General features: G+C 70.0%; 49 protein-coding genes (1 of these 49 only partly in view). 16 read left to right on the forward strand and 33 right to left on the reverse strand.

Annotated features, from left to right (window positions below; all coding sequences use genetic code 11):
- The 3 genes in view from ACFVAE_RS18020 to purM are tightly spaced (at most 6 nt apart) and all read right to left on the reverse strand, a layout consistent with a single transcriptional unit that may run on beyond the window.
- Positions 1-532 carry the 5' end (the start) of a CynX/NimT family MFS transporter gene (locus tag ACFVAE_RS18020; protein WP_378895278.1) on the reverse strand. Its footprint begins 785 nt before the window's first position, so the window shows 532 of its 1,317 coding nt (coding positions 1-532); its start codon is at positions 530-532; its stop codon lies beyond the left edge, outside the window.
- Positions 529-1,995 carry an amidophosphoribosyltransferase gene (gene purF, locus ACFVAE_RS18025; protein ID WP_378895279.1) on the reverse strand — a complete coding sequence of 489 codons (1,467 nt, stop codon included), beginning with the start codon at positions 1,993-1,995 and terminating at the stop codon, positions 529-531. Before purF ends, ACFVAE_RS18020 begins: the two co-directional genes overlap by 4 nt.
- Positions 1,996-2,001: 6 nt before the next feature.
- Positions 2,002-3,117 (reverse strand): phosphoribosylformylglycinamidine cyclo-ligase, encoded by a 1,116-nt coding sequence (gene purM / locus ACFVAE_RS18030; RefSeq protein ID WP_378895282.1) that lies wholly within the window; start codon positions 3,115-3,117, stop codon positions 2,002-2,004.
- A gap of 64 nt (positions 3,118-3,181) precedes the next feature.
- On the opposite strand from purM, the gene ACFVAE_RS18035 reads away from it, so the two are divergent.
- Positions 3,182-3,781: a zinc-binding alcohol dehydrogenase gene (locus tag ACFVAE_RS18035; RefSeq protein ID WP_378895285.1), complete on the forward strand. Its 600-nt coding sequence runs from the start codon at positions 3,182-3,184 to the stop codon at positions 3,779-3,781.
- Positions 3,782-3,956: 175 nt separating this feature from the next.
- Here ACFVAE_RS18035 and ACFVAE_RS18040 read toward each other — a convergent pair whose 3' ends face one another.
- From ACFVAE_RS18040 to ACFVAE_RS18050, 3 genes are read right to left on the reverse strand one after another with little or no spacing between them, the layout of a single operon-like run.
- Complete coding sequence (locus tag ACFVAE_RS18040) at positions 3,957-4,274, reverse strand: potassium transporter Trk (protein ID WP_378895288.1); 318 nt, start codon at positions 4,272-4,274, stop codon at positions 3,957-3,959.
- Between the two features lie 41 nt (positions 4,275-4,315).
- Positions 4,316-4,765: a hypothetical protein gene (locus tag ACFVAE_RS18045; protein ID WP_378895291.1), complete on the reverse strand. Its 450-nt coding sequence runs from the start codon at positions 4,763-4,765 to the stop codon at positions 4,316-4,318.
- A gap of 32 nt (positions 4,766-4,797) precedes the next feature.
- Positions 4,798-5,154 (reverse strand): sterol carrier family protein, encoded by a 357-nt coding sequence (locus ACFVAE_RS18050; RefSeq protein ID WP_378895293.1) that lies wholly within the window; start codon positions 5,152-5,154, stop codon positions 4,798-4,800.
- Between the two features lie 89 nt (positions 5,155-5,243).
- Between ACFVAE_RS18050 and ACFVAE_RS18055 the strand changes: the two genes are divergently transcribed.
- Both ACFVAE_RS18055 and purD read left to right on the forward strand, forming a co-directional pair.
- Positions 5,244-5,921, forward strand: coding sequence for an NUDIX hydrolase (locus ACFVAE_RS18055; protein WP_378895296.1), 678 nt, complete (start codon positions 5,244-5,246; stop codon positions 5,919-5,921).
- 214 nt (positions 5,922-6,135) lie between these two features.
- Positions 6,136-7,413 (forward strand): phosphoribosylamine--glycine ligase, encoded by a 1,278-nt coding sequence (gene purD / locus ACFVAE_RS18060; protein ID WP_378895299.1) that lies wholly within the window; start codon positions 6,136-6,138, stop codon positions 7,411-7,413.
- A gap of 131 nt (positions 7,414-7,544) precedes the next feature.
- Here the strand turns inward: purD and ACFVAE_RS18065 are convergent, their stop codons facing one another.
- From ACFVAE_RS18065 to ACFVAE_RS18075, 3 genes are read right to left on the reverse strand one after another with little or no spacing between them, the layout of a single operon-like run.
- A complete protein-coding gene (locus ACFVAE_RS18065; protein WP_378895301.1) occupies positions 7,545-8,075 on the reverse strand; it encodes a GNAT family N-acetyltransferase in 531 nt (176 codons plus the stop codon).
- 26 nt (positions 8,076-8,101) lie between these two features.
- The gene (locus ACFVAE_RS18070) at positions 8,102-8,530 is read right to left on the reverse strand and encodes a hypothetical protein (protein WP_378895304.1); all 429 of its coding nucleotides are present in this window, start codon (positions 8,528-8,530) and stop codon (positions 8,102-8,104) included.
- Positions 8,517-8,711 carry a helix-turn-helix transcriptional regulator gene (locus tag ACFVAE_RS18075; RefSeq protein WP_378895307.1) on the reverse strand — a complete coding sequence of 65 codons (195 nt, stop codon included), beginning with the start codon at positions 8,709-8,711 and terminating at the stop codon, positions 8,517-8,519. The genes ACFVAE_RS18070 and ACFVAE_RS18075 overlap by 14 nt, the downstream gene beginning before the upstream one ends.
- Before the next feature lie 106 nt (positions 8,712-8,817).
- On the opposite strand from ACFVAE_RS18075, the gene ACFVAE_RS18080 reads away from it, so the two are divergent.
- On the forward strand, positions 8,818-9,306 hold the full coding sequence (locus tag ACFVAE_RS18080) for a hypothetical protein (RefSeq protein WP_378895310.1): 489 nt from the start codon (positions 8,818-8,820) through the stop codon (positions 9,304-9,306).
- Positions 9,307-9,368: 62 nt separating this feature from the next.
- On the opposite strand, the gene ACFVAE_RS18085 is transcribed toward ACFVAE_RS18080, so the two are convergent.
- The 3 genes from ACFVAE_RS18085 to ACFVAE_RS18095 form a co-directional block, all read right to left on the reverse strand.
- On the reverse strand, positions 9,369-10,784 hold the full coding sequence (locus ACFVAE_RS18085) for a DHA2 family efflux MFS transporter permease subunit (protein WP_378895413.1): 1,416 nt from the start codon (positions 10,782-10,784) through the stop codon (positions 9,369-9,371).
- 149 nt (positions 10,785-10,933) lie between these two features.
- On the reverse strand, positions 10,934-11,560 hold the full coding sequence (locus ACFVAE_RS18090; protein ID WP_378895313.1) for a PadR family transcriptional regulator: 627 nt from the start codon (positions 11,558-11,560) through the stop codon (positions 10,934-10,936).
- 62 nt (positions 11,561-11,622) lie between these two features.
- A complete protein-coding gene (locus ACFVAE_RS18095) occupies positions 11,623-12,186 on the reverse strand; it encodes a GNAT family N-acetyltransferase (protein ID WP_378895316.1) in 564 nt (187 codons plus the stop codon).
- A 52-nt stretch (positions 12,187-12,238) separates the two neighbouring features.
- Between ACFVAE_RS18095 and ACFVAE_RS18100 the strand changes: the two genes are divergently transcribed.
- A complete protein-coding gene (locus ACFVAE_RS18100) occupies positions 12,239-13,099 on the forward strand; it encodes a phosphoribosylaminoimidazolesuccinocarboxamide synthase (RefSeq protein WP_378895319.1) in 861 nt (286 codons plus the stop codon).
- 93 nt (positions 13,100-13,192) lie between these two features.
- Positions 13,193-14,554, forward strand: a complete 1,362-nt coding sequence (locus ACFVAE_RS18105; RefSeq protein ID WP_378895322.1) for a uracil-xanthine permease family protein — start codon at positions 13,193-13,195, stop codon at positions 14,552-14,554.
- A gap of 214 nt (positions 14,555-14,768) precedes the next feature.
- Here ACFVAE_RS18105 and ACFVAE_RS18110 read toward each other — a convergent pair whose 3' ends face one another.
- From ACFVAE_RS18110 to ACFVAE_RS18140, 7 genes are all read right to left on the reverse strand, one after another.
- Positions 14,769-15,416 carry a TetR/AcrR family transcriptional regulator gene (locus ACFVAE_RS18110; RefSeq protein WP_378895324.1) on the reverse strand — a complete coding sequence of 216 codons (648 nt, stop codon included), beginning with the start codon at positions 15,414-15,416 and terminating at the stop codon, positions 14,769-14,771.
- Positions 15,417-15,713: 297 nt separating this feature from the next.
- Positions 15,714-16,361, reverse strand: coding sequence for an NAD(P)-dependent oxidoreductase (locus ACFVAE_RS18115; protein ID WP_378895327.1), 648 nt, complete (start codon positions 16,359-16,361; stop codon positions 15,714-15,716).
- A gap of 25 nt (positions 16,362-16,386) precedes the next feature.
- Positions 16,387-18,096: an acetyl/propionyl/methylcrotonyl-CoA carboxylase subunit alpha gene (locus ACFVAE_RS18120; protein WP_378895330.1), complete on the reverse strand. Its 1,710-nt coding sequence runs from the start codon at positions 18,094-18,096 to the stop codon at positions 16,387-16,389.
- Positions 18,093-19,679 carry a carboxyltransferase domain-containing protein gene (locus ACFVAE_RS18125; protein ID WP_378895333.1) on the reverse strand — a complete coding sequence of 529 codons (1,587 nt, stop codon included), beginning with the start codon at positions 19,677-19,679 and terminating at the stop codon, positions 18,093-18,095. Before ACFVAE_RS18125 ends, ACFVAE_RS18120 begins: the two co-directional genes overlap by 4 nt.
- Positions 19,679-20,479: a putative hydro-lyase gene (locus ACFVAE_RS18130; protein ID WP_378895336.1), complete on the reverse strand. Its 801-nt coding sequence runs from the start codon at positions 20,477-20,479 to the stop codon at positions 19,679-19,681. The genes ACFVAE_RS18125 and ACFVAE_RS18130 overlap by 1 nt, the downstream gene beginning before the upstream one ends.
- Position 20,480: 1 nt before the next feature.
- On the reverse strand, positions 20,481-21,245 hold the full coding sequence (locus ACFVAE_RS18135) for a LamB/YcsF family protein (RefSeq protein WP_378895339.1): 765 nt from the start codon (positions 21,243-21,245) through the stop codon (positions 20,481-20,483).
- Positions 21,246-21,249: 4 nt separating this feature from the next.
- Entirely contained in the window at positions 21,250-22,527 is a 1,278-nt protein-coding gene (locus ACFVAE_RS18140) for an NRAMP family divalent metal transporter (RefSeq protein ID WP_378895341.1), read from the reverse strand.
- 109 nt (positions 22,528-22,636) lie between these two features.
- Here ACFVAE_RS18140 and ACFVAE_RS18145 point away from each other — a divergent pair, with 109 nt between their 5' ends.
- Positions 22,637-23,275, forward strand: a complete 639-nt coding sequence (locus ACFVAE_RS18145) for a GntR family transcriptional regulator (RefSeq protein ID WP_378895344.1) — start codon at positions 22,637-22,639, stop codon at positions 23,273-23,275.
- Between the two features lie 168 nt (positions 23,276-23,443).
- On the forward strand, positions 23,444-25,009 hold the full coding sequence (locus ACFVAE_RS18150) for a hypothetical protein (RefSeq protein WP_378895347.1): 1,566 nt from the start codon (positions 23,444-23,446) through the stop codon (positions 25,007-25,009).
- Between the two features lie 49 nt (positions 25,010-25,058).
- On the opposite strand, the gene ACFVAE_RS18155 is transcribed toward ACFVAE_RS18150, so the two are convergent.
- Entirely contained in the window at positions 25,059-25,685 is a 627-nt protein-coding gene (locus ACFVAE_RS18155) for a response regulator (protein ID WP_378895350.1), read from the reverse strand.
- Positions 25,682-26,923: a sensor histidine kinase gene (locus ACFVAE_RS18160; protein ID WP_378895353.1), complete on the reverse strand. Its 1,242-nt coding sequence runs from the start codon at positions 26,921-26,923 to the stop codon at positions 25,682-25,684. Before ACFVAE_RS18160 ends, ACFVAE_RS18155 begins: the two co-directional genes overlap by 4 nt.
- Before the next feature lie 222 nt (positions 26,924-27,145).
- Here ACFVAE_RS18160 and ACFVAE_RS18165 point away from each other — a divergent pair, with 222 nt between their 5' ends.
- Positions 27,146-27,958 carry a peptidase M16 gene (locus ACFVAE_RS18165; protein ID WP_378895355.1) on the forward strand — a complete coding sequence of 271 codons (813 nt, stop codon included), beginning with the start codon at positions 27,146-27,148 and terminating at the stop codon, positions 27,956-27,958.
- A 114-nt stretch (positions 27,959-28,072) separates the two neighbouring features.
- Here the strand turns inward: ACFVAE_RS18165 and ACFVAE_RS18170 are convergent, their stop codons facing one another.
- Positions 28,073-29,068 (reverse strand): LacI family DNA-binding transcriptional regulator, encoded by a 996-nt coding sequence (locus tag ACFVAE_RS18170; protein ID WP_378895358.1) that lies wholly within the window; start codon positions 29,066-29,068, stop codon positions 28,073-28,075.
- A gap of 29 nt (positions 29,069-29,097) precedes the next feature.
- Positions 29,098-30,519 (reverse strand): GH1 family beta-glucosidase, encoded by a 1,422-nt coding sequence (locus tag ACFVAE_RS18175; RefSeq protein WP_378895361.1) that lies wholly within the window; start codon positions 30,517-30,519, stop codon positions 29,098-29,100.
- A 79-nt stretch (positions 30,520-30,598) separates the two neighbouring features.
- Between ACFVAE_RS18175 and ACFVAE_RS18180 the strand changes: the two genes are divergently transcribed.
- Positions 30,599-31,117 carry an adenine phosphoribosyltransferase gene (locus ACFVAE_RS18180; protein ID WP_378895364.1) on the forward strand — a complete coding sequence of 173 codons (519 nt, stop codon included), beginning with the start codon at positions 30,599-30,601 and terminating at the stop codon, positions 31,115-31,117.
- Positions 31,118-31,123: 6 nt separating this feature from the next.
- Here the strand turns inward: ACFVAE_RS18180 and ACFVAE_RS18185 are convergent, their stop codons facing one another.
- Complete coding sequence (locus tag ACFVAE_RS18185) at positions 31,124-31,792, reverse strand: MerR family transcriptional regulator (RefSeq protein ID WP_378895367.1); 669 nt, start codon at positions 31,790-31,792, stop codon at positions 31,124-31,126.
- A gap of 250 nt (positions 31,793-32,042) precedes the next feature.
- Here ACFVAE_RS18185 and purS point away from each other — a divergent pair, with 250 nt between their 5' ends.
- The 3 genes from purS (at position 32,043) to ACFVAE_RS18200 (ending at position 33,533) form a co-directional block, all read left to right on the forward strand.
- A complete protein-coding gene (gene purS / locus ACFVAE_RS18190) occupies positions 32,043-32,291 on the forward strand; it encodes a phosphoribosylformylglycinamidine synthase subunit PurS (protein ID WP_157311246.1) in 249 nt (82 codons plus the stop codon).
- The gene (gene purQ, locus ACFVAE_RS18195) at positions 32,288-32,995 is read left to right on the forward strand and encodes a phosphoribosylformylglycinamidine synthase subunit PurQ (RefSeq protein WP_378895370.1); all 708 of its coding nucleotides are present in this window, start codon (positions 32,288-32,290) and stop codon (positions 32,993-32,995) included. Before purS ends, purQ begins: the two co-directional genes overlap by 4 nt.
- A 67-nt stretch (positions 32,996-33,062) precedes the next feature.
- A complete protein-coding gene (locus ACFVAE_RS18200) occupies positions 33,063-33,533 on the forward strand; it encodes a hypothetical protein (RefSeq protein WP_378895373.1) in 471 nt (156 codons plus the stop codon).
- A 7-nt stretch (positions 33,534-33,540) separates the two neighbouring features.
- Here ACFVAE_RS18200 and ACFVAE_RS18205 read toward each other — a convergent pair whose 3' ends face one another.
- Positions 33,541-33,969 carry a DUF1761 domain-containing protein gene (locus ACFVAE_RS18205; RefSeq protein ID WP_378895376.1) on the reverse strand — a complete coding sequence of 143 codons (429 nt, stop codon included), beginning with the start codon at positions 33,967-33,969 and terminating at the stop codon, positions 33,541-33,543.
- A gap of 81 nt (positions 33,970-34,050) precedes the next feature.
- On the opposite strand from ACFVAE_RS18205, the gene ACFVAE_RS18210 reads away from it, so the two are divergent.
- Entirely contained in the window at positions 34,051-34,335 is a 285-nt protein-coding gene (locus ACFVAE_RS18210; RefSeq protein ID WP_378895379.1) for an ArsR/SmtB family transcription factor, read from the forward strand.
- Positions 34,332-34,712 (forward strand): VOC family protein, encoded by a 381-nt coding sequence (locus ACFVAE_RS18215; protein WP_378895382.1) that lies wholly within the window; start codon positions 34,332-34,334, stop codon positions 34,710-34,712. Before ACFVAE_RS18210 ends, ACFVAE_RS18215 begins: the two co-directional genes overlap by 4 nt.
- Positions 34,713-34,766: 54 nt before the next feature.
- Here the strand turns inward: ACFVAE_RS18215 and ACFVAE_RS18220 are convergent, their stop codons facing one another.
- From ACFVAE_RS18220 to ACFVAE_RS18240, 5 genes are read right to left on the reverse strand one after another with little or no spacing between them, the layout of a single operon-like run.
- The gene (locus tag ACFVAE_RS18220; protein WP_378895384.1) at positions 34,767-35,546 is read right to left on the reverse strand and encodes an SDR family NAD(P)-dependent oxidoreductase; all 780 of its coding nucleotides are present in this window, start codon (positions 35,544-35,546) and stop codon (positions 34,767-34,769) included.
- 11 nt (positions 35,547-35,557) lie between these two features.
- Positions 35,558-36,844: an ATP-NAD kinase family protein gene (locus ACFVAE_RS18225; RefSeq protein ID WP_378895387.1), complete on the reverse strand. Its 1,287-nt coding sequence runs from the start codon at positions 36,842-36,844 to the stop codon at positions 35,558-35,560.
- A complete protein-coding gene (gene gcvPB, locus ACFVAE_RS18230) occupies positions 36,841-38,451 on the reverse strand; it encodes an aminomethyl-transferring glycine dehydrogenase subunit GcvPB (RefSeq protein WP_378895390.1) in 1,611 nt (536 codons plus the stop codon). The genes ACFVAE_RS18225 and gcvPB overlap by 4 nt, the downstream gene beginning before the upstream one ends.
- Positions 38,448-39,818 (reverse strand): aminomethyl-transferring glycine dehydrogenase subunit GcvPA, encoded by a 1,371-nt coding sequence (gcvPA, locus tag ACFVAE_RS18235; RefSeq protein ID WP_378895392.1) that lies wholly within the window; start codon positions 39,816-39,818, stop codon positions 38,448-38,450. The genes gcvPB and gcvPA overlap by 4 nt, the downstream gene beginning before the upstream one ends.
- Complete coding sequence (locus ACFVAE_RS18240) at positions 39,815-41,902, reverse strand: beta-galactosidase (RefSeq protein WP_378895395.1); 2,088 nt, start codon at positions 41,900-41,902, stop codon at positions 39,815-39,817. Before ACFVAE_RS18240 ends, gcvPA begins: the two co-directional genes overlap by 4 nt.
- Positions 41,903-42,023: 121 nt before the next feature.
- On the opposite strand from ACFVAE_RS18240, the gene ACFVAE_RS18245 reads away from it, so the two are divergent.
- Positions 42,024-42,680: a GntR family transcriptional regulator gene (locus ACFVAE_RS18245; protein WP_378895398.1), complete on the forward strand. Its 657-nt coding sequence runs from the start codon at positions 42,024-42,026 to the stop codon at positions 42,678-42,680.
- Between the two features lie 54 nt (positions 42,681-42,734).
- Here the strand turns inward: ACFVAE_RS18245 and ACFVAE_RS18250 are convergent, their stop codons facing one another.
- The 3 genes from ACFVAE_RS18250 to ACFVAE_RS18260 are packed head-to-tail and all read right to left on the reverse strand — an operon-like array spanning position 42,735 to position 45,914.
- Entirely contained in the window at positions 42,735-43,631 is an 897-nt protein-coding gene (locus ACFVAE_RS18250; RefSeq protein ID WP_378895401.1) for a carbohydrate ABC transporter permease, read from the reverse strand.
- On the reverse strand, positions 43,628-44,596 hold the full coding sequence (locus ACFVAE_RS18255) for a carbohydrate ABC transporter permease (RefSeq protein WP_378895404.1): 969 nt from the start codon (positions 44,594-44,596) through the stop codon (positions 43,628-43,630). The genes ACFVAE_RS18250 and ACFVAE_RS18255 overlap by 4 nt, the downstream gene beginning before the upstream one ends.
- Position 44,597: 1 nt before the next feature.
- Positions 44,598-45,914, reverse strand: a complete 1,317-nt coding sequence (locus ACFVAE_RS18260) for an ABC transporter substrate-binding protein (RefSeq protein WP_378895407.1) — start codon at positions 45,912-45,914, stop codon at positions 44,598-44,600.
- Between the last annotated feature and the right edge of the window lie 183 nt (positions 45,915-46,097).

Below are 46,097 nucleotides of genomic sequence, written 5' to 3' on the forward strand. Positions count from 1 at the left end.
CCCACTCGGCGAGCGAGACACGCCAGCCCGCGGCATCCGCCACCGGCACCGCGATCAGCGGCGGAAGGAACGTCGACGCGGCCATCGCGACCGAGTACACGGTCATCATGAGGCCGAGCCGGTCGGGGAAGTACTTCTTCACCAGCGGCGGCAGCAGGATGTTGCCGGTGCCGACGCCGGCGAACACCAGTGCCGTCGCGGCGATCAGCGTGACCGAGTCCACCGCGAAGCCGCGCGCCACCAGCCCCAGCGTGATCAGGGCCGCGGCGATGACCGTCATCCGCTCGAGGCCGAGCCGGCGCTCCAGCCACGGTGTCGCCAGGCCGAAGACGGCGTAGCAGACCGGCGGTGCGGCGCCGATGAGGCCGAGGACCACCGGCGGAACCGGGAAGTCCGCCGCGATCAGCCCGACCACCGGCGACAGCGACGCCACAGCCGAGCGCAGCGAGAACGCCAGCAGGATGATGCCGAGCACCGCGAACGCGCGCCCCCGCCAGAGAGGGCGCACCGACGCGGATGCGCCGGAGGTCACGAAGTCTGCGACCTCTCCACCCAGTCCAGGTACTCCTCGGTGACGGTGCCGGTGACGTAGCGGCCGTCGAAGCAGCTCATGTCGAGGTCGACCAGGTCTGTGCCCTCGGTGATCGCCGCTCTGAGGTCGTCGACCTCCTGGAAGACGATGTGGTCGCATCCGAGCTCTTCGGCGATCTCGGGGATCGTGCGGCCGTGCGCGACGAGCTCGAGCTTCGACGGCATGTTGATGCCGTACACGTGCGGGTAGCGCACCGGCGGCGCGGCCGACGCGAACGTCACGGACAGCGCCCCGGCGTCCCGCGCCATCTGGATGATCTGCTTGCTGGTGGTGCCGCGCACGATCGAGTCGTCGATGAGCAGCACGTTCTTGCCCTTGAACTCGGTCGACATGGCGTTCAGCTTCTGCCGCACGCTCTTCTTGCGCACCGCCTGGCCGGGCATGATGAACGTGCGCCCCACGTAGCGGTTCTTGTAGAAGCCCTCGCGGTACTCGATGCCCAGCTTGCGGGCGACCTCCATCGCCGCAGGACGCGACGAGTCCGGGATCGGCATGACCACGTCGATCTTGTCGCGCGGCACGTGCTTGGCGATCGTGTCGGCGAGCTTCTCACCCATCCGCAGCCGCGACTCGTACACCGAGACGCCGTTCATGACGGAGTCGGGGCGGGCCAGGTACACGTACTCGAACGCGCAGGGCATGAGCTGCGGGTTCTCTGCGCACTGCTTCGAGAACAGCTCGCCCTCGTTGCTGATGAACACGGCCTCACCGGGGGCGACCTCGCGGACGATCTCGTAGTCGGCGTTCTCGAGCACCAGCGACTCGCTGGTCACGACCCACTCGTCGGAGTCGCCCGGGTTGCCGGTGGTGCGACGGCCCAGGATCAGCGGACGGATGCCGAACGGGTCACGGAACGCGAGCAGGCCGTAACCGGCGATGATCGCGATCACCGCGTAAGCGCCCTCGATGCGCTTGTGGGTGTTCGCCACGGCCTCGAAGATGCGCTCCGGGTCGAGGTCGACCGGCGACGTGGTGGTCTGCAGCTCGTGCGCGAGGACGTTCAGCAGCAGTTCGGTGTCGCTCGACGAGTTCAGGTGACGGCGGTCGCGCTGCTCCATCTCGGCGGTCAGCTCACGCGTGTTGGTGAGGTTGCCGTTGTGGATGAGCACGATGCCGTACGGCGAGTTCACGTAGAACGGCTGCATCTCCTCCTCGCTGGAGGCGGTGCCCTTCGTCGCATAGCGCACGTGGCCGAGGCCCACGCTGCCCAGCAGCGCGCGCATGTCGCGGGTGCGGAACGACTCGCGCACCATGCCCTGCGCCTTCGCGGTGTGCATGACACCGGTCGACTCCGCGGTGGCGATGCCGGTGGCATCCTGCCCGCGGTGCTGCAGAAGCAGGAGTGCGTCGTAGATGTCCTGGTTGACCGGGCCGTTGCCGACCATTCCGACGATGCCGCACATGGGGTGTTACTTCGCTCCGTCCCGGTAGCCGCCCACCAGGCGCACCGCTCCACCGTCGACGCCCTTGGCGCCCTGTTCGAATCCTTCGCCGGGGACGGCGCCGATGTGCACCGTGCCGGCACGCCAGGCGGCGATGCCCTGCGCCTCGACGGCCGCGATCGCGGCATCCGCCTGCGCGCCGTCGACGATCGCGAGGAACCCGATGCCCAGGTTCCAGGTGCCCTCGGTCTGCTCCAGCGGGGTGCCGGCGATGTCGGCCAGCACGCGGAACACCGGGTCGGGCGACCAGGTCGCGCGATCGACCTCGGCCCAGCTGCCCTGCGGCAGCACGCGGGCGAGGTTGGCGGCGATGCCGCCGCCGGTGACGTGGCTGAGCGAGTGCACGGCGCCGGGGAGCTGATCGATCAGCTTCAGCAGCGGCAGCGTGTACAGCCGGGTCGGCTCGAGGAGCGCCTCGCCCCAGGTCGCACCGAGGTCTTCTGCGCGGTCGCCGTAGCCGATGCCGGCGCCGGTGAGGATGTGGCGCACCAGCGAGAAGCCGTTGGAGTGCAGGCCGCTCGAGGCCAGCGCGATCACGGCGTCGCCGTCGCGCACGAGCTCGGCGCCGAGCACGGCGTCCTTCTCGACGACGCCGGTGGCGGCGCCCGCGACGTCGTAGTCGTCAGGGCCCAGCAGGCCGGGGTGCTCGGCGGTCTCGCCGCCGACCAGCGCGGTGCCGGTCGCCGTGCAGGCATCCGCGATGCCGCGCACGATGTCGGCGATGCGGTTCGGCACGACCTTGCCGCACGCGATGTAGTCGGTCATGAACAGCGGCTTCGCGCCGACCACGACGATGTCGTCCACGACCATGCCGACCAGGTCCTGCCCGATCGTGTCGTGCTTGTCGATCGCCTGCGCGATCGCGACCTTCGTGCCGACGCCGTCGGTCGAGGTGGCGAGCAGCGGATGCCGGTAGTCGCGCAGCGCGCTCGCGTCGAAGAGTCCGGCGAATCCGCCGACGCCCCCGAGCACTTCCGGCCCGTGCGTCGCGCGCACAGAGGACTTCATGAGTTCGACGGCCAGATCGCCGGCAGCGGTGTCGACGCCTGCTGCTGCGTAGGGATTGGTGGTGGAGTCTGCCACCAGGACAGCCTACCGGCTCGCGGATGGGTGATGTCCGGGAGAGGTGTCTCCTACGATGGGGGCCATGAGCGAGAAGCCGCAGTGGCTGATCCGCGAGGACGCGGGCACACCGGTGCTGATCGCGCTCGCGCTGCGGCAGCTGCTCGGCGTGCGCGAACCCGACGAGATGCCCGCGCTGCGCGGGCTCGAGGTGCGCGCACCGGATGCCGCTGATGCCAGCGACGCCGTCGAGGAGCAGTGGCGCTCGTACTGGGACATGACCGTCGAGCCGCGCGCCCACCGCAGCGACGTGCCGCTGGAGCTGATCGACGGCTTCGACACGATGGTCGCCCTGCCGGCGTCCGGCGCCGATGAGCTGCGCGCGGCGATCGCGCCGCACGCCGCGACGGCGCTGCGCTTCGCGACCGATGCGCACAAGCGGTACGTGGCGACCGTGAACTCCTCCGGCGACTCGTACCGCGCCTATGCGAGCGCGATCGCCGAGTTCGAGCGCGAGATCGGCCGGCGTGCGCACTCGTTCGAGCTGAACGTGCAGGTGCTGCCGCTCTCGCAGCGCGGCATCTGGTGGATCGGCGCGCTGACGGTGGCGGTCACCGACGGTCTGCGTCGCGACGTGGTCGCCTTCGACTCGGCGATCAGGCCGGTGATCGGCGAACTGGCCTAGGCCTCGGCTGCGCAAGCTGCACCGGCAGTGGCCGAGTGAACCCCTCGCCGTCGAGCGAACCCCCTGCCGTCGAGCGAACCGTGTATCGACGTCGATAACCGGTGCAGTCGACGGCAACCGGTTCAGTCGGGCGTGCGTGCGCGCGGGGATCAGCGCACGGTTCCGGCGAGCGCGCTCAGGCCTCGGGCGTGATGACTCGCTCGTGCTGCACCTGCACGATCCGTGCGTGCTTGCGGGCGCTGCGGTCGAGGATGAGCGCGACGACGCCGCCGACCGCGAGGCAGATCGGCACGGTCCACAGCAGCATGAAGCCGAACACCTGGCCCGCGGGGTACGCGACCCCTGCGGCCTCGGAGGGCTCATAGCTGCCGACCGCGGTGAGGATCAGCGCGACGATGACGCCGAGCACGACACCGGCGCCCATGAACACGCCATAGCGCGGCACGGGACGGACCCTCGCCTCGACGGTCTCACGGGATGCATTGCGTGCCATGCATCCATTGTCCCACGGTCCGGATATGCCCTCGCCGTGGGCTACGGACGCAGGACGATCGACCAGGCACCGTAGCCGTGAGCGCTGGTGGCGTTGGCGCTGAACGAGTCCAGATCGCGGGTCCCGATGCTCTTGTCCAGACGGTGCGGGCTCTCGTCGCAGCGGAGGTCCTTGATCTCGACGCCTTCGCCTTGGTCGCCGGACGACGACGAGATCGCGATGCTCATCGCATCGTCGCCGAAGCAGGAGAACTCTATGGCCGACAGATCGGTCGGGCTCGCGAAGTCCATCCGCGTGCCCTCCTCGTCGGATGCCGGTGCGCTGCCCGCCAGACCCGTCATGACGCCGTCGTTCTCACCCGCCTCGTCGCTCTGCTGCTGCATCCACTCCTGCACGTCGGCGTCGTCCGGGGGCGGCGGCGCGAAGGCCGCGCAGCCCGTCAGAGCGCACGCGCCGGCCGCGATCATCAACCCCGCCAACGTGCTCCGCATGCCCTGACCATAGCGGGGCGGATCGCCGTCGGCTACGGACGCAGCGGAAGGAGCGCCTCGATGTCGGCGCGGGTGCCGGATGCCGAGACGCGGCCCGCGGCCACGGCGTCGGCCCACTGCTCGGATCCGGTGGCCAGGGCGATCCAGGTGGGCGCATCCATCTCGACCACGTTCGGCGGGGTGCCGCGGGTGTGCCGCGGCCCCTGCACGACCTGCACGGCGCCGAACGGCGGCACGCGCACCTCGACGCTGTTGCCCGGAGCCTTCTCGTCGAGCAGCTGCAGCAGGTAGCGGACCGCCGTCGCGATCTGCGGGCGGGCGGCGTCGCCGTTCGCGACCGCGGCGAGCGCCGCGCGTCCGTCGGCGGTGTCGATCCTGCGGGTGGCCATGGTGTTCAGCGTACGCGCGAGTGAGACCGGAACCGGGAGGGGTGCCCGGGGAACGAGCCGCGACGCCCGTGCGGGCATAGGCTCGACGGGTGACTTCGCAGAAGACGGTTGCCGGGGCCCGCGCCGAGCTGATCGCCGCGGCCGAGCACGGTGCCGACTGGGCCGCGAGGTACCCGCAGAACATCGGGCGCGCGCACCCGGCATCCGTGCTCATGCTCTTCGGACGGCTGGACAGCGTCCCCGCGACATCCGACGAGACCACGGTCGCCGCCGACCTCGACGTGCTGCTGCAGCGGCGCGCGGCGACGCTGTCATCGCATCCGGGGCAGGTCTCCTTCCCCGGAGGTCGGCGCGAGGCCCAGGACGCCGACGTGATCGCGACGGCGCTGCGCGAAGCGCAGGAGGAGACCGGACTCGATCCCGCCGGTGTCGAGGTGCTCGCGACCCTGCCCGAGCTGCCGCTCGCGGCGAGCAATCACCTGGTCACGCCGGTGCTCGCCTGGTGGCGGTCACCGTCGCGCGTCGCCGCAGTCGATCACGCCGAGACCGTGGAGGTGTTCCGGGTTCCCGTGGCCCAGCTGCTCGACCCCGCCACCCGGTTCACCTCGGTGCTCAGCCGCGCCGGGATGACGTTCCGCGGCCCCGCGTTCGACGTCGACGGCACGATCGTGTGGGGCTTCACCGCGATGGTGCTCGACGGACTGTTCGACGCCGCCGGCTGGACCATCCCCTGGGACGCCGCGGACGAGCGCCCCATCGAGCTCTGACTCGCACACATCCCGTTCGGGCATCCCGCCGCGGGCCTCGCGGATGGAGAACGTCGCTCCAGACGCTGTGGCACCCGCGAAATCCATCCGTCCCTCAGCGTCACGGATGGAGAACGCCGCTCCAGCCGCCGTGGCACCCGCGAAGTCCATCCGCCCCTGGGCGCCGGGTGCAACGCAGCGGAGCGGCCGCGGACCCCGCCGGTAGGCTGACGGCATGAAGATCCTCGTCCTCGGCTCCGGTGCACGTGAGCACGCGATCATCCTCTCCCTGCGCTCCGAGGACACCCCGCACGAGATCTACGCGGCGCCCGGCAATGCGGGCATCGCACAGGACGCGACGCTCGTCGACCTGGACATGCTGTCCGGCTCGGCAGTCGAGCAGTTCGCGAACGAGAACGCCATCGATCTGGTCGTCGTCGGCCCGGAGGCCCCGCTGGTCGCAGGTGTCGCCGACGTGCTGCGCGAGCGTGGCATCCCGGTGTTCGGGCCCGGCAAGGCGGCCGCGCAGATGGAGGGTTCGAAGGCGTTCGCGAAGCGGATCATGGATGCCGCGGGTGTGCCGACCGGCCGCGCGGTGCGCGCCGCGACGGTCGCCGAGGTCGAGCAGGCCTTCGACGACCTGGGCGCCCCGCACGTGGTCAAGGCCGACGGTCTCGCCGCCGGCAAGGGCGTCATCGTGACGGGCGATCGCGCCGAGGCGCTCGCGCACGCCGAGCACTACCTGCCGCACGGTCCGGTGCTGATCGAGGAGTTCCTCTCCGGCGAAGAGGTCTCGCTGTTCTTCCTCAGCGACGGTGACACCGTGCGCGCGCTCAGCCCCGCACAGGACTTCAAGCGCGCGTACGACGGTGACGCCGGTCCGAACACCGGCGGCATGGGCGCCTACTCGCCGCTGCCGTGGCTGGACGAGCGGTTCGGCGGCGAGGAGGCGTTCGTCGCCCAGGTGACCGACGAGGTCGCACTGCCCGTCATCCGTCAGCTCGACGCCGAGGGCACCCCGTTCATCGGCCTGCTCTACGCCGGCCTCATCCTCACCGACGCCGGTGTGAAGGTCATCGAGTTCAACGCCCGCTTCGGCGACCCCGAGACCCAGGTGGTGCTGCCCCGACTGCGCACGCCGCTGTCGCGGCTGCTGCTGGCCGCGGCATCCGGCACCCTCGAGGACGAGCCGCAGCCCGCGTTCTCGGACGAGGTCGCGATCACGGTCGTCCTCGCGAGCGAGGGCTACCCCGAGGCGCCGCAGACGGGGCGCCTCATCGAGGGACTGAAGGATGCCGCCGCCGTCGAGGGCGTCCGGCTCGTGCACGCCGCGACGGCGGGACCGGATGCTCCGGGCGGAGCCCTCGTGGCATCCGGCGGCCGCGTGCTGAACGTCGTGGCCACCGCTGCCGACTTCGGCACGGCACGTGCCCGCGCCTACGACGCGCTGGGCCGCATCTCGCTCGATGGCGGACACTTCCGCCACGACATCGCCGCCCGCGTCGCGGAGTAGATCGGCGCATCCGTCACGGATGCAGGCACGACGAACGCATGCAGACGCGTCCCGCAGCGTGTCCGCCTGCGGGCGCGCACGCTGCCTGCATCCGTGACACCCCGTGCGACGGGGTCAGCGGCCGGTGAGTACTACAGCGCGACCCAGTAGCGGCGCAGCAGCGGGTGGCCGTTCTCACTGGCGTCGATGACGTCCTGCAGCACGCCGCCGGCGCCCTCGATCGTGCGGAACGAACCGGGGTTGTCGTCGTCGCAGGTGATCATGACCCTGTCGTAGCCGTCGGCACGCGCCTTGTCGAGCACCATCGCGAGCGCGGTCTTCACGATGCCCTCTCGGCGACGCGACGGACGCACGGAGTAGCCGATGTGGCCGCCGACCCGGCGCAGGAAGTCGTTCAGCTCGCGACGGAACGCGATGAAGCCGACCACCTCGGCGCCGTCGGTGATCCAGTAGTAGTCGCAGGGCACGTGCCCCTCGGGCAGCACGGCGCCGCGGCGACCGTACAGCTCCGCCATCTCGACGAACGACTCCGCAGCCGCCCGATCGGGGGTGATGTCGTCGTTGAGTCCCGCGCCGTCGATGTGCGCGCCGCCGAACTCGGTGACGGCCTCCGCCCAGGAGTCGGCGAGATCGAGCGAGGGCGATGAGAGTGCGATGGTCATCCCCCATCTCACCACGCCGGGCGGAGTCAGCCGCGACGGACGAAGAACCAGTTCGCGAAGAACCAGCACGCGGCGAGAGCGAGGAACATCCCGATCGCCATGAAGCGCCCGGTCTGGCCGACATCGGCGAGCGCGACGACGGCGAGCTGCACGATGCTCAGCACCAGCGCCACGGCCCCGACCACGGCGAGGCCCTTGACCCCGGCGGCGCGGTCGCGCTCGTCGGCCCACTCCAGGGCGTTCACGCGCTCCAGGTCGCCGGAGCTGCCGCGGCGGGCGGCGACGGCGCCGATGCCGCCGATGAGACCGCCGGCGAGCAGCGAGGTTCCGACGACTGCGGCGCCGAGTGCATAGGAGAGCACCGAGCCGATGAGGCACAGGGCGACGAGCGCGGTGTTCACCGGCGACATCGGCCAGCGGCGCCGAGGCGTCTCGTCCGGTTCATCCGTCGACATCGAACATCTCCTCCACAGTGGAGCCGAAGTGGCGTGCGAGGTGCACAGCGAGCGTCAGCGAGGGATCGTAGCGACCGGTCTCGATGGCGTTGATCGTCTGGCGGGAGACGCCTACCCCGAGCGCGAGCGCCTGCTGCGAGAGCCCGCGTTCGGTTCTGAGCTCCTTGACCCTGCTGCGCACGTCTCAAACGTAGAGCAACACGCCCGATATGTAAAGCTCACTTGACACCGCACACGGATGTAAAGCATCCTTTCCATGTCAAACACACTTTACACCGGAGGCAACCATGCACGACGCGCTCGTCGACTTCACCCAGTCCCTTCCCGCCTGGCTCCAGTGGCTCGGTGTGATGGCCGCCGCCGCCATCCCCTTCGTCGAGTCGCACTTCGGCACCCTGATCGGCGTGATCGCCGGCCTGCCGGTGCCGGTGGCCATGCTGGCCGCGATCGCCGGCAACGCGATCTCGATGCTCGCGTTCGTGTTCACCGCGGCGGCCGCACGCAGAAAGGTCCTCGCTCGACGCGGCGCAGCCGCCGACGACGCCGAGGAGCCCTCCGCCCGCAAGCAGAAGGTCAAGCGGATGCTGGAGCGCTTCGGCGTCCCCGGCGTCAGCCTGCTCGGACCGATGGTCGTGCCGAACCAGTTCACGTCCAGCATCCTGGTGTCGCTCGGCGCGAACCGCACCAGGGTGATCGTCTGGACGCTCGTATCGATCGTGCTGTGGTCGGCGATCTTCGCGCTGATCGCTCAAGCCGGTGTCATGCTGCTGAACTGACCCGGCAGCGAAGAGGGCCGCCCGGGATCTTCCCGGCCGGCCCTCTTCACGTCGTGTGCCGCTCAGCGCAGCTCGTCCTCCGGCTTCGGCGTGTACTTGCCGAGGAAGAGGGATGCCACCAGTGCCACCGCCATGATCGACGCGGGCAGCAGCATGGTCTGCGCCATGCCTGTGGAGAAGCCCGTGGCGACGAAGTCGGGCAGCTGTCCGCCCCCGCCGATCCCGGCCGGGGCCTTGTCGAGACCCGGCAGGTTCGCCTCGAGGCGCGCCTGCATGAACGCGGCGATCGCCGACGAGCCGACCACCGAGCCGATGGTGCGGGTGGTGTTGTAGATGCCCGCGCCGGCGCCGGCCTGGCGCGGAGGCAGGCGGCGGGTCGCCGTGGTGGCCAGCGGCCCCCACATGCCGGCGTTGCCGATGCCCATCAGAGCAGAGGGCAGCAGGAACATCCAGATCGGCGTGTCCATGTTCATCAGCGACGCGTTCCAGAGCAGACCACCGGCGACGCAGAGCAGACCGGGGATCAGGATGAACCGCGGGTCGACCTTGTCGAGCAGCGAACCGGCGAACGGCGCCAGCACACCCGAGATGACGGCCATCGGCACCATCAGCAGGGCCGCCTCGGTCGGGGTCAGCCCGCGTGCCAGCTGCAGGAAGAACATGAACGGCAGCGACATGCCGGTCACGGTGAATCCGACCGCGGCGATCGCGACGTTGGATGCCGAGAAGTTGCGGTCGCGGAACAGGCCCAGCGGCACCAGCGGCTCGCTCTTGGTCTTCCACTGCTGCAGCACGAAGACGATCAGCAGGACGACGCCCACGGCGATCATGCCCCACACGGTGATCGGCCCGCTGATCACGCCCCAGTCGTACTTCTCGCCCTCCTGCAGGCCGAACACGATGAGGAACAGCGCGACGGCGCTGAGCACGACACCGACGAGGTCGAAGCGGTGCGGATGCGTCTTCAGCCGGGGCACCAGGATGACGGCGAGCACGAAGCCGATGATGCCCACCGGCACGTTGATGAAGAAGATCCACTCCCATCCGAGGCCGTCGACGAGGAAGCCGCCCAGCAGCGGGCCGACCAGGGTGGCCACACCGGCGGTCGCGCCCCACAGGCCCATCGCCGCACCGCGACGCTCGGGCGGGAACGTGCGGGTGATCACGGCCATGGTCTGCGGCGTCATGAATGCCGCGCCGAGACCCTGCACCGCACGGAAGATGATCAGCATCTCGAGGCTGGTCGACAGACCGCAGGCGAGGGACGACAGCGTGAAGATCACCAGACCGATCAGGTAGATGTTCTTCGGGCCGAACCGGTCGCCGAGGCGGCCGGTGATCAGCAGCGGCACCGCGTACGCGAGCAGGTAGGCGCTGGTGACCCACACGACGTTGTCGAGGTTGTTGGTGTCGGGGTCGAGGGCGGCCTTGATGGCGGGGTTCGCCACGGAGACGATCGTCGTGTCGACCAGGATCATGAAGAATCCGATGACCAGTGCCCAGAGGGCGGGCCAGGGGCTGCGCGGCTTGTGGCCGACGGCGTAGGTGCCGGTCGTCGGCGTTCCCGCCTTCGGCGCGCCGGTGGTCGCGGATGCCGCGGCATCCGTTCCCGGCGGAGTCATGTCTGTCATTCGGATGCTGCCTTTCGCTGGGCCGCCTTGGCGGCGCGATGTCGGGTGGAGAGCTCGTCGTCTCCCCAGGCGTAGGAGGCGTCCGCGAGCGCGTCGAGGAAGCCGTCCGTCCAGGTCAGTTCGGCGCGCAGCAGGGCAGCGTGCCGATCGGCCTCGATGAGGTACTGGGCCAGGACGCCGCGCTCGCTGGCGGTGTCCAGGGCGGTGTCGATCGTCTCGCTCTGCAGGGCGAGAGCGGCCCGTCGCGCAGTGATGAGGTCGGTGACCTCTGCACGAGACAGGTTGTGCGCCTCTGCGAGCGCGACGCGGAACTCGGGCGAGCGGTCCGTGCGCGAGAGCCCCGCGCGCACCCACTCCTCGAGCACCTCGGATGCCGCGGGCTGCAGCGTGTACGTGGTGCGCTCCGGTCGGTTGCCGTCGCGGTCCACGCCCACCTCGGCGATGAGCCCCTCCCGTTCGAGGCGCCCGACCGTGTGGTAGAAGGTGCCGTTCGTGACCTTGACCATGCGGTCGTCGCGGCGCTGTCGCAGCAGACGCATCATCTCGTAGGGATGCATGTCGCCCTCGCGCAGCAGCGCGAGCACCATCGCGCCCAGTGGCGTGAGCTTCACATCAGCCGCCATATATCCCACCTCGATTAGTCCAAGTGGACTATACCATCCCGACCACCCGCACGTGAGGCCGATCAGCGCAGCGCGGTCTCCCGCTGCGCGTCGGTGAGCGGCCGATCCGCGTAGATCAGCCGCATCACAGAGGGGTCGGGGTTTCCGGCATCCGGTGCGCGGTGCACGAGCGAGAACCCGACCTTCTCGGCGACCGCGGCCGAGGCGGTGTTGTGCTCGACGAGGAAGGCGATGATCGGCGTCTGCGGGCGCAGGTTCCGCGCCGCCGCGATGCCGGCGCGCGAGACCTCGGTGGCGTAGCCGCGACGATGATGGTCGGCCGAGATCCGATAGCCGAGGTTCCAGACGTCCGCGTTCTCGGATGCTCCTGCGAGCAGCGTGACCCCTCCGGTGCCGATCACCTCGCCGGTCTCGCGCAGCCGCACGATCCACGACGCGAGCCCCACCTCGTCCCAGCGCTCCTGCCAGCGGGTCAGCATGTGCGCGGTCGTCGCGCGCTCGACGTGCCGGAGCGTGGGGAAGTGCTCCCAGACCCGCGGATCGGAGAAGATCTCGTGGATCGGATCGGTGTCGGCATCGGTCGGGCGGCGCAGGATCAGGCGGTCGGTGAGTCTCTCGTCAGGCATCGGCACCGACACTACGCTCGGGCACCGACGTCGGTAGTGCGAAGATGGTCGCGTGAGCGAAGCACTGAGCATCCCCGGCTGGCGGCATCTCTACTCGGGCAAGGTCCGCGACCTGTACGCCTCGGACGACCCGGGCGACACGCGCCGGCTGATGGTCGCCTCCGACCGGGTGAGCGCCTTCGACTTCATGCTCTCCCCCGCAATCCCGCAGAAGGGCACGCTGCTCACCACGCTGAGCAACTGGTGGTTCGACCAGCTGGACTTCCCTAATCACCTCGTCGAGGGCGATGTGCCCGAAGAGGTCGCCGGCCGCGCGATCCTCGCGCAGTCGCTCGAGATGCTGCCCATCGAGTGCGTCGTGCGCGGCTACCTCACCGGCTCCGGCTGGGCCGAGTACACCGAGCAGGGCACCGTCTGCGGCATCCCGCTGCCGGCCGGCCTGCAGGACGGCGACCGCCTGCCCGAGCCGCTGTTCACCCCCGCCTATAAGGCGCCGATGGGCGAGCACGACGAGAACATCTCCTTCGAGCGCGCCGCCGAGATCGTCGGACCCGAGCGCGCCGCGCAGCTGCGCGACGTGTCGCTCGCGATCTACCGCCGCGCGGCGGAGATCGCAGAGGCCAGGGGCCTGATCCTGGCGGACACGAAGTTCGAGTTCGGCACGGATTCCGAGGGCACACTGCGCCTCGCCGATGAGGTGCTCACCAGCGACTCGTCGCGGTACTGGGATGCCGAGGCCTGGCGCACCGGCACGACGCCGGCCGAGCGGATGGCCAGCTTCGACAAGCAGATCGTGCGCAACTGGCTGGCCGCCAACTGGGACAAGCAGGGCGAGCCGCCGATGCTGCCGAAGGACATCGTCGAGCAGACCGCCGCCCGCTACCGCGAGCTGATCGACCGCCTCACGAAGTAGCCGCGGCGTCCCGCATGCCCCGGAGGCTCCCGGGTGGCGGAGGCGAACCGATAGTGTTTCCCCAGCCTCCACCCCTACCCCCGAGGAGCCCGCATGCCGCTGTGGAAGATCCACGGCAACGGCCGCACTGTCGCGCCCGACGCCGTCGTCCGTCCTGATGAGCGCCTGAACTGGCCCGCCACCATCGCGATCGGCGTGCAGCACGTCGTCGCGATGTTCGGCGCCACGTTCCTGGTGCCGATCCTCACCGGATTCCCGGTGCCGACCACGCTGCTGTTCAGCGGTGTCGGCACGATCCTCTTCCTTCTGATCACTCGCAACAAGCTGCCCAGCTACCTGGGCTCCTCATTCGCGTTCATCGCGCCGGTCACGGCCGCGACCGCGGTCGGCGGAACCGGCTCGGCTCTCGCCGGCATCGTCGCGGTCGGCGTGCTCCTGGCGATCATCGGTGTGGTCGTGCACACCGCCGGCGTCGCCTGGGTCGACCGGTTCCTGCCGCCGGTGCTGGCCGGCACGATCGTCGCGCTGATCGGGTTCAACCTGGCCGGTGCCGCGCACAACAACTTCGCCGTGTCGCCGATCACCGCAACGGTCACGCTGACGCTGACCATCCTCTTCGCCGTGGTGTTCCGCGGCTTCCTGGGCCGCATCTCGATCTTCCTCGGCGTGATCGCGGGCTACGCGTTCGCCGCCTTCCGCGGCGAGCTGAACATCCCGAACCCGCTGCTGGGCGACAAGACGCCGCTGCAGCTGATCGATGATGCGCCGTGGATCGGCTTCCCCGACTTCCAGTTCCCGAACTTCGTCGAGCCGAGCACCTGGTCGGCCATGGCGATGTTCCTGCCCGTCGTGCTGGTGCTGATCGCCGAGAACGTCGGGCACGTGCGCGGCGTCGCCACCATGGTGAACGACCCGAAGATCAATGAGAACACCGGCAAGGCGCTGATCGCCGACGGCATCTCGACCACCCTGGCCGGCTTCTTCGGCGGTTCGGGCACGACGACCTACGGCGAGAACATCGGCGTGATGGCATCCACCCGCGTCTACTCGACCGCGGCGTACTGGGTCGCCGGCATCACCGCCATCCTGCTGAGCATGTCGCCGAAGTTCGGTGCCGTCATCAACTCGGTGCCCGCCGGCGTGCTCGGCGGCGTGACCACCGCGCTGTACGGCCTGATCGGCGTGATCGGCGTGAAGATCTGGGTCGACAACAAGGTCGACTTCTCGCGCCCGGTCAACCAGTACACGGCGGCGGTCGCACTGATCGTCGCGGTCGGCGGCTTCGCGATCCAGGGCGAGAACGGCTTCGAGCTGGGCGGCATCGTGATCGCGACCGTCGCCGCGATCATCATCTACCACGGCGGCAACGCGATCGCCCGGCTGCGCAAGACGGGCGCCGACGACCCGAAGCCACTCGCCGCGGTCGGCCCGATCGGTGGCGATCCGGAGGAATGATCGGATGCCCGAAGGGCGGCGCTCCTCTCGGAGGCGCCGCCCTTCGTCATTCGTGCTGCTCGCGGCCCGCGCGAGAACACGACGCCGTGCGAGAACAGGAGATCGCTCCAGAACAGGACAGAACTCGCAGGATCCCCCTGTTCTCGCGCGTTCTCGTGTTCCCGAACAACGCGGACGCCGCGCGACGCCCGACTGCGGCCGTGCCTCAGCGCGCCTATGCGTCGATCGCTCGCAGTGCGACCTGCGGCGGGTCGGACGCCACGAAGGGCAGCGGCTCCACCGGATCGCCGAGACCGTACATCCGATGCAGCCAGCGGCGCGCTGCCTGCAGCGGATACGTCTTGCCATACACCGCGCGCTTGACGATGACGCCCTCGACCACGCTGCGCAGCATGACCTCTTCGAGCGCCGGATCGGATGCCCCGCGCTCGCGGAAGAGGTCCTGCATGAGCCCGCCGGCGGCGAGCACCGCGTCGAGGTTGCGCTGCTCGGACTCGGCGTAGATGCGATGCGTGGCGGGCAGGATCGACAGCCCCAGCGTGATGCGCTGCTGCGGCAGGGTCTGGTCGGCGCCGATCAGGAACATGTCGATGACCATGCGCAGGCGGTCGTCCGCGCCCTCGTCTCCGAACGCCAGCGCCGTCATCTTCTCGAAGTAGGCGTCGAGCACGGCACCGACGAGCTGCTCCTTGCCGCCGTAGTAGTAGTTGATCAGGCCCTGGGCGACACCCGCCTGACGGGCGACCTCGGCCAGGCTCGCCTCGTGGTAGCCCTTTTCCCCGAACACCTGGAAGGCGGCTTGCAGGATGCTGGCCTGCGAACGCTCGCGCGCCTCGCGGTTCTGCTCTGCAGAACGCGGCATCCTCAGCCTCCTTCCGATGTCAGATCGACTGCTCCCCATTGTCCCCGACTGATGCTATCTTGTTGATTGGTTGAACCCTCAATCAACAAGTCAATGGGCGGCGATGGGGATCGCCGTCCGACCGTTCCGAAGCCGGCCGACACCCGAAGGCCCCGCGTCGATGAGCGGTGAAACTCTCCGCAGTCGTTTCGGCGTGTCAACTGCGAGGGGGCTGCGGCACTCGGGGGATCTGCCGCAGCAACCGGGAGGAGGGGAGGGGGATGGGGAGTCCAGCCCCCCTCCTCCCGAAACTCCCGCTCAGGAGGCCTGCGGCACCGACAGCACCAGGAGCCGCCGCCCGAACGTCGCCGGATCGTCGATGACGCGCAGCATCACCGCAGCGACATCCGCCCGCTCGGTGTGCGGCCAGCGCGGCGCCGGGCGCCCTGCCGCACCGTCCGCGACCAGCGGGTGGGCCGTGGCCGGGCCGTCACCGAGCAGTCCCGGGTGGATCGTCGTCCACTCCAGGCCACTGCCGACGAGCAGACTCTCGCCGGCGACATGGTCGCGGAACGGGGCGATGAGTGCTGTCCTGACGACGAGCCGGTAGGGGAAGCGCGTGGAGGCGAGCGTCTCCCCCACGCCCAGCGCGGAGAGCACGATGATCCGCCTGACCCCTGCTGCGCGGCATGCCGAGATCGCCGTCCGCATGGCGGTCCGCATCACCGGAGCGTTCGGATGCGTGGCCTTCACGCCGAGCGCCACGATCACGGCGTCGCAGCCGGCCAACGCCGCGGTCATCGCGCCGAGGTCGTCCAGCTCCCCCGCGACCGCATGCACGCCGTCGGAGCGGACGACCGCCTCCGGACGGCGCGCGTAGGCGACGATCTCGTACCCGGCGGCGAGCGCCGCCGAGGCGACGGCACGGCCGGTCCTGCCGGTCGCTCCGAGCACGGCGATGCGCATGTCCATCCCTCCTCGGAGTCCGACGTTACGCGATCGTGGCGAGCAGCCCGTCCGGCGGCAGCACCGCGCCCACCTCCATGCGGTGCGCGATGGTCCCGCCACGATGCGCGGTCACCTGCGTCTCCATCTTCATGGCGTCCAGCACCGCGACAGCGTCGCCCTCGGCGACATCCGCACCGTCGTCGACCAGCCAGCGCACGAGGGTGCCCGGCGACGGAGCGCGCAGCTCGGCCGGGTTCGGCCCCTCCGCCGGAGCGGATGCCGCCGCGCCGGCGAATCCGGACAGCAGGGCCCTCGGCAGGCCGAGCATCACGCGGCGACCGTCGACCTCGACGGGGAAGCGCGCCAGCCCGGCATCCTCGACCGGCGCGGGCCGCAGCTGCGGCTCGAGGCGTGGCAGCAGCACCTGCTCGATCCACTGCGTGTGCACCGCGAAGCCGTCGGTGGAGAACTCGGCGGCATCCACGGCGAGGCGGTCGAATCCGACCACGGTCGCCGGGCCCTCGACGTGCAGTTCGCGCAGCGCTCGGCGCGCGCGGACGAGCGCCGCCTCGCGCGAGTCCGCGTAGATGATCAGCTTTGCGATCATCGAGTCGAACGCGGGCTGCACCGTGTCGCCCGCCTCCACGCCGGAGTCCCACCGCACGCCGGGACCGCCGGGGATGCGCAGCGTATCGATGCGCGCGGGGCTGGGCAGGAATCCCCGCCCCGGATCCTCGGCGTTGATGCGGAACTCGAAGGCGTGGCCCAGCGGCCGCGGAGTCTCTCCGAGCGAGGGCCCGTCACCGAACGCGATGCGGAACTGCTCGCGCACCAGGTCGACGCCCGTGACCTCCTCGGTCACGGGGTGCTCGACCTGCAGGCGCGTGTTCACCTCGAGGAACGAGATGGTGCCGTCGGCGGCGAGCAGGAACTCGACCGTACCGGCGCTGCGGTACCCGGCCTCCGCACAGATCAGCCGTGCCGCCTCGTGGATGCGCTCGCGCTGCTCGTCGGTGAGCCCGGGCGCCGGAGCCTCCTCGATGAGCTTCTGGTTGCGCCGCTGCATCGAGCAGTCCCGGTCGCCCACGACGACGACCCCGCCGCGTCCGTCACCGAGCACCTGCACCTCGACGTGCCTGGGCGACTCGAGGAACCGCTCGACGAAGCACTCCCCCCGCCCGAAGGCGACGATCGCCTCGCGGGTGGCGGCGTCGAACGCGTCCGCCACCTCGTCCAGCTCGCGGACCACCTTGAGCCCGCGGCCGCCGCCGCCGAACGCGGCCTTGATCGCGATCGGCAGGCCGTGCTCCTCGGCGAAGGCGACCGCCTCGGCGGGACCCTCGAGCGGGTGGTCGGTGCCGGCGGCGAGCGGCGCGCCGACCTTCTGCGCGATGCGGCGAGCGGTCATCTTGTCGCCGAGCGCGTCGATGCTCGCAGGCGACGGTCCGATCCAGACCAGACCGGCGTCCTCGACGGCGCGCGCGAACGCGGCGCTCTCGGACAGGAAGCCGTAGCCGGGATGCACGGCGTCGGCACCCGAGGCCCGGGCGGCTGCGAGGAGAGCGTCGATCGACAGGTATGTCGACGAGGCGGTGGAGCCCCCCAGTCCCACCGCCTCGTCGGCCAGACGCACGTGCAGTGCGTCGGCGTCCTGGTCGGCGTACACCGCGATCGAGGCGTAGCCGGCCTCGGTGCATGCGCGGATGACGCGCACGGCGATCTCGCCGCGGTTCGCGATCAGGATCCTCTTCATGATGGGGTCCCTTCCCTCATGGTCGTCTGCAGAACCCGGAACCGCACCCGCGCCCCGGGCGGGAGCTGTCCGGCGATGTCGAGATCGCGGTCGATGACGGCGCCGATGATCGGATAGCCGCCGGTGAGCGGGTGGTCGGGCAGGAACAGCACGGGCTGTCCGTCCGGCGGCACCTGGATCGCCCCGGTCACGGCGCCCTCGCTGGGCAGCTCGCCATCGACGGCCCGCTCCAGCGGCGTCTCACCGTGCAGGCGGATGCCGACGCGGTCGGATCGCGGCGTGACATCCCACTCCTGGCCGGTGAGGGCGTCGAGCGCCTCGGCCGTGAACCAGTCGTCACGGGGACCGAGCACGATGCGCAGCTCGACGGCCTCGCCGGCGGCGGGCAGTTCGCGGGCCAGCGGCTCGGGATCGACCGGATGCGGGGCCGTGTGCGGATCGCCCACGGCGACGACGTCGCCCCCGCCCAGCGGCGCGGGACCGAGCCCCGCGAGGGTGTCGGATGCCGCGCTGCCGAGCGCCGGCGGACTCAGGATGCCGCCGCGCACGGCGAGCGCGTACCGCAGTCCGCGGTCCGGATGCGCGAGCCGCAGCTCGTCCCCCTCGTCGAGTGCGAACGGGGCGCCGGGGCGGATGCCACGTTCCATGCCGTCCGCGGCATACAGCGTCATCCCGCCGGAAGCACCGGCGATCGCGGCGACGGTGGGGACACCGCGATAGCGCAGCGCCGCTCCCCCGACGATCTCCAGCACAGCGGCATCCGCCGCGTTGCCGACGGCGCGGTTGGCATCGCGCATGGCCGTGCGGTCGGCGGCGCCGGAGGCGGAGACGCCGAGTGCGGCGTGGCCCGGACGCCCGAGATCCTGCACGAGCAGCTGCAGGGCAGGGCGGACGATCTCGAGGGTGCTGCCCGGTGGGCGTCCTTCGTCTCGTCGCTGCGCTCCTCGCTCAGGAGCCGGGGCAGCCGCCACGACCTCGCGCTCCGCGCGCTCGAACCGCACCAGAGTCCCCGGGGAGAACAGCGCCGGCGGATCACGGTCGATGTCCCACATCACCGCGTCCGTGCGGCCGATCAGCTGCCAGCCGCCGGGGCTCTCCCGCGGGTACACGCCGGTGAAGTGCCCGGCGAGAGCGACCGATCCGGCGGGCACTCGCGTGCGCGGCGACGACCGCCGCGGCACGTCGAAGATCGGATCCGAGCCGACCGTGTACCCGAATCCGGGGGCGAAGCCCGAGAACGCCACCTGCCACTCCGCGGCGAGATGCCGGGCGACGACCTCATCGGCAGAGACGCCGAGAAGACCCGCGACGTCGACGAGGTCCTCGCCGTCGTAGCGAACGGGGATCGTCACCTCCCCGACATGCGGCACGTGTGCGGCATCCACCGTCGTGGACGAGAGCACGGCGGCCAGAGAGGCGGCGTTCACGAGCACCGGGTCGAAGCGCACCAGCACGGTACGCGCGCCCGGGATGAGCTCGACGACGCCGGGTGTCCCCGCCCACGCCAGATTCAGCCGCATGGCCTCGTCGAGGTCGGCGGCCTCGACGAGCAGCGCCCGGTCGGAAGCGGTGAGGATGCGCATCAGACCACGTACTCCGCATCGGGGATGTCGGTGAGGAACATGTAGCCGGGCGCGTGGGTCACCGCGAACGGCGGCTTCGACGCCATGATCGCGGCCTGCGGGGTCACGCCGCACGCCCAGAACACCGGGATCTCGCCGTCGCGCACCTCCGGGGCATCCCCGAAATCGGGACGGGACAGGTCGGCGATGCCCAGCGAGGCCGGGTCGCCGATGTGCACGGGCGCGCCGTGCACGGCCGGCGTGCGCCCGGAGATCTGCACGGCGTCGGCGACGCGGGACGCCGGGATCGGGCGCATCGACACGACCATCTCGCCGCGCAGGCGGCCCGCCGGCTCGCAGTCGATCGATGTGCGGTACATCGGCACGTTCCGGCCCAGCTCCTGGTGCCGGATCGGGATTCCGGCCTCGGCCAGGCCGGTCTCGAACGTGAAGCTGCATCCGATCAGGAAGGCGACGAGATCCGGATGCTCGTCCCATGCGCCCCGGGCGTCGGACACCTCCTCGGCCAGCTCACCGTCGCGCCAGATGCGGTACCGACCGATGTCGGTGCGGATGTCGCTGCCGGGTGCGAGTCGCGACTCCACCGCGCCCTGCTCGATCACCTCGAGCACAGGGCACGGCTTCGGGTTCCGCTGCGCGTAGAGCAGGGTCTCGAACGCCCAGTCCGCGGGGACCGCGATGAGGTTCGCCTGTGTCAGCCCGGCGGCGACGCCGCTGGTCGGCTCGGCGAGACCCTCGCGATACGCGCGACGGGCGCTGCGGACGGCTTCGAGCTGGGTGGGAGTGGCGACGACGGTCATGTCACGCTCCGGCGAACGGCGCGATCGTCACGCCGGAGGCCTCCAGCAGACGGCGGGTCTCGGCCGCCATCGCGATCGACCCCTCGCTGTCGCCGTGCACGCAGATCGACTGTGCCTCCACGCGCACGTCGGTGCCGTCGACGGCCCGGATGACCCCGGACTCGGCGAGGCGCAGCATCCGCTCGGCGACGGCACTCGCGTCGTGCAGCACGGAGCCCTCCTCAGTGCGCGACACCAGCTGCCCGTCGGGCAGGTAGGCGCGGTCGGCGAACGCCTCGGCCGCAACCTGCAGTCCCGCGCGCTCGGCGACGTCGAGCACGACACCGCCGGCGAGGCCGAGCAGCACCAGGCTCGGATCGATCGCGCGGATCGCCGCCACGACGTCCTTCGCCTGCCGCTCGTCGCGGGCGATCGTGTTGTACAGGGCGCCGTGGGGCTTGACGTAGGCGACGGCTCCGCCGACCGCCTTCGTCAGGCCGGCGAGGGCGCCGAGCTGGTACTCCACGTGCGCCTGCAGCGTGGCGGAGTCGATGTCGACCTTCGTGCGGCCGAAGTTCTCGTAGTCGCGGTATCCGGGGTGTGCACCGATCGTGACGCCGTGTGCGACGGCCGCCGCGAGCGTGCGCCGGATGCCCTCCGGGCTGCCGGCATGGAACCCGCACGACACGTTCGCGCTGGTGACGATCGCGAGCATGCTCTCGTCGTCCGACACGACACGGTCGGGCACGTTCTCGCCGAGGTCCGAGTTCAGGTCGATGGATGCCATGTTCCTATGCTCCTATCCCGAGGAAAGCGAAGATCGGGCCGATGGACACGGCACCCATGTACCAGGTGAGAGCGGTGACCAGCGTGCCGGCGATGAGCAGCCAGCGCGGGTACCGCTTCACGCTGAGCAGGTCCGCGCGGAACCACCCGATGTACATGAACACCGTGAGCCCGATCGGCAGGATCAGTCCGTTGAAGCCTCCCACGAACACCAGGATCGCGGCCGGCGCTGTGCCGATCAGCAGGTACACGATCAGCGAGACGACGATGAAGACCACGGTCGCCCACTGCAGCGACCAGCCGCCGAGGAAGCGCTTGTGGAACGTGGAGAGGAACGTCGCCGAGGTGTAGGCGGCGCCGATGACGGAGCTGATCGCGGCGGCCCAGAAGATCGCGCCGAAGATGCGCATGCCGGCGTCGCCGAGCACGGCGCCGAACGCCTGGCCCGCGGGGTTGGCCGCCTGCGTGGTCAGGTCGAGGGTGACGCCGGATGCCACGACGCCGAGGATCGCGAGGAACAGCACGTACCGCATGATGCCGGTGACGAAGATGCCGTTCGATGCCGCCCGCATCACCGGGCCGGCGTGCTCGGGGCCGGTGTTGCCGGAGTCGAGGTACCGGTGCGCGCCGGAGTACGTGATGTAGCCGCCGACGGTGCCGCCGACGATCGTGGTGATCGTGGCGAAGTTGATGGTGTCGGGGAGGAAGGTCTGGCGCAGCGCATCTCCGACCGGCGGCTGCGCGATGAACGCGACGATGACGGTCATCACGATCATGCCGATGCCGAGGATGACGAGCACGATGTCCATCACCTTCCCGGCCTTCTTGATGAGGAAGATCGCGATGGCGATCGCCGCGGTGACCAGGCCGCCGAGCTTCGGGTCGATGCCGAGCAGCGCGTTCAGACCGAGCCCGCCACCGGCGATGTTGCCGATGTTGAACGCCAGGCCGCCGATGATCACCAGTACGGCGATCACGTGGCCGGAGAACGGGATGGCGCTGTTCGCGAGCTCGCCGGCGCGCTTGCCGGACGAGGTGATCATGCGCCACACGTTCAACTGCACGGCGATGTCGATGATCACCGAGATGAGGATCGCGAAGGCGAAGGAGGCGCCGAGGGTCGCGGTGAACGTGGCGGTCTGAGTGATGAATCCGGGGCCGATGGCGCTGGTGGCCATCAGGAAGATCGCTCCGATGACGGCGCTGCGGCCGACGCGCTTCTTGGTCGCGGCCAGGCGTGCAGCGTCTTCGGTGCTCGCGGGAGTGCGGGGGGAGTCGGACATGGGGATCCCATCGTCTTTGGTGGGCGGTCAGGGGTTCTCCCGATTGTAGGGCAAGGAAAGATTGATTGTTGAACAATATTTCTCCTCGCTCGACGCATACCCTGGATCCATGACCAACGCGGCTCCGCTCGCCGACGTACTGCGGCAGAGCATCATCGACGGCGACTTCGCGCCAGGCTCGCGGCTGTCCGAGGCCGCGCTCGCCGAGCGCCTCGATGTGTCGCGGAACACGCTGCGCGAGGCCTTCCGGGTACTCGCCGAGCAGGGCCTCATCGAACACGTGCCGCACCGCGGGGTCTCCGTCGCGTCGCCCTCGATGGCCGACGTGGTCGACATCTACCGTGCCCGCCGCGTGATCGAGTGCGCGGCACTGCAGCAGGCGGAGCCCGAGCATCCGGCCGTCGAACTCATGCGCGCGGCCGTGGACGCCGCCGAGTCGCATCTGGCCGGCACCGACTGGCGCCTGATCGGCAGCGCGAACATGGCCTTCCACGACGCGATCGTCGCTCTGGCGGACAGCCCTCGCCTTGCGCGCACCTATCGCGACGTGGCCGCCGAACTGCGCCTGGCGTTCCTCGAGATCGACGATCCGCGCGCCCTGCACGAGCCGTTCGTGCGGAAGAACCGCGCGGTGCTGGACGCGTTCCTGCAGCGCGGCCCCGAGGCGGCCGCGGAGGAGCTCGAGCAGTACCTGATCCGTTCCGAGCGCACCGTGCTCGGCGCGTTCGCCCGGATGGGCAAGAACTGATCGGTTCCCGACAGTGGTGAACAATCTTCTTGAAATTGTTCAACAATTCGCTACCGTGTTGAAGGTCAGAGCAGTCCCCTTCAACGCGGAAGGAAAACCATGCACGCCTCCCCTCCCCAGGAAGCGCCCCACTCGAGCGATCGGCCCCCGGCACGCGGACGCCGCCGCATGACCGCCGCCGCGCTGGGCCTCGCCGTGGCCCTCGGACCGATCGCCCTCCTCGCCGGAGCATCCGCCGCCCAGGCGTCGCCGGCCGACGAGGCTGGTCCGCGGTCCGTGACCGCGCTCATCCCCGCCGACCCCGACGTCTCGGCGGCGATCGCCTCACTCGCCCCGGACGGATGCACGGACGCCGCACTGCCGATCACCGTCGAGGAATCGCGCCTCACCGCGGTGCTCCCCGATGCCGCCGACCCCACCAGGCCGGCCGACCGCACCTTCGCCCGCACCATGGTCGAGGGCGGCGGCTTCGGCGACTGGACCTCGTCGTTCGCCGACCGCCTGTGCCGGACGAAGTCGCTCGCGCAGGCCACCGCGACCGCCGAGAAGCTGGGCTCGCAGCTCTGGCGGGAGGCGGTCACGCGCGCACAGTCACAGGGTGACGTCGCCGGCGACCTGCCCGCGAGTGACGACCGTCCGCTGTACTGGACCCGCATCGAGGCGATGGCCGTGCTGCATCAGTGGGACGCCACGTTCGGCCTCGACGCCGACCAGCGCACCGACCTGGTCGAGGCGTTCGACAAGGCCTCCCGCGGGATGAAGGACATCTCGTTCCCGCAGGGCAAGGGGGTCAAGCGGGTGCTCGTCAGCGGCTTCGACCCGTACACGCTCGACGGCGGCACCACCGGCCCCGCCGCGGGCACCGTGGGCAACAACATCCGGCACGGCAACCCGTCCGGCGCGACCGCCCTCTCCATCGACGGCACGAAGCACGTCGGCGCCGACGGCACTGTGGTGTTCTTCCAGGCCTACACGCTGCCGGTGAGCTATCCGGAGTTCGAGCGCGGCTATCTCGAGGACACTGTCGGCCCGCTCATGCAGGCCCGCAAGGGCGGCCTCGACGCGTCGATCACGGTCAGTCAGGCCGGCGGCTCACAGTTCAACCTGGAGCAGTGGAACGGCCGGTATCACGGGGTCACCGTGGGCAACGACCGGTATGCGCCCTGCCCGACAGTGGGCGGCGTGCCGCAGCTGGCGGTCGACAACATCGGCTGCAACACGCAGGTGGTGCAGCGCTGGGGCGGCGGCGACACGCTCACCGACCCGCCGCAGTGGACCTCGGCCACGCTGCCGATCGAGCAGATGATCGCGGCGAAGACCGGGTCGGACATCCCGCGCCCTCCGGGCGACACCTGGCCCGACGAGTCGGTCGCCTTCGGCGTGGTCTGGAACACGAACTACTCGTACTTCGCGGACTGCAGCTCGCCCGAGGTCACGAACGTCGATCAGCGCGAGACGGTCTACCCGCCGTCCTCCGCCCCGACCCCGCCGCCGGCGGACTCGTGCTCGCGCAACGGCGCAGGCGGCGCGTACCTCTCGAACGAGTCCGCGTACCGCAACACCCTGCTGCGCGACAGGCTCGGCCTCGACATCCCGGCCGGCCACATCCACACGCCGGGCATGCAGAACTTCGAGACCGACTTCGGCGTCAGCGACGACACCTTCGACGCCTGGCGCACGGCCATCGCCGCGCAGACCAGGCAGCTGATCCACGTGGTCGGCGAGAACAGCTGACCCGCTCCCGTCGCCTCCGGCTCCGCGCGGGCCGGGGGCGACGGCGTGCTCAGCGCCGGATGATGCGCTGCTCGATCGCCGCGGCGACCGCGCCGGCGCGGGTGTCGACGCCGAGCTTCGTGTAGATGTGCGAGAGGTGCGACTTGACCGTCGCCTCCGACACGAAGAGCACCTTCGCGAGTTCGCGGTTGCCCAGGCCGTCGGCCAGCAGCTCGAGCACCTCGACCTCACGCTCGGTCATGCGCGGCTCCGGCGAGGCCGCGCGGCGCATCAGCACGGCGGCGACCGAGGGCGCCAGCGCCGGCTGCCCTGCGGCGACCGCGCGGATGCCGGCGAACAACTGGTCAGGCGGGGAGTCCTTCAGCAGATAGCCGCCTGCGCCGGCATCGAGAGCGCGCAGGATGTCGGACTCGCTGTCATAGGTGGTCAGCACCAGCACCGCCGGCGGCTCGGCCAGCGCGCGCAGGCGGCCGGTGGCCTCGATCCCGCCTGGGCCCTCACCCATGCTGAGGTCCATCAGCACGACGTCCGGATGCTCCGCCTGCACGACCTCGACGGCCTGATCGGCATCGCCGGCCTCGCCGACCACGCGCAGGTCGTCCTGCGACTCGACCAGCGCGCGCAGGCCGGCGCGCACCACCGGATGGTCGTCCACCAGCACCAGACGCAGCGTCATCTCTCCCCCTCGTGCACCGGGAACACGGCGGACAGCGTCGTGCCCTCCCCCGGTGCGCTCTCGATCGTCAGGGTGCCGCCGAGCGCCGCGATGCGCTCCTCGATGCCCTGGATGCCCCGGCCACGGCCCGCGCTTCGTCGCTGCTGCGCGCGGGCACGCAGCGCCGCCGGGCGGGCGTCGAAGCCCACGCCGTCGTCACGGATGTCCAGCCGCAGCTCGTCCGGCTGTGCGGTCAGGCTCACCACCGTGCGCGTCGCCTTCGCATGCTCGGCGACGTTCGCGAGCGCGCCGCGCACGGTGCGGATGATCGCGGATGCCACGGGCAGCGGCACGTCGCCGGCCTCGCCGTGGCTGCGGAACTCGACCGCGAGGCCCTGCTGCGCAGCATCCGTCACGACCCGCTCGACGGCGACCCTCAGCGAGCCTGCGGTGCCGTCGAGCTCGGTGGGCGCGAGGTCGCGCACCACGCGGCGCACCTCGTCGAGGGCGGAGCGCGCGGTGTCGGCGGCGGCCCGCACCTGGTCGCGTGCGGCATCGGGGCGGCGCTCCCACCCCTGCTCGGCCGCCTGCAGCAGCAGGTTGATGCTGGAGAGGTCCTGCCCGACCGAGTCGTGGATCTCACGGGACAGCCGGGCCCGCTCGGTGAGCGCGCCGGCACGGTGCTGCGCGGCCGACAGGTCGGCCTGGGTCGAGGTCAACTCGTCGAGCAGCTGCTGGCGGGCGGTCGCCTCGCGATCCAGGGCGCGGTACGCCACGATCGTGGCGAACGCGATGCCGATGGGGCCGGCGACGATCGTCGGGTCGAACTGGGCGGCGATACGCAGCTCGGCGACGATCACGACCGCTGTCATCCCGGTGACGACGGCGGTGGCCGGCCAGAACGGCAGGATCTGCAGCACCGCGAACGCCAGCGGAACGGCGCACCAGGCGAACGACGGCGCGATCAGGGTGAGCACCGCCCACAGCACGCAGACGACGAGCGTCCACGCCGCCGGCCATGCGCCGCGACGGGGCACGAACCGCTGCAGCAGCGCGACGACCGCGAGCAGCACGGCCCCGGTCAGCACGATCGCCCCGGACGGGCCCCGCTCGGCCTCGCCGATCACGTGCCGCAGCACGTAGCGAACGGCGCTGACGGCGATCAGAACGATCAGCACCACCTGCAGCGCGGGTCCGAACCGGACCGGCGCGAGGATGCCGCGCACGCCGTCGCTCTCGGATGCCGCCGGTGTGGTCATGGCCACAGCCTACGGAGGCCGCGCCCCGCGCGGCATCATCCGTTCGGCTACGGATGCCGCGCTCCATGCATCCGAATTTATTTATTGACACTGTCCAAAAAGGCTCGCTACCTTGAGCGGGCTTCGGAGCACGCAGACGGCGCAAGGTCGCCCGTCCCGCGGATCCGTGGTCCGCTCGCCGACCTGGCGAGGGGTATTCGCTCACCCCAGAAGGAGCAGTGCATGCGATTCACCAGAACACTCGCGCTCGCCGCCACCGCGGCAGCCGCGATCAGCCTCGGCGCCGGTATCCCGGCCTCCGCCTCGGTCGAAGCCGACTCCGGCGCGCCCAGCTATCAGGAGTTCGCGTCCTCCACGTATCGCGATGTCGACGGCGGCTACGTCGTCAACGGCGACGAGCTGATCTCCACGCAGGGCGACCTGCGCGTGTTCTACAACAAGCTGGTCGGCCCCCAGACGCCGACCGACGGCCTCATCGTCAACACGGTGAACGGCGCGGACGACAAGTGGTCGCTCTCGCAGGTCGGCAACCTCACCTACTGCGTGAGCACGAAGTTCGGCGCCAGGCACGACGACATCGTCGCCGCCATGGCCAGCGGTGCCGGCCTCTGGGAGGCCGCCTCGTCGAAGATCGACTTCAAGTACGTGCCCAGCGCGGACGGCAACTGCACCACCCGCAACAAGTCGGTGCTGTTCTCCGTCGAGCCGGTGCAGACCTCGCAGTACATCGCCCGGGCGTTCTTCCCCAGCACGCCGGATCGCCAGATGAACGTGCTGGTCGACGACTCGATCTGGACCTCCGGCTCCTGGACGCCGACGAACATCCTCGGCCACGAGCTCGGACACACCCTCGGCTTCCGGCACGAGCACACCCGCCCCGAGTCGGGCACCTGCTTCGAGGACAACAACTGGCGTCCGCTCACGCCGTACGACTCGTCGTCGATCATGCATTACCCGCAGTGCAACGGCAGCTCGGACGACCTGTCCATGACGAGCACCGACCGCGCCGGCGTCGTCGCCCTCTACGGCAACTGACACCTCCGTCCGGTCGTTGAGCGAGGGAGCCTGCGACCGGGACGAGACGCCTTCAGGTCACCTGAGGCGTTTCGTCTCGCTCCTTCGTCGCTCGCTCAACGACCGGAATGCCGCTCAGGCGGATGCCCGGACGACGAGCTCCGTGGTGAGGACGGTGTGGTGCGGAGCATCCTCGCCGGCGAGTACATCGATCAGCACCGAGGCCATCGCCTCACCCTGCGCGAACATCGGCTGCCGCACCGTGGTCAGCGGCGGGTCGAGTTCGACGGCGACCTGCGAGTCGTCGAATCCGACCAGGGCGACGTCATCGGGCACGCGCAGGCCGGCCGCGCGCAGCACGCCGTAGGCACCGCGCGCCATCAGGTCGGATGCCACGAAGATCGCGTCCGGCGGCTGGGGCAGCTCGAGCAGTCGCCGCGCGGCCGCCGCGCCGGATGCCTCGGAGAAGTCCCCCGCCTCCTCGGCGACGGGTTCGAGCCCGGCATCCGCCAGCGCCTCGCGGAATCCCTGCAGGCGGTCGAAGGTCACCGGCATCGAGGGCGGTCCGGTGATGGTCGCGACCCGCCGGCTCCCGCGGTCGAGCAGCCGCTGGGTGCCCTGGCGGCCGCCCAGCACGTTGTCGACGTCGACGACGTAGTCCGTGTCGCGCTCGACGGCGCGGCGACCGCCGAACACGACGGGCACGGCCTCGGCGATGCGGTCGACGAAGGTGTCGCTGGTGTGGTGCGAGACGATCATCGCGGCATCCACACCGCCGTTGCGCACGAAGCTGGTCATCTTGTCGCCGGGGTCGTCGCTGGCGATCAGCAGGTTCAGGACGTAGTCGGACTTCGTGATCCTGGCGCTGATGCCTGCCACCACCGCCGCGAAGAACGGGTCGCCGAAGAACGTCGTGGTGTCCTCTGGCACGACCAGCGCGATCGCGTGCGTCTGCCTGCTGGCGAGCGTGCGCGCAGCGCGGTTGGGCACGTAGTTCAGCCGGCGGATGGCGTCCTGCACGGCCTCGAGCGCCTCAGGGCTCACCGCCGACGAGCCGTTCACCACCCGGGACACGGTCGATCGCGAGACGCCCGCCTCGGCAGCGACCTCTTCGATCGTCGGTCGTGCCATCCGGCGTCCTTCCCCCGTGCCCGCGCGACTCAGACCGCCCGCGCGGCGATGATCCGAGAGTACTCGTGCCCGGACTGCTTCACGGTGCGCTCCTGGGTGTCGTAGTCGACGCGGACGATGCCGAACCGCTTGTCGTAGCCCCACGCCCACTCGTAGTTGTCCATCAGCGACCAGTAGAAGTAGCCGCGCACATCGACGCCGGCCTCGATCGCGTCGAGCGTGGCGGCGACATGGTCGCGCACGAACGCGGTGCGCTCGTCGTCCCTCACCTCGCCGTCCTCGACGACGTCGTCGTAGGCGGCACCGTTCTCGGTGACGTACAGCGGCACGCCGTCGGCGTAGTCGGCGGCCACGCGCTGCAGCAGCCGGGTGAGCCCCTCGGGCTGCACCTCCCAGTCCATTCCGGTGCGCGGCAGTCCCCGCTCGACCCAGTGGATCCCGGCATCCGCGGGGAACGGCGACTTCGTCTGCCGCTGCTGCCCCTCGGTCTCATGCGGCCCGTTGGCCGGTCCGTCCTGCTGCGGATGCCCGGACAGCAGCTCGCCGTGGTAGTAGTTGATGCCCAGTGCGTCGAGCGGTGCGGAGATGATGTCCAGGTCGCCGTCGTGCACGGCGCCCTGCCAGCGGGCGATCGCGTCGGCATCGACTTCGCGGATGTCGCGGACGATGTCGCTCGGGTAGTCGCCCTCGAAGATCGGGTCGAGGAACCAGCGGTTGAACTGGCCGTCGATGCGGCGGGCCGCGTCGATGTCGACCGGATCGTCGACGTCGGCCGGGTCGGCGATGGTGAGGTTCAGGGTGATGCCGAGGTCGAGGTCGGCGTCGCGGGCGCGCAGCTCCTGCACGGTGCGGCCGTGTGCGAGCAGCAAGTGGTGCGCGGCGAGCAGGCCGTCGCCGATGTCGGTGCGGCCGGGCGCGTGCACACCCGCGGTGTAGGAGAGGAACGATGCGCACCACGGCTCGTTGAGGGTGGTCCAGGTCTTCACCCGGTCGCCGAGCGCGTCATGCATGGTGAGCGCGTAGTCGACGAAGCGGTCCACGGTGTCGCGGCTGGTCCAGCCCCCCTGCTCCTCGAGGGCCTGGGGCATGTCCCAGTGGTACAGCGTCAGCCAGGGCATGATGTCGTTCTCGAGCAGCTCGTCGACGAGCCTGCTGTAGAAGTCGACGCCCAGCGGGTTAGCCGCGCCGCCGTCGGGGCGCACCCGCGACCACGAGGTGGAGAACCGGTAGGTCTGCAGGCCGAGGCCCTTCATGAGCGCGACGTCCTGGGGCATCCGGTGGTAGTGATCGCAGGCGACGTCGCCGGTCTCGCCGTTGATGACGGCGCCGGGCACGCGGGCGAAGGCGTCCCAGATCGAGGCGGTGCGGCCGTCTTCGAATGCGGCGCCCTCGATCTGGTAGGCCGCGGTCGCGGCGCCGAACAGGAAACCGCCGGGGAACTCACGAGTCATACCTCCCATGATGCCATCATGGGAGCGCTCCCATCCACTCGTCGTGCGAGCCGGATGATGCCCGGCGTACCCTTGACCGGTGACCTCAGACGCCCTGTCCCGCGCCGAATCCCTGATCCGCTCCGTTCCGGACTACCCGAAGCCGGGCATCCTGTTCCGCGACATCACGCCCCTGCTGGCGGATGCCGAGGCGCTGCGCGTGACGACCGAGGCGCTGGTCGCCCCCTTCGCGGGCGAGTTCGACGTGGTCGCCGGCATCGAGGCGCGCGGCTTCATCCTCGCCGCGGCCGCCGCGGTGACGGCCGGCGTCGGGATGCTGCCGATCCGCAAGGCCGGCAAGCTGCCGCGCCCCGCGGCATCCGTCGACTACGACCTCGAGTACGGCACCGCGACCGTCGAGATGCACGACGACCTGCCCGCCGGGTCTCGCGTGCTGCTCATCGACGATGTGCTGGCCACCGGCGGAACGCTCGAGGCCGGCCGCACGATCGTCGACCGGCTCGGCTACCGACTCGCGGGCATCTCGGTGCTCTTCGAGATCGACGGCCTCGGCGGTCGCGACCGCATCGGCGACCTGCACACCGTCTTCCGGTCCTGAGCCTGCTCAGCCGCGGGCCGGCGGCCTCGCCAGGTCCTCCGGCGCATCGCCCCTGGCGATGGCCTCACGGATCGACACCGCCGCATGCGCGAGACTGCTCACCGCGACCAGCTGCCGGGCACGGGCGTTGATCGCCACCAGCATCCGTCTGGCGATCTGGTCCGCCGACCCGGTGGGGCCGAGGGCCGTCACGTTGTGCGCGGCGAGCGGCTCCAGGGCGTCCGCGTAGGCCATGAGCGTGTCGACGTCGTAATCGAGTCCCACCTGCGAGGCCGTCGACAGCGCGTGCACGAGTCCCTGTTCCGCGGCACCGGGGTACCCGCGCCAGTCACGGCGCCGCATCAGTTCGTAGGTGCGCTCGCGATACTCCGCGAGCGCAGGGTCGGCGGCGCTGCCGTCCGGCGTGCCGAGCGCGAACGCCTGACACGCGTTCATGACCTCGAGAGTGCTCGTGCCCCCGTCGATCAGTGAAGTGAGCGCGCGGATCTGCTCGACGGATGCCCGGTACTCGTCGCGCATCAGCAGGATCAGCAGCGCCCGATCCACGTGCCGCTCGTCGTAGACCGCCGTCGTCTTGTTCCGCAGTCGGCCGGACGGCAGAAGTCCGACGCGGATCCAGTGCTTGAGCGTCGATGACGGGACACCGGTCCGCTCGACGAGTTCGCTGAGCTTCATGATTCCCCCTCCGGTGTTGGAGAGCACGAGCCCCTCCCGCTCTCCACGGTGCGAGCACCTGCCGAAGACTCTAGCCTCGAGGCAGGGGATCGCGTCCTGCACGGCCCCTCCGCCGCGGGACGACGAGCGTGGGGATCGCTCATCCGGTCCGGGCGGATGCACATCGGGGGGTGCGGCATCCGCCCGGACGGACTCCGTTCGCCGGGCGATAGACTTATCGCATCCCCGCCCGCGACACTCGGAGCCTGCTATGCCCACCATCGTCGTCGACGTCATGCCCAAGGCCGAACTTCTCGACCCGCAGGGGAAGGCCGTGTCCGGCGCATTCTCCCGTCTCGGGATCGAAGGCTTCGAGGGCGTCCGCATCGGCAAGCGCTTCGAGCTCGCCGTGGAGGGCGAGGTCACAGACGAGCTCCTCGCCGAGGCCAAGCGCGTCGCCGACGAGGTGCTCTCGAACTCCGTGATCGAGGATGTCGTGGGCATCGAGGTCGTCGAATGACCGTTCGCATCGGGGTCATCACCTTCCCCGGTTCGCTCGACGACCGCGACGCGCAGCGCGCGATCCGCATCGCCGGCGCCGAGCCCGTCGCCCTCTGGCACGGCTCGCACGACCTCGACGGCGTCGACGCGCTGGTGCTGCCCGGCGGCTTCAGCTACGGCGACTACCTGCGCTCCGGCGCGATCGCCGCGCTCTCGCCGATCATGACCGAGGTCAAGGATGCCGCAGCATCCGGCATGCCCGTCCTGGGCATCTGCAACGGTTTCCAGATGCTGGTCGAGGCGCATCTGCTGCCCGGCGGCCTGATCCGCAACGACAACCAGCACTTCGTCCGCCGCGACCAGAGGCTGACGGTCGAGAACTCCTCGACGGCGTGGACCTCGGCGTTCGAGCAGGGCCAGGAGATCGTCATCCCGCTGAAGAACGGCGAGGGCGGCTACATCGCCAACGAGGACACGCTCGACCGCCTCGAGGGCGAGGGGCTTGTGGCCTTCCGCTACGCCGGCGTGAACCCGAACGGATCGCTGCGCGACATCGCCGGCATCACCAACCCGGCGGGCAACGTCGTGGGCCTCATGCCGCACCCCGAGCACGCCACCGAGCCGGGCTTCGGCCCCGACACGGCTTCGGCGATGCGCTCCGGCGTCGACGGCCTCGGCTTCTTCACGTCGGCCATCGAGGCCGTCGTCCGCGTCGCGGCCTGACCCGACGTCTGCATCCGCGCACCGTACAGGGTGTCGCCTGCGGTCCTCGCGAGCGCAGAATGGGTATGTGACGGCATCCGATGATCGCGTGCTGGGCCCCGGCCTGCTGCCCACGCCGTTCACGGCCGGCGAGATCCGCGCTGCCTCCCGCGCGGGCCTGCTGATCAGGATGCTGGTGGAGCTGCCCGACGGCACGGCGTACAAGCGGTTCAACGCGTTCGTCGACGGCGACGACGAAGGCGCGACGCTGGAGCAGTGGCGGGCGGATGCCCCCGACGAGGTTTCCTCGATTCGAGTGACCTGGCACGAGCTGCAGGGGCACGCCGCGTTCCCGATCGACGGCACGGCGGCGTCGATCGAGCAGATCGATCTTCCGCTCGGACGCCTGGAGTGCCGACGCTACGACACGGCCGCGACAGGCGAGCCGCCCGCCACGTTCTGGTTCTCGCCCGGGCATCCGGGTATGCCCGTGCGGTACGAGGTCCGGACGGATGCCGGCACGACGCGGACGACGGTGGAGGAGATCCGGCCGCTCTGACTGCGGATCAGAAGATCGGCGGCGGCCAGACTCCGATGATGACGGCCATCACGACCACAGTGATCAGCTCGTGCGCGATGTTCAGCGTCGTGAGCTTGGTCGAGCGCCCCTCGAACGCGTCGTGGGTGATGAAGCGCGCGGCCGTGAAGCCGGCCCACAGCACAATCGAGGTCGCGACGGCGGCTCCCAGGTATGAGCCCTCGTAGAAGTGCCATGAGATGGATGCGGCCCCGGCGAGCACCCAGGCCGTGATGAAGCTCACGATCACGGTCGTGATCATCGGCCACAGCGGTCCGCGCGCGGGTTGGTCGAGGTTCACGCCGGCGAGCTTCGCCCAGCGCTCGCCCATCACCGGCCGGGCGTACCAGATCGCCCCCACCACCATGCTCGACACGGTCGCCAGCAGCACCGCCCAGTAGTTGATCTCGGGAACCATGAGAGCCTCCTCGCTCGTGCCGTCAGGATACTGCCCGGCGTCCTCTTGATATGCAAGCATCCACTTGCCTATCATTGACGCGTGTCCGATCTGTTCCACGCCCTCGACGACCCGACGAGGAGGCTCATCCTCGACGCCCTGTCCGAGCGCGACGGTCAGACGCTGTTCGAGATCTGCTCCACGCTCACGATGCGGCACGGCGTGACCTCCAGCCGACAGGCGGTGTCGCAGCACCTGACCGTGCTCGAGGCCGCCGAGCTCATCTCGACCGAGCGACGCGGTCGTTCGAAGTTCCACTACTTCCACCCCGAACCCATCGCCCGGATCGCCGAGCGGTGGCCGATCACAAGGAGAACACCCTCATGAGGATCGAACTGACCAGCATCTTCGTGAACGACCAGCGCAGCGCGCTCGCGTTCTACACCGACGTCCTCGGCTTCGAGAAGCACCACGACATCCCGATCGGAGAGGCGGCGTGGCTGACCGTCACCTCGCCGGAGGGCGGCGCCGAACTGCTGCTCGAGCCGTCCGACCACCCGGCCGTGAAGCCCTACCGCGACGCACTCGTCGAGGACGGCATCCCGCTCGCGCAGTTCGCCGTCGACGACCTCGCCGCCGAGCACGAGCGTCTGACCGGCCTCGGCGTGGTGTTCACGCAGCAGCCCACCGACATCGGCACAGCCCTCGTCGCCGTCTTCGACGACACCTGCGGCAACCTCATCCAGCTGGTCCAGATGAAGTGACGGGCAGGCACGAACCGGGGGCCGAAGTGCGCAGGGCCGGATCCCGGAAACTCGTCAGGCGATGCCGCCGCCGTCGACCACGAGGGCCGAGCCGGTGACGTACGACGACTCGTCGCTGGCCAGCCACACCACGGCTGCGGCGATCTCGCTCGGCTGACCCATGCGGTTCAGCGGGCGCTCGGCCGCCTCGGCGAGGAATCCGGCCTGGTCCTGCCCGAGCTGCTTGGCCTCGTCACGCAGCATGCCGGTGTCGACGTCACCCGGGTTCACCGAGTTCACGCGGATGCCCTGCGGCCCGTGGTCGATCGCCAGCGCGCGGGTCATGTTCACCACGGCGCCCTTCGACGCGCAGTACGAGATGGCCTGGCCGCCGCCCTTGAGGCCCCAGCCCGAGCCCGTGTTGACGATGGATCCGCCGCCGTTCGCGGCCATGATCGGCACGACGTGCTTGCACATCAGGAAGATCGCGCGCACGTTCACGCCGAACACGCGATCCCACTCCTCGACCGTGATCTCGACGGCCGTCGTACGGCGGATGATGCCGGCGTTGTTGAAGACGACGTCGATGCCGCCGAGCTCCTCGACGACGGATGCCACGACCCGCTCGATGTCCGCCTCGCTGGACACGTCGGCGGCGAGCGCGATCGCCGTGCCGCCTGCGGCGCGGATCTCCTCGGCGACAGCCTCCGCGGCATCCGCGTTGAGGTCGACGACGGCCACCGACGCGCCCTCCGCGGCGAAGGCGAGCGATGTGGCGCGGCCGATGCCGCCGGCCCCGCCTGTGACGATGGCGTTCTTGTTCTGCAGGCGCCCTGCAGTGTTCTCGGAAGTCATGGTTGATCCTTTCAGACGGTTTCGTAGAGCCGCTCGGGGGCGGCGACGGGGTAGAAGGCGGTGGTGGAGGCCCCGGTCACGATGCGGATATGCCCCGCCAGCCGCGCGTCGAGGTCGGGGGCTCCGGTGTCGACGATGAGTGGACTCCCGCCGAGGTCGATGAGCTTCTGCTCGGGGGCGACGACGAGCAGCGGGTCGTCGCCGAGAGCCCGGATGACCCGGGCGGAGAGCTGCTGGTTGCCACGGCCGAGCAGGAATCCCTGCCCGCCGATCACGGTGACGACGGCCTTCGCGGGGCCCTGCGCGATCTCGTCGAGCAGCTGCTGCTCGGAGGCCGCGGTGGCCAGCAGTTCGCCGTCGCGGATCACATCGACGCCGAGCGCCGTCGAGCGGATGCCGAGGATGCGGGCGACCTCGGCGGTCGTGCCGCCGGGTCCGAGCAGGTATCGCACCCCGGGCTCGAGGCGCGCGACCACGCCGCGCGCCGCCGCGGCGACGGCCGCCTGCTCGCTCGCGGGCGTCGCAGCCTTGCGCGCCTGGGTGCGGCCGGGAACGACAGGGACAGGCAGCGTGCCGAACAGGGTCGGGGACACGCGCACCCGTCGCATCTGCTCCTCGTCGATGTCGAGCACCTCGCGCTCGGTCGCCGGCAGTCCGCCGCGGCTCAGCCATTCGGATGCCACGGAGCCGGCAGCCCGCGGGCTGACCGCGAACACCGGCGAGTACATCTTCACGCCGGCGGGGATGCCCAGCACCGCCGGCATCCGCTCCTCTGCACGGGACGGATGCAGGACCGATTCACGGATGTCGGCGGACACGCCGACGTATCCGTCTGCTGGCCCGTCTCCCTGTGTCCGCACCGAGGCCAGTCCGTCGACGACGTCGCGCATCGTGCCGTCGCCGCCGACCACGAGGATCAGCTCGCAACCCGCGGCGGCGAGGGCCGCGACGGCGGCTGCCGTGTCCGCGGCATCCGTCCCCGACGTCGTATCGCGCAACTGGCCGGATCCTGCGTTCGAATGCAGCGAGTCAGACAATTCGGAACAGGGCGGGTACACGACCCACGGCACCAGTCCGGCGGCCCGTACGGCGTCCGCGCCCATCGCGCCGGATGCCGTGGCGAGCACCGCCCCTGGATGCCGCGAAGCGACGACCTCGAGCGCCGTCAACGCGCGCAGGCCGGCGCGCGGGGCGGAACCCCGCTCGCGCGCCGAGCGCTGCACATCCGCGCCGTCGGAACCGGCGAGCCCCGCGGGCCCGCCGATCCCGGCGACGGGGTTGACGACGAGACCGATCACGCGCTCACGGCCTCCGAGACGGATGCCGCGAAGTCGGCCGGGATCTCGCCGAAATACTTCCGGCGGTAGGCGCGCCAGGTGATGGCCCAGCGCTCCGGGTTGTCCAGGTCGTCGTGGTGGGTGTGGTGCACGGTCTGGTTGTGCGGAGCGGTGCGGACGACCTCAGGGGTCTCGCGCGCCTCGCGGGCCACCTCGGCCAGCGCCGCGACGTACTCGTCGATCTCGGCCTTCGAGTAGCACTCGGTGGGCTCGAGGGTGAACGGCTGCGGCACGACGTACGGGTGGTGACTCGTCCAGTAGTGGAAGCCGTAGTCGGCCATGCGGATGCCGATCTCCTCCGAGGAGATGCCGGTCTGCTCGTACAGCTCCTGCCACGAGTACCGCACCTGCTCGATTCGGCGCCGGCCCGTCGCGTACGGTGCGGAGGCGCCGGGGATCTCCAGCACCCGCTTCAGCAGGTAGTTGTTGTTCAGCACGGCGATCTGCGAGGCGGTGAGCATGCCCTCCGCCCCGAGCGCCATGATCCACGCGTACGCCCGCACGATGTGCAGGATGACGCCGTGGGCCGGAGCGACGTGCCCGATCGACAGCGCGCCCGGCTCTCGGACGACGAAGCCGCTGCCGGTCCTCTCCACGCGCGGACCGGGAAGGAACGGCGCGAGTGCGGCGCTGACCGCGTTCGCTGCGGCGCCGGGACCACCGCTGCCGTGCGGGGCGGAGAACGTCTTGTGCAGGTTGAACTGGCACACGTCGAATCCGGCGTCCCTGGCCCGGGTGATCCCGAGGATCCCCGCCGCGTTCGCCTGGTCGTAGGAGGCGAGGGCGCCGACCTCATGGGCGGCGTCCACCCACTCCCTGATCGCCGGGTTGTAGATGCCGGTGTCCTCGGGATTGGTCACCATGATGGCTGCGGTGCGCTCCGACAGCGCCGCCCTGAGCGCCGCGAGGTCGGGGTAGCCGTCGGCGTCGGGATAGATCGTGATGACCTTGTAGCCGGCGACCTTGGCCGCGGCGGCATTCGACGGGTGACTGAAGATCGTCGTGATCACCTCGTCGCGCTGCTCGCCCTCACCACGCGACTCGTGGTACGCGCGGATCATCGCAATGTTCGTCCAGATACCGGCGGATCCACCCGGAGACGCCAGCGAGACGGCATCCATGCCGGAGATCTCGGCCATCAGCTGCTCGAGACGCCAGATCATCTCCAGCGCACCCTGCGTGTCCGCCGGATCCTGCGCGGGGTGCAGTGCGCGCAGCTGCGGCACCTCGATGAGCTGGTCGTTGATCTTCGGGGAGTACTTGATCGTGCAGGTGCCCTGGCCGATGTCCACGTTGAGGTCGGAGCCCAGGTTCTCCTGCGAGAGCCGCAGGTAGTGCTTGAGCACGCGCATCTGAGCGATCTCGGGCAGCGCGGGCGGGGCGGCTCGCCGCATCCCCTCCGGCAGGTCGGCGACGACGTCACCGACGGCGTCGCGCACGGCCGGCTCGACCGGCGAGACGGCGATGCCGCGTTCGCCCGGGGTGGAGAGCTCGAAGATGATGGGCTCGTCCCAGCTGGCCTGCTGGAACCGGCGCGGGCTGGTCTTGGGTGCGATGGGAAGGCTCACTTCGCCTGCTCCTCGGTCTCGATGGCCGCAGCGACGGCGGCTGCCAGACGGTCGATGTCGGATGCCGGGGTGGCGTCGGTGACGCACACCAGCAGCGTGCGGTCGTCGACGACGACGCCCGGTTCGATGCCGTCGGCACGCAGCGCCTCGACGAGCGCGGGCGCCGAGGGCACCGTGATGGTGAACTCGCGCAGATGCAGTGCGTCGTCCCCGAGCCGCACACCGGGGACGGCGGCGAGCTTCTGCTGCGCGTACCGGGTGCGGGCCAGCAGCAGCTCGCCGAGCTCGGCCATGCCGGCCGGCCCCATCAGTGCGAGATGCACGCCGGCCGCGATGCCCCAGAGTGCGGCCGCTGTGCCGACCCACTCCTTCCCCTCTTCGCGGTGCGCGAAGGAGGTGCGGTCGTAGGCGACGTCGCCGAAGCCGTACTCCCCCGGCACGTCGGTGGACTCGAGGCCGAACAGGCGCGAAGGCATCTCCATCACGAACTTCGGGTCGTCATGCACGGCGATGAACCCGGCGTGCGCACCGCCCAACCACTGGTGCAGACCGAGCGACTGGATGTCGCCGGTGACGATGTCCGCTCCCTGCAGCGCGGGCGGCGTGAGCACGCCGTAGCCGATCGGGTCCGTGCCGACCACCAGCACCGCGCCGGCCGCGTGTGCGGCGTCCGCGATCTGCTGCAGCTGCGTCTCGACCGCGCCGGTGAAGCTCGGGGTCTCCACCCAGACCGCGGCGACATCCTCTCCGAGACGGGCCTGCAGGGTGTCGATGTCGGCGATCGCACCGCTGGTGCCGATCAGCTCGATCTCCAGGTAGGACCTGGTGTAGTCGTGCACTTTCGACGCCTTCTCGGGCAGCACGTCGCTGACGGCGAGCACGCGCCGACGGCCGGTGAGCCGGGCGGCCATCGCCAGGCCCGTGGCAGTGGCCTGATAGCCGTCGTAGGTCGGGACGTTCACGACGTCCATGGCGAGCAGCTCGGCCATCAGCGACTGGTACTCGAACAGTGCCTGGAAGCGGCCGTGATCCTCGTAGGGCTCCCCCGCGTACGCCGTGAGGAACTCGCTGCGGCGGATCACCTCGTCGACGACGGCCGGGACGTAGTGGTTGTATGTCCCGGCTCCGAGGAAGCTGAGCCGCTCCTCGGTCGTGCGGTTCTGGGAGAGGATGCCGCGGACGTGCCGGGCGAGGTCCTGCTCGGCCGGCAGTGCCTTCGGGATGTCGAGCGGGCGCCGCAGACGGAGCGATTCCGGAACGTCGGCGTAGAAGTCCTCGATGGATTCGGCACCGGTGGCCGCGAGCATCGCCGCTCGCGTCTCGGGCGCCGTGTTGGGGATGTACGGATGCACGTAGGCAGTCGTCATGCTTGCTCCTTCACGGATGTGATTGCGGTCAAGAGTTCGGGGAACGGGATGTCGTCGGCGTGGGGCGCGGCGAGCACCGCGACGCCGTAGGGGCCCAGCTCGACGCGGCCGTCGTGGGCCGCCCCGGTGAGAAGGTCGGTGCCGTGCGCGTTCCAGGCGATCGGCTCGGTGCCGTGGTTCAGCAGGAACGTGTAGTCGGTGTCTCCGTCGGTGCGGGTGACCGCCTCGGCGTTCACATCGGCGTCGGCACGGAGGGGCAGTCCGGCCGTGCCGAGCACGTCGCGGAACACCGTGAGCAGTCCCTCGGACTCGAGCATCGCGCTGACGTACCAGGCGGTGCCGTCGCCGACGCGCCGCCGCGTGATCGCCGGCAGCCCGTCGAGCACGCCTCCGGCGTAGCATCCGCGGATCTCGGTGCCCTCGTGCGACTCGAGCCATTCGCTCCAGTGCGGCACGACCAGGTCCTGGTCGCCGTATCGGATGCTCGCGACGAGGCCGTCCGAGAGAGGCCACTGCTCGTCGACCTCGACGCCGAGCAGGTCGCGCAGCGGGCCCGGGGCCCCGCCGTCGTGCACCTTCTCGGTGGCATCCACCACGCCGGAGAACGGGCCGACCACGACGTGGCCGCCGCCCTCGACGAAGGCGCGCAGCGCATCTGCCTGCGGCTGCTCGACGATGTAGAGGTTCGGCACGATCACGACGTCGTACTTGTCGAACGGCCCGGTGGCGCGCACCGCGTCGACGGGCTGTCCGAGCGAATACATGCCGCGGTGCCAGGCGCGGGCCTGCTGCGCCCATTGCAGCCGCTGCGAGGGCAGCGACTCGATCTGCGTCGACCCCCACCAGGAATCGTGGTCGATGACGAGCGCGACGCGCGAGCGCACCCTGCTGCCGCGCACCGGCTCGAGCCGCTTCAGCTCGAGCCCGAGGGCCTTGGTCTCCTGGTAGCTGCGCGAGCGCTCGCCGCGGTGGCCCAGCATCGACGAGTGGAACTTCTCCTGACCGTACTTCGCCTGACGCCACTGGAAGAACATCACCGAGTCCGAGCCGTGCGCGATCGTCTGCAGGCTCTCCACACGGATCTTGCCCGGCGCCTTCGGCACGTTGATGTCGCGCCAGCTGGTGGCGCTGGCCGAGGACTCCAGCAGCAACCACGGCCGCCCGCCCTTGAGCGAGCGCATGTAGCCGTAGTTCAGGGCCGCGCCGACATGCGACGTGGGGTCGGCGGGCTCCGGGTACGCGTCGTCGGTGACGATGTCCTCGGCGGCCGCGAAGTCCCAGTAGTTCAGATCGCGCAGCATGCTCATGAAGTTCGTCGTCACGGCGATGTCGGGCGTGACCTCGCGGAGCACGTCGATCTCGAGCTGGAACAGTTCGAGCATGGCGTCGGACGAGAACCGCTCGAAATCGAGCAGTTTGGTCGGATTGATCGGGCCCGGGGCCTTCTTCGGCGTCTCGATGTGGTCCCACGAGGTGTAGCGCTGGCCCCAGACGTTGACGCCCCAGGCCTCGTTCAGACCGTCGAGGTCGCCGTAGCGGTCCTTCAGCCATCGGCGGAAGTGCCTGGCCGACTCGTCGCACCAGCAGCGCGAGATGTGGTCGCCGTACTCGTTCGAGATGTGCCACATCGCAAGGCCGGGGTGCTCACCGTAGCGCTCGGCCATCGCACGGGTCATCCGCGCGACGTTCTCGCGCCAGATCGGCGAGGACGGGCAGTAGGTCTGCCGCGAGCCGAACTCCAGGCGGTGTCCCTCCGAGTCGGACGGCCCCATCTCGGGGTGCGCGCGCAGCAGCCAGGACGGCGGGGTCGCGGTGGCGGTCGCCAGATCGATGCGGATGCCGGCCTCGTGCAGCAGATCGAGGATGCGATCGAGCCAGCCCCAGTCGTAGACGCCGGGCTCGGGCTCGAGCTGCGGCCAGCTGAAGATCGGCAGGCTCACCATCGTGACGCCCGCCTCCTTCATGAGCCGGATGTCCTCGAGCCAGGTCTCCTCGGACCACTGGTCGGGGTTGTAGTCGCCGCCGAAGGCGAGGGAATCGATCCGGACCTCCCGGATGCGCTCGTCGTCGCGCTGCTGGGTCACGAAGGTTCTCCTCTCTGAGTCTGGACAGAAACACTGTTCAATGTATTCTGTATACAGCAAGCGTATGGCGAATCCGGGAGCCGGTCAAGCCGTAGGCTGACCGGAGGCCGAAGGGGACCACATGGCTATCGAACGGAAGAACCTGCGCTCGCAGGTTCGCGAAGAGCTCCTCACCCGCATGCGCACCGGACAGGTGCAGCCCGGCGAGGGCATCAACGAGGTGCAGCTCGCCGGCGAGCTCGGCGTCAGTCGCACTCCCCTGCGCGAGGCGCTCATCGCCCTCGAATCCGAGGGGCAGATCACCAGCGAGAACGGCAAGGGCTTCCGCTTCGTGCCGCTCAGCGCCGGGGAGTTCGAGGACCTCGCCCCCGTCATGGCCGCGCTGGAGAGCCTCGCACTCGAGCTCAGCCCGGTCGACGGACTGAGGAGCGTCGGCGCGCGGCTGGTCGAGCTCGCCGAGGCGTTCACCGACGAGCACGTCGAGCACTCACTGGTGATGACCAAGGACGACGAGTGGCACGCCCTGATGCTCTCGGTGTGCCCGAACAAGCGGCTGCTCGACGTCATCGAGAGCGTCCGCGGCTCGTTCCACCGCTACGAGGCTCTGCTGGTCGCCGATGACGTCAAGGTCGACCGCGTCGCCGCCGAGCACGCCGCGATCGCGCACGCTCTCGCCGACGGCGACGTCCCGCGAGCCGTCGAGGCTCTCAAGCTGAACTGGATGCAGGGCATGCGCCGCATCCTCGACAACTCCTCCAGCGCGTACTTCGAGGCCTGAGCCCGACCATGGCGGGCTGCCGGGAGCGATCACTCCCGACAACCCGCCCAGCGCTCAGCCCTTGACCGCGCCGCCGAGCAGGCCGGCGACGAACTGCTTCTGGAACACCAGGAACAGGATGAACAGCGGCAGCGTGGCCAGCAGCGATCCCAGCATCAGCCCGGAGTAGTCCACGCGGCTCAGCCCGATCATCGTGTTCAGCGCGACGGGGATCGTGTACTTGTCCTCACTGTTCAGCATGAGCAGCGGCCAGATGAACGAGTTCCACTGGCTGATGAACGTGTAGATGATCAGCGCGGCGATCTGCGGCCTCGCCACCGGCAGCACGATCCGGTAGAAGGTGCGCAGCTCGGAGGCTCCGTCGATGCGCGCCGCCTCGATGAGCGTGGTCGGGAAATCGAGGAACCCCTGTCGCATCAGGAAGATGCCGAACGCGTTCCCGAGGAACGGGATGATCAGCGCCTGATAGGTGTCGATCCAGCCGGCGCTGGCCATCATCTGGAACAGCGGCACCAGCAGAACCTGCATCGGGATCATCATCGTGACGAGGATGACGCCCAGCAGCACACCGCGACCGCGGAACCGGTAGGTCGCCAGACCGTAGCCGCACATCACGCTGATGATCGAGCTGAAGACCGTGTAGAGCACGGCCACCAGCACGCTGTTCAGCATCACCTGACCGAACCCGATGCTCTCCTGCAGCCGGCCCAGGTTCTCCCAGAACTCGCCGCCGGGCAGCAGCGGCAGCGGCGTGACGAACAGGTCGCTGGTCTTGTGCGTCGAGGCGATGACCATCCACAGGAACGGGATCAGCGCGAGCACGCTGGCGATGATCATCACCAGGTAGACCGGGCTGCGCAGGATGATGCGCCGCATCAGCGGCTCACCGCGCCGGCGATCCGGCATCCCGCTCCGACGCGCGCGGCCGGTCGTGATCAGCTGCGTGGTCATGGCTTCTCCCTCATGATGCGGAACTGGATCACGGCGATGATGCCGGTGAGGATGACGAGCATCCACGCCAGGGCGCTCGCGTACCCGAAGTCGAACTGCTGGAAGCCGATCTTGTAGAGGTAGAGCACCGGAGTGAGAGTCGCGTTGTTCGGGCCGCCGCCGGTGAGGATGAAGTTCTCGTCGAAGAGCTGCAGCGCACCGATCGTCGACGTCACCGTCGTGAAGATCAGCACCGGGCGCAGCTGCGGCACCACCACGTGCCAGAAGGTCTGCCAGCGGCCGGCACCGTCGATGCGCGCCGCCTCGTACAGCTCGGCGGGGATCGCCTGGAGACCGGCCAGGATGATGACCATGTTGTAGCCGGTCCAGCGCCACGTGATCGAGGCGATGACCGCCACGCGCGCCCAGAACTCGTTGTTCAGCCAGTCGATGGGACCGGCCCCGAAAAGGGCGAGGAACTGGTTGAGCATGCCGCCGTCGGTGGTCATGATCACCCGGAACACGACGGAGTAGGCGACCAGGGTGGTGATCGAGGGCAGGAAGGTGATCAGCCGGAATCCGGAGCGGAACCGCAACCAGGCCTGGTTCAGCAGATAGGCGAGTCCGACCGCGAGCGCGATCATGATCGGCACCTGCACGACGAGGATCAGCAGCGCGTTGCCCAGGCTCTTGATCACGAGCGGGTCGCGGAACATCCGGGCGTACTGGTCGAGGCCGACGAACGTCGACACCCCACCGGAGGTCTTGAAGAAGCTCTGCAGCAGCGAGACCGCGAGCGGGTAGGCGAAGAAGATCACCAGCAGGGCGGCGGCCGGCAGGGCGAACCACATGCCGGGCCGGTGCATGCGCGCGGCGAACCGCCGGCTGGATCGGGATGCCCGGGGGCCTGGACCACCGGCATCCGTCTGTGCGCCGGAGCCGCGGCGGTCCGCGCCGCGGCTCCGGGTCGGACTGGCGACGCTCATGTCAGCCGGCGATCTTCCGGCCGGTCGAGTTCGCGATCTGGGATGCCGCGTCGTCGAGCGCCTTCTTGGGGTCCTCGCCGTTGAGCACGGCCGCGGCGACGGCGTTCGAGACCGCGTCGGATGCGACCGACTGGTCTGAGGTGAACGTGATGGACGGGATCTTCGGCGTCAGATCGGCGAAGGTCTGGAACACCTTCTGGCCGCTGAAGTAGTCGCTCGACTGCTGGAAGAAGTCCGACTTCAGCGCGGGCAGGTAGGCGGGGAACAGCCCCTCCTCCTTCATCATGCTCGCCTGGTTGTCGCTGTTCGCGAGCACGTAGTCCATGAAGTCGGCGGCGAGCTGCGGGTTCTTCGCCTGCGTCGGGATCGCAAGGCCAGAGCCGCCGCTGTTCGAGGTCGGGGCACTGTCCGCGCCGAAGAGCGGCAGATCCTGCACGGCGTACTTGCCGGACAGCTCCGGCGCCTCACCCTCGAGCGTGCCGATCCACCAGACGGCCTCGGGGGTGACGGCCGAGTCGCCGTCCTTTGCACTGGTGACGCTGGCGTCCCAGCCCTTGGCGTTCTTGATCAGGCCCTTCTTCTGCATGTCCTGCAGCAGGGTGAGCGTCTGCACGGCCTCGGGGGTGTTCACGGTGATGTCGCCGTCGGCGTTGAACAGGCCCTGGCCCTGCTGCTGCAGCATCATCGAGAACGGGCCGCCCGCCGACAGGTCGGCGGTGAGCAGCGTGTGGCCGCTCTTGGCCTTGATCGTCTCGCCCGCTGCGACCAGGTCGTCCCAGGTCTTGATGGATGCGGGGTCGACTCCCGCCTGCTCGAAGTAGTCGGTGCGGTAGAACAGGCCGACGGTGCCGGAGTCCCACGGCGCCATGCGCAGCTTGCCGTCCTTGTCGGTGCCGGTGTCCCATTTGAACGGGTCGAAGTCCGCCTTCTGGTTGCCGAGCACCGGCGAGAGGTCGGCGAAGCCCTTCGGGAACTGGGTGATGTAGCTCTGGTTGTGGTCGGTCTCGAGCGTGATCATGTCGGGCAGACCGGTGCCGGCCTGCAGCCCGACCGAGATCTTGTCGTAGGCGTTGTCGTAGCCGATGTCGACGACCTTGATCGTGACGCCCTTGTGGTCCTTCTCGTAGTCCGCGCCCAGGCGCTTGAGCGCCGTGGCCGCGACATCCCAGGACCAGATGGTGATCGTGCCGGTGGCGCCGCCGTCCTTCTTGAGCGCATCTCCGCTCCCGGCGGGTGCTCCGCCTCCGAAGGCGCATCCCGACAGGGCCATGGCCGCCGTCGCAGTGATCGCCACTGCGAGCATTCCGCGTCGCTTCATCCTGACCTCCTCGTCAAAATTGGATATTGCATACAGTACACGGATGTTGACGTGGACACCAGCCCTCCTCCACCCGCCTCTCGACCCTCTCGCGGGCACGAAAAGGGGGCCGACACGCCAGATGTCGGACGGTTCCGCGGAAAGCCTCCGCCAACGGGGCGGGGGGGCCCCGGGGTGTCTGTG

This window comes from Microbacterium sp. NPDC057659 (assembly GCF_042799915.1).
In the GTDB taxonomy this organism is placed as follows: domain Bacteria; phylum Actinomycetota; class Actinomycetes; order Actinomycetales; family Microbacteriaceae; genus Microbacterium.

Bases quoted from the DNA above. Each gene is read 5' to 3' on its own strand.
- ACFVAE_RS18125 (WP_378895333.1), bottom strand. From the start codon at position 19,679: ATGCGCATCCTCACCGCTTCCGACCGGGCGCTGCTCGTCGAGGCCGCC.
- purF (WP_378895279.1), bottom strand. From the start codon at position 1,995: ATGTGCGGCATCGTCGGAATGGTCGGCAACGGCCCGGTCAACCAGGAC.
- ACFVAE_RS18250 (WP_378895401.1), bottom strand. From the start codon at position 43,631: ATGACCACGCAGCTGATCACGACCGGCCGCGCGCGTCGGAGCGGGATG.
- ACFVAE_RS18110 (WP_378895324.1), bottom strand. From the start codon at position 15,416: ATGCCGCGTTCTGCAGAGCAGAACCGCGAGGCGCGCGAGCGTTCGCAG.
- purS (WP_157311246.1), top strand. From the start codon at position 32,043: ATGCCCACCATCGTCGTCGACGTCATGCCCAAGGCCGAACTTCTCGAC.
- ACFVAE_RS18045 (WP_378895291.1), bottom strand. From the start codon at position 4,765: ATGCGGAGCACGTTGGCGGGGTTGATGATCGCGGCCGGCGCGTGCGCT.
- ACFVAE_RS18130 (WP_378895336.1), bottom strand. From the start codon at position 20,479: ATGACCGTCGTCGCCACTCCCACCCAGCTCGAAGCCGTCCGCAGCGCC.
- ACFVAE_RS18065 (WP_378895301.1), bottom strand. From the start codon at position 8,075: ATGACCATCGCACTCTCATCGCCCTCGCTCGATCTCGCCGACTCCTGG.
- ACFVAE_RS18040 (WP_378895288.1), bottom strand. From the start codon at position 4,274: ATGGCACGCAATGCATCCCGTGAGACCGTCGAGGCGAGGGTCCGTCCC.
- ACFVAE_RS18115 (WP_378895327.1), bottom strand. From the start codon at position 16,361: ATGCGCATCGCCGTGCTCGGAGCGACCGGCAGGACCGGCCGTGCCGTC.
- purD (WP_378895299.1), top strand. From the start codon at position 6,136: ATGAAGATCCTCGTCCTCGGCTCCGGTGCACGTGAGCACGCGATCATC.
- ACFVAE_RS18135 (WP_378895339.1), bottom strand. From the start codon at position 21,245: ATGGCATCCATCGACCTGAACTCGGACCTCGGCGAGAACGTGCCCGAC.
- ACFVAE_RS18090 (WP_378895313.1), bottom strand. From the start codon at position 11,560: ATGGCGGCTGATGTGAAGCTCACGCCACTGGGCGCGATGGTGCTCGCG.
- ACFVAE_RS18140 (WP_378895341.1), bottom strand. From the start codon at position 22,527: ATGTCCGACTCCCCCCGCACTCCCGCGAGCACCGAAGACGCTGCACGC.
- ACFVAE_RS18260 (WP_378895407.1), bottom strand. From the start codon at position 45,914: ATGAAGCGACGCGGAATGCTCGCAGTGGCGATCACTGCGACGGCGGCC.
- ACFVAE_RS18145 (WP_378895344.1), top strand. From the start codon at position 22,637: ATGACCAACGCGGCTCCGCTCGCCGACGTACTGCGGCAGAGCATCATC.
- gcvPA (WP_378895392.1), bottom strand. From the start codon at position 39,818: ATGACGACTGCCTACGTGCATCCGTACATCCCCAACACGGCGCCCGAG.
- ACFVAE_RS18245 (WP_378895398.1), top strand. From the start codon at position 42,024: ATGGCTATCGAACGGAAGAACCTGCGCTCGCAGGTTCGCGAAGAGCTC.
- purQ (WP_378895370.1), top strand. From the start codon at position 32,288: ATGACCGTTCGCATCGGGGTCATCACCTTCCCCGGTTCGCTCGACGAC.
- ACFVAE_RS18080 (WP_378895310.1), top strand. From the start codon at position 8,818: ATGCACGACGCGCTCGTCGACTTCACCCAGTCCCTTCCCGCCTGGCTC.
- ACFVAE_RS18205 (WP_378895376.1), bottom strand. From the start codon at position 33,969: ATGGTTCCCGAGATCAACTACTGGGCGGTGCTGCTGGCGACCGTGTCG.
- ACFVAE_RS18165 (WP_378895355.1), top strand. From the start codon at position 27,146: ATGCGATTCACCAGAACACTCGCGCTCGCCGCCACCGCGGCAGCCGCG.
- ACFVAE_RS18105 (WP_378895322.1), top strand. From the start codon at position 13,193: ATGCCGCTGTGGAAGATCCACGGCAACGGCCGCACTGTCGCGCCCGAC.
- ACFVAE_RS18160 (WP_378895353.1), bottom strand. From the start codon at position 26,923: ATGACCACACCGGCGGCATCCGAGAGCGACGGCGTGCGCGGCATCCTC.
- ACFVAE_RS18070 (WP_378895304.1), bottom strand. From the start codon at position 8,530: ATGTCGACGGATGAACCGGACGAGACGCCTCGGCGCCGCTGGCCGATG.
- ACFVAE_RS18215 (WP_378895382.1), top strand. From the start codon at position 34,332: ATGAGGATCGAACTGACCAGCATCTTCGTGAACGACCAGCGCAGCGCG.
- ACFVAE_RS18170 (WP_378895358.1), bottom strand. From the start codon at position 29,068: ATGGCACGACCGACGATCGAAGAGGTCGCTGCCGAGGCGGGCGTCTCG.
- ACFVAE_RS18120 (WP_378895330.1), bottom strand. From the start codon at position 18,096: ATGAAGAGGATCCTGATCGCGAACCGCGGCGAGATCGCCGTGCGCGTC.
- ACFVAE_RS18255 (WP_378895404.1), bottom strand. From the start codon at position 44,596: ATGAGCGTCGCCAGTCCGACCCGGAGCCGCGGCGCGGACCGCCGCGGC.
- ACFVAE_RS18095 (WP_378895316.1), bottom strand. From the start codon at position 12,186: ATGCCTGACGAGAGACTCACCGACCGCCTGATCCTGCGCCGCCCGACC.
- ACFVAE_RS18175 (WP_378895361.1), bottom strand. From the start codon at position 30,519: ATGACTCGTGAGTTCCCCGGCGGTTTCCTGTTCGGCGCCGCGACCGCG.
- ACFVAE_RS18220 (WP_378895384.1), bottom strand. From the start codon at position 35,546: ATGACTTCCGAGAACACTGCAGGGCGCCTGCAGAACAAGAACGCCATC.
- ACFVAE_RS18035 (WP_378895285.1), top strand. From the start codon at position 3,182: ATGAGCGAGAAGCCGCAGTGGCTGATCCGCGAGGACGCGGGCACACCG.
- ACFVAE_RS18150 (WP_378895347.1), top strand. From the start codon at position 23,444: ATGACCGCCGCCGCGCTGGGCCTCGCCGTGGCCCTCGGACCGATCGCC.
- ACFVAE_RS18155 (WP_378895350.1), bottom strand. From the start codon at position 25,685: ATGACGCTGCGTCTGGTGCTGGTGGACGACCATCCGGTGGTGCGCGCC.
- ACFVAE_RS18185 (WP_378895367.1), bottom strand. From the start codon at position 31,792: ATGAAGCTCAGCGAACTCGTCGAGCGGACCGGTGTCCCGTCATCGACG.
- ACFVAE_RS18085 (WP_378895413.1), bottom strand. From the start codon at position 10,784: ATGATCCTGGTCGACACGACGATCGTCTCCGTGGCGAACCCCGCCATC.
- ACFVAE_RS18050 (WP_378895293.1), bottom strand. From the start codon at position 5,154: ATGGCCACCCGCAGGATCGACACCGCCGACGGACGCGCGGCGCTCGCC.